Source organism: Psychroflexus sediminis (genome assembly GCF_900099815.1).
In the GTDB taxonomy this organism is placed as follows: domain Bacteria; phylum Bacteroidota; class Bacteroidia; order Flavobacteriales; family Flavobacteriaceae; genus Psychroflexus; species Psychroflexus sediminis.
Map to the genome: position 1 here is coordinate 57,672 of NZ_FNCW01000005.1, position 57,362 is coordinate 115,033.

Sequence of the window (57,362 nt, forward strand, 5' to 3'; positions counted from 1 at the left end):
GCGGTCACGCAATCCTTTATGAATATCCTGAAAAACGAATTTGAAGTCGATATTCTGGTAGATCATGACGTGGAGGATGTCAATAGAATTACTCAGGGCTGGACCGTGGAAGGTAAAATCAGTTCCGATGAAAAGTCTTTTAGTTTTGAAACTGAAAAGATTTTTATAGGAGCCGGAGGCGGAGCCCTGCTGCTACTCCAAAAGTCAGAAATTGAGGAACATGAGCATTACGGGGGATTTCCCGTGAGCGGAAAATGGCTGGTTTGTCAGAATGAAGAGCTCATCCAAAAGCATGAGGCCCAGGTCTATTCTAAAGCCAGCGGAAATAATCCGCCCATGTCTGCTCCACATTTGGACTCCCGTCACATCGATGGAAAAAAAGCACTCCTATTTGGTCCGTTTGCAGGATTTAGTACCAAATTTTTAAAGAAGGGCTCCTCACTGGACCTTCCCCACTCGGTCAATTTTGAAAACATTCCAACGTATTGGGGTGTCTTTTGGAAAAACCTTAACCTTACCAGGTATCTTGTAGAACAGGTGGTGACCGGAAAAGATGCTCAAATGGAAGAATTGAGGAAGTTTATCAAAGAGGCTAAATCTGAAGACTGGGAGATGCAAACTGCAGGACAAAGAGTTCAAATTCTTAAGAAAAGTAAAGAGGAAGGAGCTTTGCTGGAGTTTGGTACTGAAGTCGTTTCCAATACAGACGGAACAGTTACAGCTTTACTGGGAGCTTCTCCGGGAGCATCAACTGCTGTAAAAATTGCTTTAGATATTATAAAGCAGGAATATCCGGATTTACTGAATTCAGACGAAGTCAAAACTAAGCTTGATAGCATGATTCCATTTTGGAATAAGCCTGTGGAAGGAAACGAAGATGAATTCAGAAAAATACGTGAGCAATGCCTGGAGAAGCTCGGCTTAGCCGTTACAACTTAACAGCATTTTGAAATGTTTCTGACTTTTAAAATTCAAAAAAACAACCTAAGAAAAAAATACTGTAACCTTAAAAACAATAAAGAATGAGTACAAAAAAAGACATGATAGAACGTCAACTTAAAAACAGAGATATTGAGGATCCTGCAGTCTTAGAAGCTATGCAGGAAGTGGATAGAAAACGTTTTGTACCGGAGGACATGAAGGACAAAGCTTATGAAGATAGTCCTTTACCAATAGGCAAATCTCAGACGATTAGTCAACCATACATCGTTGCTTATATGGCTCAGGCTTTAGATTTGAAAGAAGACGACAAGGTCCTTGAAGTAGGTACCGGATGCGGTTATAATGCTGCTGTACTATCCCGCCTGGTCAATCAGGTGTATTCGGTAGAAATCATAGAATGGCTGGCCGATTTGGCTAAAGAAAATCTGGAAAAAACAGATTACGATAACATTGAGACCCGTCACGCTGATGGTTATGAAGGCTGGCCGGAAGAGGGTCCTTTTGATGCGATCCAACTTACAGCAGCACCCCCGAAAATACCTGAAACCCTTAAAAAACAGTTGAAAATTGGCGGTAAGCTTTTAGCGCCTGTAGGTACAGCTTCGCAAAGACTGGTTCTAATAGAACGCCTCGAAGAAGATAAATTCGAAGAAAAAGATTTATTGATGGTGAGATTTGTTCCTATGACGGGGCAGGCTCAAAAGGAATAGACCTAAAGATTTCAATCCTTTAAATTTTATAAAACCAAACGATGATGGGAAATAAGAATTATGAAGAAAAAAGAGATTTTGATAAAACCGACGAGCCTAAAGGCAGCAAGAAAAAAAGTAGCGGTGACCAACCGATTTTTGTCATTCAAAAACACGATGCAAGTCAGCTTCACTACGATTTCAGAATAGAGATAGATGGTACCCTGAAGTCCTGGTCTGTCCCAAAAGGACCAAGCACGGATCCTAGCGATAAGCAAATGGCGGTTCCTACCGGAGATCATCCGCTGGACTATGCAGATTTTGAAGGCGTAATTCCTGAAGATGAATACGGTGGAGGAACGGTCATGATCTGGGATAAGGGAAGGTTTGAGAATATCAAAAAAGATGAGGACGGAAACTCTGTAAGTCTCAAAACATCTTTTGAAAACGGATCGATTGAAATTGAACTGCATGGAGAAAAACTGAAAGGGGGTTATGCTTTGGTCGAGATGGATAGCGGAAAAATGGAAGGCAATTGGTTACTCATCAAAATGGATGACGATGAAGCCGATGCACGCCGTAATCCAACCAGCACCGAACCAAAAAGTGTAGAAACAGGAAGAACCCTGAATGCCATTGAAAAAGAAGAAAGCGACTCATGAAAGCTCTGAAAAACATCCTGGCAGAAGAGGTTTTTAAAAAAGCTGAAAAGAAAAAGTTTCCAGGCTTTATGCCTCTCATGCTTGCTACCTTAACCGAAGATTACTTTGATGATCCGCAGTGGATTTATGAAAGAAAACTGGACGGTGAGCGCTGTGAAATTTTAATAGAAAATGAAAAGGTTTCTATCTTTTCCAGAAATGAAAAGCAACTGAATTCGACCTATCCTGAATTTGAAAAGGCTTTGGAAAAAGAAAACTATCCCAATCTTATTCTGGATGGTGAAATAGTCACTTTTGACGGAGATGTAACCAGTTTCAGCAAGTTACAGGATAGAATGCAGCTCAAGAATTCAGAGGAAGCGAAAAACTCTGATGTGAAGGTCTTTTTATATGTGTTTGACATCATGTATTATGACGATTTTGCCCTAGATCAACTTCCTTTGAAAGCGCGTAAAAAAGTCTTGAAGGAAGCCCTTAACTGGGAAGACCCCATCCGCTTTGTATCTCATCGCAATGAAGACGGTAAAGCTTACCACGAAGAAGCCTGTAAAAAAGGCTGGGAAGGCATTATTGCTAAAGACGGGGAGTCTGCTTATGTACACAGCCGCAGCAAAAAATGGCTCAAGTTTAAATGCGCTAAAGGTCAGGAACTGGTTATAGGCGGTTTTACAGAGCCTGAAGGCGAACGCGTGGGCTTTGGAGCTTTACTTGTCGGTTATTACAAAAATGAAAAGCTACAGTACGCCGGAAAAGTCGGGACCGGATATGATGATGAGTTTCTTAAGAAATGGCGAGAAAAATTTGATCAGATTGAACAGGACTCCAGTCCTTTTGAAAAATTTAATGACGACGAAAACGGATTCAATCACTGGATCAAACCGAAATATGTTGGAGAATTTGGTTTTACAGAATGGACCGACGATAATAAACTACGTCATCCCCGATTTTTAGGCATTCGAGATGATAAAGAAGCAAAACAGGTAACTAAAGAAGTCCCAAAATGAAAATAGAAGAGATAGACATATCACATCCCGACAAACCCATTTTTCCAGACAGTGAAATTAACAAACTGGACCTGGTAAGATATTACGAAAAGATCGCTGATAAGATGCTACCTTACCTTAAGGACCGGCCACTCACTCTTCAGCGCTTTCCGGATGGTATTGATTCTGACGGTTTTTATCAAAAAAACTCAGCGGATTATTTTCCGGATTTTATAGAAAGCATTTCCATAGAAACCAAAGAGGGACGTAATACACAGGTCATTTGCAATGACAAAAAAACGCTTATCTATTTAGCAAATCAGGGAGTCATAACCTTCCACATTTGGCTATCAAAAAAAGAGGACTTACATACACCTGACAAGGTTATTTTTGATTTAGATCCTCCAAAAGATGCTTTCGAAAAAGTAAAAGAGGCTACGCAGAAAATTGGCGACTTTCTTCAAAAGGAAGGGAAAAACCCTCATGTGATGACCACAGGGAAAAGTGGCTTTCATGTCTGGTATGACATCAGGAGAACCAAAGATTTTGATGAACGCCGGGAAGAAGCCAAATCGCTGGCTAAAAACATGAAAGAAAAACATCCTGAAATCCTGACTACAGCTACCAGAAAAGATAACCGGGATAATAAAGTGTTTATCGATTACTTACGCAATGCTTACGGTCAGACTTCGGTTTGTCCCTATTCCCTTCGACCGATTCCATCAGCCGGGGTGGCTACGCCCTTAGACTGGGAAGAGTTATCAAAAATCGAAAAGCCAGACCAGTATTCATTTTCAAATATTTTCAGACGCCTGGGACAAAAGGCTTAGGTTGTTTATGACGGGTCTTAAAATGAGTCCTCGGTATAATGATTCAGCTTTCACAAGCTTTAGAATCATAAATGCGGACCTTGTTCTCGCTTCATCCCACGACATATATCGGAGCTTCATTTTTCGATTTCCACTGAAACGATTTTCCGGCACACCTCAACACACCTGGATACCTGTTTAAAGCCAGATTGAAAAGATAATTGACCTGCAAAAGGTAATTTACGTCAATTTATTTTAAAATATTCTTAAATAGAAGGTGGTAGCCTCTGTGTTTATTAGCTTGGAGCAAGTTGTAAATTATTACAAACTTTTAAAAACTAATAAAATGGCAATGATTACAAAAAACGAAGTTTTAAACTTAGCAAGCGAGCATACATCTCCTTGTGTATCTATATTCATTCCTACTCATCGTGCAGGAAAAGAGACCCTAGAAGGGCATGACGAAATTAAACTTAAAACGCAGCTTAAAAAGGTTAAAGCAAAACTTGAAAAACTGGGTTTAAGTGATAAGGAAATTGAAGAATTCGTTGAGCCTGTAAACAAGCTTGTGGACGACAGTGATTTTTGGAGACATCAGTCGGACGGTCTGGCTCTTTTTATTTCAAAAAACACATTCAAAAACTATACAGTACCTGTTCATTTTGAAGAATTCAATTACGTATCCGACGAATTCTATTTAAAGCCCTTAATGCCTTTATTCAATGGTAACGGCTTGTTTTATCTTCTCACTGTGAAAAAAGATGAAGTTAAATTTTACGAAGGTACACGACACACGATGACAGAAGTTATCACTCCCGATGAAGTTCCTTCAAGACTGGAAGACGTCGTGGGCTATGATTATGAACAAAAAAATCTTCAGTTCAGATCCGGACAACAGGGAGATAACAAGGCAGGTATGTATCATGGTGCAGGTGAAGGGAATGCAGAAGCCTTGAATGAGATGAAGCGTTACTTTAGAGCTGTAAATGACGGCATTATGGAGATGTTACATGATGATCAAAATCCGCCATTGGTCGTTTGTTGCCAGGATTTCCAATTTCCTATTTATAAAGAGGTAAACTCCTACAATAATCTGTATGAGGAACATGTCTCAGGAAATCCTGAAGATAAAGATATTCATCAGCTACATGAAGAAGCATGGGACTTATTACAACCTTACTTTAATAAAACCCGTGAAGAAAAATTGAATCTCTATAATGAGTATATCGGTACAGGAAAAGCGTCTGCAGACGTCAATATGATCATTAAAGCAGCGATAGAAGGTAGAATTGACAGCCTTTTTGTACAAAACGGAGCTGAAATATTTGGCGAATACGATAGCAGTACGCAGAAAGCTAATGTTCAAAACGAACTTACAGATTCCAATGTTTCATTATTGAACCTCATCGCCATAAAAGTGTTTGAGAAAGGCGGAAGTATTTATATTCTCGAAAAAGAAGAGATGCCGGATGAAAATCATAAAACAGTAAATGCTGTCTATAGATATTAATTCATCTTTTTTATAAAATAGCTAAAATGACAGGAAACGATGCTGGTTTAAAACCACTATTTCCTGTCATTTTTGATTTAAAACCTATCTTAGTTCAAACTCTAAAAAAATGGCCAGAAGTAAATTGCAAAAAATAAATTCGGTTTTATTATTCTCCTTCTTAGTGATTATTGGATTATACTATGGTGCCGCTTTTTTGATCCCCCTTACGTTCGGTGTATTTTTCACAACCTTAATGATACCCATTTGTAACTTTCTGGAGAACAAACTAAACCTGGGAAGAATTATCGCATCATTCCTTAGCACATTCATCCTGTTTATTCTCATTGGCGGGCTTTTCTTCTTGTTATTCAGTCAACTCAACTTATTTATAAATGACCTGTTGGAACGGAAGGGAGATGTATTTGGATTTGTAGATACAGTTCGACAGCAAATTGTAGATTCTACAGGATTTACCCTGAAGCAGCAAAATGAAATGTTCAACGAACGCCTGTATGGTATGCTCAAACAGGCTCAAACTCATCTATCCAATGTTTTTAGCGAATTCATAAATATTCTCGTTAGCTTTTTACTTACGCTGATTTATGTTTTTTTATTTCTGATCAACCGAAAGAAATTTCACAGCTTTCTCATGAAGTATGTTTCTGAAGAGAAAAAACAAAACACCAAGCAAATTCTAGATAAAGCCAAAAATGTGGCAAATCGCTATTTGTGGGGAAGAATTCAGGTGATGTTCGTCTTGGGGATAATGTACGCTATTACCTTCTTGGCTTATGATCTTGAGTACACTGCTCTCCTGCTTATTTTCGGAGTTTTGATAACCATTATACCATATATCGGTCCTTTTTTAAGCGGACTCTTACCCATACTCTTTATGCTGGTGATGAGTCAAAATTCTACTGAAATACTATCCTTCACCATTCTGATTATTATTATTCAACTCATAGAAAGTTATGTGTTAGAGCCATTACTCATTGGGTCTGAAGTCAAACAAAGTCCATTATTTATCATTATAGCCATCGTTTTAGGGGGTGCGATATGGGGCTTTGCAGGGCTGGTCTTATTTGTCCCCTTGTTTGGAGTCATGAAAATAATTTTTGATCACACTCCGGAACTTAAACCGGCTGGCTTCCTTATAGGTTACGAAGAAAGTGGCGCTAAACTGGAATTTTTATCGCACTGGAAAAATAAAATTATGGGGAGAGGGAAAAGAAACGAAGGTCGTGAGTCGTGAGTCGTGAGTCGTGAGTCGTGAGTCGTGAGTCGTGAGTCGTGAGTCGTGAGTAAAAAAAATAGTTATAACTTCATTTGCTACATTTGAGTCTGATTTTTTTGATTCTGTCCTTCCAATACCTAAAAGACCGCTGAAAATAAAAAAAGAACACATGAAAAAAACACGATCAGGGATTACAATTGAATGCATTGAAGGAGATATTGCTGCACAGAACGATATTTCAGCGGTGGTAAATGCTGCGAATGCTCAGCTTAAAACAGGGGGCGGAGTGGCTGGAGCCATCCACCATGCTGCAGGTTCAGGTCTCGAGAAAGAATGCCGGTCTTTAGCTCCTATCGAGCCTGGAGAAGCTGTAATTACAGGCGGGCATAATCTGCCAAATCAATATGTTATTCACTGTCTGGGTCCTGTTTTTGGAAGAGATAAACCTGAAGACCAGCTTTTGGCAAATTGCTATAAAAATGCCTTAAATATTTCAGAAGAAAAAGGGATAGAATCTATTGCCTTCCCAGCCATATCCACAGGTGCTTTTAGTTATCCAACCCAAAAAGCCGCTGAAGTAGCTATTGGAACTATCAGAGATATGCTTCCGAAATTAAAGGCTGTCAAAACAATTAGATTTGTACTCTATGATAAAAAAGATCTGGAAATTCATGAAAACATTTTATCTGAGCTTTAGGCTTATCGAATTGTAAAACTTGATTTTTTTAACTATCTGTTTAATTTTATTTGGAAAAAAATTATTGAAATTGAGTGACATATCTAGCCTTTAGCTTAAAAAGAATGCTGAAAAAAGGAATCGTATTATGACCTATTTTGAAATAAGAAAAGACTTTTATCTTAACTCATGAGCTTAACCCTATCTATTATAATCTTCGGTGTAGCGACATTGGTTATCGTTGTTGCCGGAACTGCACTGACAAGATATGCAGATCAGCTCGCAGATAAAACAGGCCTGGGAGAAGCCTTGGTAGGAGCCGTCTTTTTGGGTGGGGTTACTTCTATTGCCGGTATTATCACCTCGGTCTCAGCGGCTTACAACAATCATCCTGAACTGGCCATCAGCAACGCGATAGGAGGTATTGCAGCACAAACTCTTTTTCTTTCCATTGCAGATATTACCTATAGAAAGGTTAATCTGGAACATGCCTCTGCATCGTTAACAAATTTGATGCAAGGCGTTTTGCTTATCGGTTTACTGACACTCGTCTTACTAGGTGTCGCGAGTCCAAATTATACTCTATTCAACATTCACCCTATATCCATAACTATTATAATCGCCTATTTGCTTGGAACTCGAATGATTTCCATGGCAAAAGAAAAACCGATGTGGAATCCTAAAATCACGCTCTCTACAGTTGAAGATACTCCGGACCAAGAAAATATCAAGAAAACAAAAATGAGTCATCTTATCATCAAATTTGTTTTGCTGTCGATACTTGTTGGATTTTCGGGATATGCGATTGGTATATCCGGAATCAACATTTCGGATGCCACTGCATTGAGCGAAGGCTTCGTCGGTTCAATATTTACCGCGGTAGCTACTTCACTTCCAGAACTCATCGTTACTTTGGCCGCTGTAAGGCAGAAAGCCCTTGCCCTTGCCGTTGGCAATATCATAGGAGGTAATTCTTTTGATGTGCTTTTCGTTGCTTTTTCAGACATAGCCTATCAGGACGGAAGCATTCTGCATAATATCACAACCTATCAATCCTTTCTAGTGCCTATGACCATGCTTATGGCAAGTATCTTAATCATGGGTTTGCTTCTCAGGCAGCGCAAAGGCATAGGAAATATAGGCTGGGAAAGTGCCCTGATCATTTTAATTTTTATGCTGGGAAATGTGATCTTATATGCTTTTTTTTAAAGATTCCCCGTCGAAGCCAAAAAGTTTTCCCTAGTCTTCGGGTTCTGAAAGGCGGTCACAAGTTTTAAAATCAGAGTACCACCCTGCCCTATCTCATAAATAAAACCTAAACTGAGCCTGCAGGCGGTTATGTCTTAGTTTATTTTTATTTTTAGAAGTGTTCACTGTTTAGTTGAATAAATACATCTATTTTTTAAACAATTAATTACAACCCAGAATAAGATTCGAAATGCTAAATATATCTGAATTATCAAAAAAATCGATAGAACTGATTTTAAAAACACTTGATGAAGATGGAAAAATAGGTGCGAGTTTACCGGGCGGAGGCTTACTTCATATTGAAGAAAATCTGCCTTATTTGATGGTTTACAGGGAAAGGGAAGAAGATGCAGGCACTGAAAAATTAGTTTTAAGTGAAGCGTCTTACCTGTTGGTTGGTCAGCAGAACTTTGAAGATTATCAAAAGTTGATCCACGCCCTTATTGAAAGGCTTTGCACCAAATTCAAGTCTTACTTGGTTTTTGAAATCTATGCTGGAGAACCTAACAATTGCTTTACCATAAAAGCTCCAGTTACAAAGATAGGCAGCACAGTCCAGGTCCTGGAAGAAGAGCTGAATGAGTTAAACAAAAAATTTACAGCCCTTGATTTAAAAATTGAAGTTCAGGACACTCCACACCGGCAAAAGGAGGGTGATCCCGAACTTATGAGCGTTGAGGATGCAAAACGATTAGGAGCCGTCGTCTTAGGACTGGAAGTTCCACCGGTCTACCGCAGTGAAACCGGTGATGTTTATCCTGTGTTTTTAAGGCAGTTTAAAGACTATCTCCTGGATTCTATTCATAAATCCATATTTGATTTTGTACGGATTCACACCTCCTGTAGAATGGAGAGTTATTTGTCTATGGGCAGAGAGCACTTAAAGGATAAGGTATTTGAGATCGATAAGGCCTTAGCAAAAATAGAACGCTCTTATCAATTTTTATGGCTGGTCTCCCCTGCTAATATTCATAGTATCAAAACCAGCTTTTTTGAAAGTCATTATGAGAAGGTTCTGGATTATCATTATCGTATACTTCCTATAGATCCTGATGTTTTGAAAAGAGAACTGTATAACCTTAAGATTGAAGACATCGATGACCCTGCCATGTCCCATATTTTTCGAGAAAAACGTGAGGAATTGGATCATCAAATTACCATGCTGAATGAACGTGGAACTTCCAATTTTTTCTATAACAGTATTAGACTATATAAGGGAATAAGCCGAAAATTAAATAACGAGGCCAAATCAATACTCACTGAAGTTGATGAGGAAGAGGAAAATGAAAATGAAGACTTTATAGATGCCAAAGGCTTTGCCAGTCTGGCACGCAGAGAATTCGACTATTTTTCGAAACAACATAAAGATTTTAAAAGTAAGATTCACATTCGTAAGGATGTAAACATTATGATGGTAAATAAGGGTGAGCTTTATATACCTGCGGATTACCGAATGAACAAAATTGAAGCCAGGGCACTGATTCAGCATGAGGTAGGTACGCATATACTCACGTATTACAACGGTATATGCCAACCCCTGGATTTACTGAGTAGCGGTCTGGCAGATTATGACCCGCTTCAAGAAGGCCTGGCTGTCATGTCTGAATATCTGGTAGGCGGATTGACAGCCAATAGGTTAAGAACCCTTGCGGGACGAGTTATTGCAGGTTCCGCCCGACTGGAGGGAGGCAGATTTCAAGAGATATTCAAACTCCTAAAACTAGAGTACGGTTTTTCTGCTGAAAGGGCCTTCAATATTACTTCCAGAATTATGCAGGGTGGTGGCTTTTTAAAAGACATTATTTATTTAAAAGGTCTGGTGCAGCTTCGTGAACACCTTCAGAAAGGTGGAGAATACGAACCCTTATTGGGAGGAAAATTTGCCTTAAAGCACACTAAGATTATAGAAGAATTAACCGAGAGAAATATACTAAAACCTGCTGCACTTCGGCCAAGTTATTTATTGACCGAAGACGTAAATGAAAAATTAAGTTTAATCAGAGATGGGCTTCCCATTTCAAAAATGATAACAAAATGAAAATTTGCTTTGTATTAAACGACATTGAAAATGAGAGGTATGGAACCTCTATCATGATCATGAAGACCGCGCATGATCGCGGGCATGACGTTTATGCCATGAGCGTTGGTGATTTCAACTTTCACCATGGCGGACCTATTAGCATTAACAGTACTCAAGTTCCTAAAGATGCAAAAATCGATACTGCTCAGGACTATTTGAAGGCTTTAAAAAGTTCGAAAGCCCTCCAGAAAAATATAACTTCACGGGACTTGGATGTATTATTCATCAGAAACAATCCCACCGAGGAAGGATCAGGTCGGGAATGGGCCGAACATGCCGGCATTGCTTTTGGAAAACTTGTACAGCAGCAGGGGGTTTTGGTGTTAAACGATGCGTATGCCCTATCTCAGGCCTTTATAGACAAGCTTTATTTTGAAGAACTTCCTCAGGAAATAAAACCAAATTCCATCATTACCCGAAATAAGGAAGATATTCTAAAATTCTGGGAAGAAAATGATAAGAAAATGGTTTTAAAACCCCTGGAAGGTTCGGGTGGACAAAACGTATTTCTTGTGGATGAAAACCAAAAAAACCTGAATCAAATCATTGAAACCATCAGCCAGCATGGGTATATCATTGCTCAGGAGTTCTTGCCCGATGTCAAGAATGGTGATGTGCGTATCCTGCTTATGAACGGTCGCGTTATGGTAAAAGATGATAAACAGGCCATCATAAGGCGTGTGAGTGGTGAAGGTGAATTCAGAAGTAATTTTGCGCTTGGGGCTTCTGCAGATCACAGTGACCTGACCCCGGAAATGGAACGCATAGTAGAACTAACCGCTCCCAAGCTTATAAGCGACGGCCTCTTCTTTGTAGGTTTAGATGTGGTAGATGACAAACTGATAGAAATCAACGTATTGAGCCCCGGTGGAATGGAGCATTTCGACGAAGTAGGCCTTCCCGAGTTTACCCCTATTATTGTGAAAGCTATTGAACGTAAAGTGGAATATAAAAAGCTTTACGGTCATCAGTTAACAAACCGGGAACTTGCCTGCATGGAGTAAAACGCTTACAGGACAGGCTACACTGCCAAATCTAATTTAGGACTTATCGAGTTTTTTCGAGCCCTGAGTTTGAAATCAATTACTTAGGATTAAAAAATTTAAATAACTTAAAAAATGAGTCAACAAGACGATCAACATATTCCAAGAATTATAGGAGAGTATAGCAGCGATAAAAAAGGCCCATTGCTTTTTGTTACCGCAGGAATACACGGCAACGAACCCAGCGGTGTAAAAGCTTTGGAAGAGGTTTTTAAACAACTAAAGAAAACCAAACCCGAAATCGAAGGAAAACTGGTTGGTGTTTCTGGAAACCATAAAGCGCTCAATCAAAACAAACGTTACATCGATGAAGATCTCAACAGGGTGTGGACTAAAGAGAATATTGAACAGAAAAAAGCAGAAACCCATGAACAAAAAGAAATGTGGGAAATTATTGGTATTCTAAATCAATATCCGGAAGAGGAATATACCAAACGCTACTTTCTGGATTGCCATACCACTTCCTCTCCAAGTTTGCCTTATATTTCTGTCCAGGTCGTCAATGATAATGATGAATGGGCGCATAAATTTCCTACTTATATCATTCGCGGATTCAGCGATATCATCACCGGCGATATAGATCATTACCTCAGTCGAATTGGAATCACGGGCTTTGTATTCGAAGCCGGACAACACGAAGATGAAACCTCTGTGGAAAATCACGAAGGTGTCATTTGGCTGGCCTTAAAAGAAGCCTGCCAGCTCGATCTTTCAAAAATTAAAACCTATCCGGAATGCGTCAATCGATTTGCTGAAAAAAATGCGCCCGAGCAAAAAACCTTTGAACTGATTCACAGACACGGTCTTGAAGATTCGGACATTTTTGAAATGGAACCCGGGTATGAAAATTTTCAAAAGATTGAAAAAGGAGAACTTCTGGCTAAACAAAACGGGAATGAAGTTAGAAGTGAGTGGGATGCCAGAATTTTTATGCCGCTTTATCAGTCTCAGGGAAATGACGGTTTTTTTGTGATTGAAGAAGTAGAATAGAGTAATCGTTGACTTTTGTTCGTTCACAGTTTCGCCGGAATCGTCTAATGGCATAATAGGGTTATAGTGTAATGGAATTGTAAAAAAAAAATTATTTATAATTGAAGAAAAGTTCTTTACCTTTTTTTCTTGGTACTTCTGATATCTATACAAAGGAATATTTCCTGCGAAACAAAAAAGGCCTTCCCGACGCTTTGAAATCGGATAGACATTGCGCTGTCATTCTGAAAGAGCTTTTTCAGCACCTGAAGAATCTTTACACATAAAAAACAAAGAATACTCGTCGTAGCGAAAAGGCCTCTCAGTCGGAAGGATAGAATACTCAAGAATTAATTCACAAACAAAAAAAGCGGTAAAATTTTAAATCTTACCGCTTTTTTATTCAATAAAATGAATCTAGCTTTCAATTTCAAAAGAAACTTTTGCATTTACTGCATAAGAAACGATTTGATTGTTAGTCACGTTGGCATTCATTTCCTTAATATAAACCGATTTTATATTCTTTATGGTTTTTGAAGCTTCAGTCACTGCGTTTTGTGCAGCGTCATCAAAACTTTTATCTGAAGAGGCTAATACTTCTATAACTTTTACAATGCTCATAATGTTTGTTTTTTATTGGTTCTCTACTAAAATAATAAAAAGAAGAAGAAAACGAATTGTATTTAACGAACTTTAACAAAAAGCTAAAAAAATATCTTAAAATACGCTGTTTTAGGTTGTTAGTTTCCATTTTTAGTTACTAGTGAAATTGAAAAAGAATTGATTTAAGAACGGCTCTTTGTTTGGTTCCCTCAGATTAAAAGCGTTCAGGTATCCTATTGAGCTATTCAATTAACTTCCCGCGAATGGAGACCCAAATATGCCAACAGCCAGTTCTGCCCAGATCAAAAGAAAGAGTATAAAGAGAATAGCTAAAATACCTATACGGTATTCAGTATTCCTTACCTGCCTAAGGACAAACTCGGCAAGAATGCCCGCGCTCAGCAAAACTGCTCCCATGACTAAAAAATCAAATGCTTCCCAGTTCACCTGGTTTGTAAATCGCATGGCTATAAAAGGAATAAGAAGGATGAACCCTATTATAAGCAGGATAATAAAAAACCGTTTGTTTATTTTCATCTTGATTACTGTTTTAAATGAATAAGTGTATGAAATCTGTTAATAATCTAAAAGTGGCTTAATCCCAAAGCGTACCGTCCAGTCCTAAAACGAAACCCAGCCATAGCGCTATCACAAAACCTATCAGGCCCAGGATATGCGCTATCGGTTTAGGGATTCGAATCTGAGGCAGCAATCGGCTTATAAAGTGATAAAACATTCCACCAAAGGCCCCAAATAAAGGCGTGATGATGACTGGCCGAACCCTCCAGTACTCTGGCCATCCGGCCTGAGTTTCTGCCCCTGTAATGAAGGCCAGGATAAGCAGTAATGCCATTCCAGCACCCAGCATTGCTTTATATAAAAGCGGTCTGCTGAAAAGACTTCTGTCTAAATTTTGATTTTGTCTCATAAGTTTTGATTTAAGGTTGATTCTTTATTTATAATGTCATTAAATTTTTAGGTTTCACTTTGTAATCCGGATTGCACGGATAAAATAAGCGTCTATTGCTGCGATTTAATCAGGTGTTCAAGAGCATTGATATGGATTTCAAAAGCTTTCTTTCCCGAGGTAGTCATGCTGTATTTTGTATTGGGTTTACGTTTCACAAATGCTTTTCTAACTTCTATAAACCCAAATTTTTCTAAAGCCTTGAGATGACTGGCAAGGTTGCCGTCTGTGACTTCCAGATAATCTTTAAGCGCGTTAAAGTCCAGGGTGTCGTTTACCGCCAGTGCAGCCATGATTCCCAGACGAACCCTGCTTTCAAAGGCTTTATGTAAATCGTTTATAAATGTTTTCATCGCTCATACTTCCAATGCATATAAATACCGTAAACAATATGCATAAATCCAAATCCAATAGCCCAGAATAAAAGTCCGTAATCTGTATAATAGGCTGCTATCAATCCCAGTAAAATCTCAATAATTCCAAAAAACTTGACTTCTTCAAAAGTAAACTTCCCTGCATTGACGAGTGCTAATCCATAAAAAATGAGCATAGCTGGCGCTATCAATTCAATGCTATCCTTTAAAAAAAGAATAAGGATGAAAATTCCACCAGAAACCAGCGGAATCGCTAAATTCATCAACAGTCGTTTAGCTACCGGATTCCACAGGCGCTCCCCGTTTTTAGCTGATTTTTTCTGGGATAGAACAACTGCAGTGGATAAGGCCAGCACCAGGACCAGAGCTCCTAAACTAAAAATACTCAAAACATTCGCCTCTGTGTCTGAACCATAAATCCAGCTACAGGCCAAATAGGCCCCTGCTAAAGCATACACTCCGGCCAGTATACCGGAAAAACCCGTAAGCGATAAAAACTTGGAGGAGCGTTCCATCAGAGAACGAATCTCTGTCAGGTCTCTGAGATAATCTTTTTCTGTATTCATAGAAAGTACTTTGAAATACAAAGTTAAATTTAATCTGATATAATTATCAATCTTTTATTAAAAAATTATATGAACAGACTTGTGAGCTATGATAATCAAGCCTTGTTTAAAAAGAATAGCTCAGGAATCAGATTCTTTTTTTTAAATTACTGTCCATTTTATATCTAAATGAGATAAATAAAAAGCTGCTTAATCGATTTTCTCCTCCTGGTCAGTTTGCAAACAATTCTGAAATGCCCAATAAGAATTCTAAATATTTTTACATTTGTCTAGGGTGCTTGCGAGTTGGAATCTTTTCAAGAATAAAGAGTAACATCGCTTTTCATTTTAAAATCAAATTTTTAATGTCATCAAAAGAAAATAACAATAAAAAAACAATGGGGCTTTGGAGTGCAACTTCCATTGGAGTTGGCGCAATGATTGGAGCCGGAATTTTTGCTCTGATTGGAATTGCCGTTCAAATCGCTGGACAGCTGGCCTACGTTTCATTTATCATTGCAGGCATTATAGCTGCATTTACATCTTATTCTGTATCGAAACTCGCTGTAAAATTTCCCAGTAAAGGAGGCCGGGTCGAATACCTGAATAGAGCCTTCGGCAAAGGTATCTTTGCCGGTGGTCTTAACATTACCATCTGGCTGGGTTATACCATTGTCACGGCGCTTTATGCCAAAGCTTTTAGCGAATATGCTGCTGCTCTCCTGGGCATGCAGGGCCATTCGCTTTTTTTAAGCCTCATGAGTATTGCCATAGTAGCTCTTTTCATTTTTATAAATTTTGCAGGCAGCGCTTTGGTAGGCAAATCAGAATTAGTGACTGTCATTGCAAAAATAGGAATCTTACTTCTGTTTTGTATTCTTGGTTTCACCACCGTTCAGTCCAGTGAACTCTCCGTATCAAAGTCATTCGACTTTGCTGATGTCATGTTTGCCAGTGGTGTCATCTTCATGTCTTATGAAGGCTTTGGTCTTGTCGCAAATACAGCAGAGGATGTTCGTAAGCCTTCCAAAAACCTTCCTAAAGCTTTATTCTTAAGTATTTGTATTGTCATGCTTGTGTATATTTTAACCTCTGTGGTGGTGATAGGCAACCTGTCTATTCCTGAAATCTTAAAAGCCAAAGAGTATGTACTTGCAGAAGCTGCCAGGCCACTTTTAGGTGAAATAGGTTTTGATATTATGGCAATAGCTGCCTTATTTTCAACAGCTTCAGCCATAAATGCAACTATTTACGGTCCTGTGAATATGGTGCACGAAACCGCTAAAGCCAACCAACTGCCATCTTTTTTAGTCAAAAAAATTTTTAATCATAAGTCTGGTATAGCCTTGCTGGTTACCGGAGGACTGGTCATTCTGATTACGATAACACTGGATCTGGAGGCCATTGCTGAAGTGGGAAGTTTGGTCTTTCTGATGATTTACACCCTGGTGAACATTGCTAATTTTAAATTACGCCGTAAAACCAAAAGTAAAGCCTGGCTTGTGGTGCTTGGTATAGCCGGGACCAGCTTTGCCTTTGCTGCGCTTTTTTATCATGAACTACAGAAACAAAGTTTATCTCTATATGTATTTTTTGGTTTAGTACTCCTCTGTTTTATATATGAATGGATCTTTCAGAGAAAGAACCTGAAAAACCAAGATTAAATTATATTTTTCTAGTAAAAAACAAATCGATTTAAAAACAACGTTTGAGCAAAACTACTAAAAATCAGTCCTCTCTATCCAGAACGCTTTCCCTGCGCGTAGCGATCAGCATTGGTGTTGGCATTATGGTGGGAGCCGGGATTTTTGTTTTCCCTGGCATCGCTTCGGGGCAGGCCGGACCAGCCGCCATGTTATCTTTTCTTCTTGCCGGCAGTATTGCGTTTATCGTAGCTTTATGTACTGCCGAACTGGCTACGGCCATGCCTGAAAGCGGCGGCGGATATTATTTTGTTTCCAGAACCTTTGGTCCATTCTGGGGAATGCTCATTGGTATTGGACAGTGGTTAGGCCTCGTATTTGCCAGCGCCTTTTACCTGTATGGATTTGGGAGTTACCTGTTGGATTTACTCAAAGAAATCGGTTACCAACCCGGAGATCCTATCATTCTTATCGGTTTAGCCACTGCTCTACTTCTTACGTTTATCAATATTATGGGAACCAAAAGCGCCGGAAGATTACAAAACAACGTGGTTTTGATACTCACTGGAATTTTGACCCTATTATTTATTTACGGTGTGCTCCAGGCCTTCGGAATTATAGGTGAAACTAGTTTACCAGCACCTTTTGCACCCATGGGTTACAGCCCCGTCTTTGGGGTTTCGGCACTTATATTTACCTCTTACCTGGGTTTCGTTCAAATCGCAACGGTGGGAGGAGAAATCATCAATCCTCAGCGCAATTTGCCTCGTGCTTTGGTCGCTAGTGTGCTTATCGTTCTCTGCCTTTACCTTTTAGCACTGTTTGTCACGAATTCTGTGCTTCCTGTAAATCAGCTTAAGGAGCTTGGAGAAACTGCAATTGTGGAAGTCGCCAGAAGTCTCATAGGAGATATCGGTGCTTTGATTGTGCTCTTCGCAGGCTTACTGGCTACCTTTTCCAGTGCGAATGCCTCCATCCTCAGCTCTTCCAGAACCATTTTCGCATTGAGTAAAGATCGGCTTGTGCCAGAATGGGTGTCCGACATACATGAACGTTTTGGCACACCGCATCGCGCTTTATTTTTGGTAGGTTTGCCTATTGTTGGAATTCTATTTATAGGAAAACTTGAAGTTCTTGCAGAAGTGGCCTCCTTACTCCACCTGGTGATTTACGGACTTATTTGTGCCTGTGTTTTAAAATTGCGTAAAAAACGACCTGTTTGGTATGTCCCGGGATTCAAAACGCCAGGTTATCCTGTTATACCCGCTGTGGGAATGCTGGCTGGATTTGGACTTATATTTTTTATGAAACCTTTATCACTGATGCTGGGCGGAAGTGTTCTTCTGGTGAGTGCCCTGTATTATCTGGCTTACGCTAAGGGAAAAACGCTTACCGACCCCTCCCCGCCTCATATTGAACCCCAACTGCGGCAGCCACGGATTTTACTGCCCATTGCCCTGCCTTTGGAGAAGCCTATTCCGTTAGCCATTTTGCGGAATTTTACAGACCTTGAAGTTTTGCTGCTGGGTTATAAAGAGCTGAAGGAACAAACCAGTCCGGAACAATTTGAAGAAGAGGACGATGGAGAATCTCAAAAGGAGCTGGATAAAGTTAAAAAAGAACTGGAAGATGAGTCCTTTGACGTCATAACCGAATTGGTATTCACTCGCGATGTGTCTCAGGCCATCGACAACGTGATCTTAGAATATGACTGTCAGGCCCTGCTCGTGGTAAAACCCATCGAAGAACTCAGCCGGCTGCTGATTCCTGTCTATGATATCAATCAACTCAGTAAACGATACGCAACGGTCATCTATGAACTGACCAAAGCCAGCAACCTGCCTGCCAGCCTGATGTTTATTGAAAGCGATGAAAGTTCTGAAGACTCTGAAAACGAAAACACCAAAGATACCTCTGCGATGAAAAGTAAAGCCATTAAAAGGCTAAAACAGGCCGGAGTTCAAAGAAACAAGATTGAGACAAGTGCTTTAAAGGTAAGTAGTATATCTGAAGCCGTAGAGGAAAAAAGTGAGTCCGACGATCTTGTGATCCTGGTAGAGGCTAATGCCAAAGAACGGGAAAACTTCATCAATAGAATACGGGAAAAAATCAGTAATAAAATTGAATGCCCGCTATTGGTGGTTCTCGAAGAACGCGAGCGGGAAGAAGATACCGAGCGTGAAGACAGCCCCGCAGAAGATGTAGAAGACGTTGAAGAAGACAAGGAAAATAATGCGTCGTAAGCCCCTTTCCGAAAAATAGCCTAAGCTTTAAATTATCAAGTTCTTTTCCAAAAATTAAGTCCTTTACACATAAAGTGCACCTAAAATTCTATATTTGATCTAAACTCAACATATTATGAAAAAGCTTCACATTATCTTGTTTTGGTTAAGTGGATTATTTTTAGGGCTTATGATTTGCGCCTATTTTACATGTCCTCTCTGGAAAATAGCCGTTCCAACCATGTTATTTCTATCTATAGCGACAGGAGTGACTGGTTACAACAGACTGAAAGAACAAAAAAAACCTTGAGATTTGCTTAAAAAATACTATAGCAACGAATTTTAGCATTTACGCCTCCTAATATCATCCCGATCAATCTTAATAAAAAAATATGCTCCCAAAACTAAGCAGAAGAAATGAAGTCGATTTTAGAAATTTATGACCTAAGCACCCATCAAAGAGAAGTGATCTATGAAGAGGCCGGGCATTTCGAAGCACCAAACTGGAGTAGTAAAGATGAGTATCTACTATTGAATGCTAATGGTCAACTCTTTAAATGGGACTTCAAAACCAAAAAGAAAGCAGAGGTGGATACTGGCTTTGCTAAAAACCTAAACAACGATCACGGAATTTCACCTGATGGGAAACAAATCGTGATGAGTTCTGCTGATGCAATATCTGCTACAGATAAAGAGCAATGGCTCACCTCTAAGATTTACTTACTTCCGTCTTCAGGAGGAGTACCCGAACTCATAACCCCCCGGGAACCTTCATTCTGGCACGGCTGGTCGCCAGATGGGAAAACGCTGGCCTACACCGCCAAACGGGAAGCGGGTTTTGATATTTACAGCATCGACCTCCGGGGAGGGAAAGAAACCAGGTTAACTGACGGCAAATGGCTGGATGATGGCCCCGATTATTCTCACGATGGCAGCTACATTTACTACAACTCCATGCAATCCGGAAGTATGGAAATCTGGAGGATGAAAACAGATGGCAGTCAAAAGACCCAACTGACCAAAGATTCATATTCCAATTGGTTTCCACATCCTTCCCCGGCGGGAGATTCTTTTGCGTTTTTATCCTACCTGGAAGACCAGGGCGAGGCCCATCAGCCAATGAAAAGCGTAGCCTTAAGGCTCTATGATTTGCAAACAAAAACCATCAAAACCTTATGCGAATTCACTGGCGGACAAGGAAGCATCAATGTGCCTTCCTGGTCGCCGGACGGCAGACGATTTGCCTTTGTGTCTTACGAAAAGACTGAAACTTAAATGCTTCATCATCCGTTGCACCTAATGAACTTGAAGTCACACCGCCAGGTTTCATGCGCAATTAACTTAATTTTCCATTTATAATTCAGGAAATCAGATAAAAGCGTATTTTTATAGGGTTTATGAGCCTTACCAACCCTCAAAAAAAGTTCTTCAATGACAAAGCAGACAGCTATAAAAACGAATTGTGATGTTCCATCACTTTGGCAAGATCATAAAAACGAGTTGCGAAACTTTATTCTGAAACGAGTCAAAGACCAGGACCTGACAGATGATATTTTGCAAGACGTTTTGATTAAGGTTTATAATTTCTGCATTTCAAATTCAGGGGTAAGAAATATAAGAAGCTGGCTCTTTCAAATTGCGCAAAACACGATTACCGACCATTACCGTAAACAGAAAAAATTTACCGAATTAGACCACCTGGATGGCTTCGAGAACGAAGATGAAAATGCAGCTTTTGCCGAAGCGACAACTTTTATTTTACCTATGCTCAGTTTTTTACCGGAAGAATATGCCATTCCGTTAAAGCTTGCAGACCTTGATCATATGAAACAGGCCGATATCGCAAAAAAACTTAATCTTGGCTTATCAGCAACTAAATCGCGCATTCAACGCGCAAGAAAATTGCTTAAAGCTGAATTTGTGAACTGCTGTCATTTTGAAACAGATAAACAGGGAAGCCTGATTTCCTTTCAGGTCAAAGAAAATTGCGAGCCCTTACAAAAGATTATTAAAAAAACTGAAGTCTAAGCTGCGTCTTTTTTAAACCCTTTGCGTCTTGATTGTGTAGTTAAAAATTAACACTTAAAATCAAGAAAAATGAAACGATTTCACATTCACGTCAGAGTAAAAAGTATTGACGAAAGCACTGAGTTTTACACTGCTCTTTTCAGTCAGCAACCCACAGTGGTAAAAGCTGATTATGCCAAATGGATGCTCGAAGACCCGCGAATAAATTTTGCCATTTCAACAGGACATACTGAACATGGTATTGAACACTTAGGCTTACAGTTAGAGACTGAGGCAGAATTACAGCAGGTGTATGAAAACATGCAAAAAGCAAAAGGGACGGTAAGAGAGGAAGGAGAATGCACCTGCTGTTATTCTAAATCCCAAAAAAGCTGGATAACAGATCCTCAGGGTGTGGACTGGGAAGCCTTTTACACCCATGGGACCGCCACGGTATACGGTGAGGGCATCAATGCAAAACCTGCGCCTGAAGTCATGGAGCAATGGACCGGAAACGATGGTAAAAGTGCTGACCTAAAAACGACTAAGCCATTAGAAAAGAACTAGGAGAGTAAAAACTGCACTGCTTAAACCAAGGAAAAAAGCAAATAAAAATGTGTTAAACCCAGGCTGTCATTTTCGAAACTAAGACACTAAGTTGTGGAAGATGAGAAAAAAGATAGTTGTGGCATTATGATTTTCAAACAGAAAAATGCTAAATTTAAAGTTCGGTTTTCATTAGACGTCCAGTGATAAATATTCAACCTGTTTTTAATTAATATTAATTTCAACGCATTCCACATGTATAACAACTCAAAAATTATAAGAACCTGGAAAGGCTGGACGACTTTAGAAAATGCGCCTGTGTATGAAGCACTTTTGGTGAATAAAGTGTTTCCGACGATAAAAAAGAATGGAATCGACGGACTCGAGAAAGTGAGCATTGCCACTAAAACCAAACCCGATGAAGTCGAATTCTTTCTAAGACTTCAATTCGATACTATGGATTCTGTCAGGGCCTTTTGCAGGGGAAGATTTTGAGCAGGCCTATATCCCGGAACATGCAAAACGCGTTTTAAAGCGCTATGAGGCAACCGCTGAGCATTTTGAGTTGAAAAATGAATTAATTTTGTAAACTTTAAAAAATAATATAATTTTAAATTATTAACCTCATCTTTAAATTATTATGAAAACCATATCAAAAAGAGACCTAAAGATCTTTATTCTTGGATTCTTAAGTTTCTTAGTCATAAATATAATTTACGACTGGGAAGGTCATAAGGAATCGGCCATACGAGGATGGAATGATGCTAAAATGGGTAAGCCATTTCATCCTTAATGTAACACTTATCGAAAAATGAAAATCGAATTCATCAAAAGAAGACTTTATGCACACCTCATCATTGGTGGTTTATGGTTTGTTCTTGGTGTTACTGGTTTTATTATTGGGGAAAATATTTACTGGTTTGGATACGGGTATTTAAGGATAGGAATTTTATATCTAGGTCATTTTTTATATGATCAAAAACATCAATATCTCATCATTTAAAACGGAAGGATTACAAAAAACATACTTTACGGTATTAAGAATAAAATGGATGTACGTGAAATTCAGGAGATCAAAAAAGTTGGAGAAGATTATATTCTTTAATCAGACACCAAGACCTTGAAAATTAATATCGATGTCATTGATAATACTTCGCTTTTAAAGTTAATGGAAGTTTTGAAAGAAATCGATTTACCTTCAGAGAAATCATTTTTAGCCAACTAAAAAATGAGAATAAAATATTTTAAAAAAAGACTTTACCTACAGCTTATTTTGGGCCTGCTATTTATTTCGTGTTGTATTTATTCAATTTTGTATAGCGATGATATTAGCATTTGGATTGGATACACTTATCTCGTAGTTGGTATTTTTCATATCGCTGATTTTTTCAAAAATAACAGTCGATATATTATAATTGAGAATGGTAGCATTGAAGAAAAAAAGCTATTCGGAGCTAATACTAAAATGGGTTTTGATGAAATTCAAACTATTGAAAAGCTTGATGGAAATTATATTTTGAAATCGGAGACTAAAAAACTAGTGATTAAAACTGACTTGATTGACAATACATCGCTTCTTAAATTAATGGAGATTTTGAAAAACATCGATTTACCTCCCGAAAAAAACTATTTCATCAGGTTTAAAACCCAAAATTAATCCACAGCCTTCATTTCAAACTCTTTCAGAATATCCCAGGTTTTCCCGTTGTGTTTCAGTAAAAACAGACGGTCTGCCACAAATATCTCTTCAAAACTCCGACGGCTAAATTCTGCCCAGGCCTCATTAAATTTATCTTTGCTGAGATCCCGATAAGCAATGGTGATATGAGGGTTCATTTCTTTCTTCTCGCCTTCAGGTTTTTCTTCTATTAAATCTCTGGTCACTTCAAGAAGTTGCTCATGAAGCTTAACTATGGGTTGCGGGTGCAAAACATCGATGTAAATCACGCTAGCACGGAATGATCCAAAGCCGGAAAGCACGACCCGAAATGCAGTTTGCTGTTTGGTGAACTTCTCCAGGGTGGTAATGAATTCCGATTCCTTCTCATCCTCTACATTAAAGGGAATCTGAAGCGTTATGTGTGGCGGAAGGCGCAAGGCATGACTGGAGTCAAAACGCTCGGCCATTTCTTTTTTCAAAGCAGTGATCCCTGCTTTCAGTTCATCCTGTGGGATTAGGGCTATAAAATACATACTCATAAAGTCAGTTTTTTAAGGTATCTGATTACTGTAAACTACAAATTTTAGACAGTTTGTATAGTTAGGATTATATTAAAAATGAATACCTTATCCTTTGAAGTTGATTCGCATGAAAAAATACAGCCTCTTTTTTTTAGTTTTGATGGTTTCGTTGATTTCCTGTACCTCAACATCCGGTCAGGATTTGGGAGATGTACGCTTTATCGTACTGGCGTTCCTGTTGCTGATCGTCGTCATCAGTGCTGTCGCTTCCAGAAACTAAAATCAAAACCCCTGTTTTCGAAATGGGATCAATAAAAAAAACCACTCTAAAAGAGTGGTTTTAATACGATATGGTTATACCTATACTTCTTAAAGTACAATTACTTCAAGGACAGTTGTTTCACCAATCACGACCGTTACGTCGTTTACAGTTGCAGTAAGACCGCTTTCAGACTCTACTTCTAAGGTATACGTTCCTTCAGGAACTCCGTAAAGTAAAAACTCACCAGTCTCATCTGTATACGCACTGATTTCTTCTCCTGAAGCATCATTGGTTGCCGTCACTTTTGTTTCAGTATCAAAAGGTTCAACAGAACCAGCTATGGCGCCGCTTTCTGCACTTGTCGTGATACGAATAACAGGCTTTAGCAAGTAACCTCCGTTACCTTGTGCAACAACAGACTCATCGACTTTAAAGTCCATGATAAAATCATAAAGCACACCAGGCTGCAGGTCATAATTCACGTTTAGTTTTAAACCGGACTGTTGAGCGCTAGGAGTTTGAAGTGCTATGACTTCACCACCGTCAAGAACAACACTGTTCTCTGTACCTAAAACAAGACGAACCTGACTTAAATCTCCAGAGGGAATATCTTCATTTACAAGGCTAACAAAATTTCCTCCCGTAAGGGTAAGCAAATCATATACTCCTGCATTGGTCTCCAGCATGACAATTTCACCGTCGATAATAGCTTCAACGCCCACGACATCTATGAATACATTTTCATAGTCTCCTGGAGCATCAACTAAACGAACAGACATAGCCGAAGTACCTTCTGCTGTACTATCGTCAGAATCGCAACTGATCAAGGCCGCTGATACTACAAATACGCTTAAAATAAGTTTAAATAAATTTTTCATTTCTTTTTGATTTTTAAAATTTATAAGACAAATACTATCTTCTATCAATATAACAATGCAAAAGCGAATGACCCTAGCTTTAACATACACATTCTTTTAGATTTTTTACCAGAAATAAGCCTTTCCACTGTAATGACTTAATGCTCAGAACCTTATTAAGGTGCAGAAATGATCGGTGAAGTTTCCCGTATAAAGAATTTTGGAATATGATCGTAAACTCAATTTCTTTAAGTGGTTAGTCTTCCGGTTTCAACCAAAGCCTTTGCATTCACCAGACTTTCTGGATGAGCATTAAGCGGACACTTGGTCTGGGTTATGCTATAGTTTCAAATGCTTGACTTATCTTTAAGGTTTAAAATAGCATATATGAAATTAGTTTTATGTTTTTTGATCTCATTTGCAATGAGCATTTCAGCAGTGAGTCAGACCCAACCTCAGGCCCTGGATTCCATCATCAAGACCTATCAGGCACATAAAGGCTATGACAGAGAAGCCTATCCACTAGGTTTGTATACAGAAACCTATTACAAGCAGGAAGCTGAATTTGCAAAAAAAATACTGACTGATTTAGCTGAAATTAATACAAGTGAGCTTTCGGAAACCGAACAAATTTCCCTGGAACTTCTGAAATTCAAACTACAGGAAACCATAGATTTTTATACCTACAAAGCCTATTTAAATCCGTTGCTTTCCGACTCTGGTTTTCACCTCAGCTTGTCTTATCAAGTCAGAGACCTCAACACCTACGAACAGGTGAGAGACTACCTCAATACACTCAATGCCATTCCTACTTATACAGATCAGCATTTGAAATTACTTCGGAAAGGGCTAAAAGAAGGCATCTCACAACCCCGAATTATCTTTGAAGGTTATGCGTCAACTTACGATTCACAAATCGTTGATGAGGCTGAAGACAGTTATTTCTTCGAACCTTTTGAAAACCTGCCCTCTACTCTATCCAAAACTCAGAAAGATTCTGTTATCGAAGCTGCCAAACTGGCTATTGAAACGAGGGTCATCCCCCAGTTTAAGCGCATTAAAACCTTTTTTGAAACCGAATATTTACCCAGGACCAAAACCGCTTTAGGGGTTTCAGAAGGTCCGCAGGGCCAGGCTTACTACCAAAATAGATTGGATTATTACACGACTTTGGATTTGACCGCCGAAGAAATTCACAACATAGGTTTAGGGGAAGTAGACCGCATCAACACAGAGATGAAATCTATTGTTGAAGAAGTTAACTTCGACGGCAACTTTGGTGAATTTATTGCCTTCTTAAGAACCGATGAGCAGTTTTATGCTGAAACCGGAGAAGAACTTCTGAAAGAGGCACGCGATATTGCCAAACGTATTGATGCCAAACTTCCTGCCTATTTCAGAACTTTACCAAGGAAGCCTTACGGCGTTGCTAAAGTTCCGGACGCCATTGCTCCCCAATACACCACTGGACGCTATATTGGCGCTTCCAATAACACTCAGCCAGGTTACTATTGGGTGAATACGTATAACCTATCCAACCGGCCGCTTTACGTGTTGCCGTCCTTAACCGCTCATGAAGCTGTACCTGGGCATCACCTGCAAAACGCACTGAATGCTGAACTTGGCGATAGTATTCCCCAATTCCGCAGAAATATGTATTTATCGGCCTACGGGGAAGGCTGGGGCCTGTATTCCGAATTTCTGGCAGATGAAATGGGCATTTACACCACGCCTTACGAGCGCTTTGGAAAACTAACGTATGAGCAGTGGCGAGCCTGTCGACTCGTTGTAGATACCGGTATTCATGCTATGGGCTGGACACGAGAGCAGGCTGTAGAGTATTTTATAAAAAACACAGCGCTGTCCTTACATAACATCAACACAGAAGTGGACCGCTATATCTCCTGGCCTGGACAGGCCGTCTCTTATAAAATTGGTGAAATCAAAATAAGAGAATTGCGACGGAAAGCCGAAAAAACTCTTGGTCCTGAATTTAACATCAGAGACTTTCACAAAGTGATTCTCGAGCAGGGTGTGGTTACCTTACCCATACTGGAACGACGTATTGAAGCTTATATCAGTGAAGTCAAAAAAAATTAAACGGAATCCCTATATTTAATTTATTATTAAAATAAAATTATGAAAGACAAGACTGCTGCTGCGCTTTTAGCCTTTTTTATAGGAGGTATCGGCATCCACCGCTTTTACCTAAACCAGGTTAGCCTGGGGTTTTTGTACCTTTTATTCAGCTGGACTTTAATACCCTTTATTGTGTCTTTCATAGATTTTATCGTGTTTCTGGTGATGGATAAAAGGACGTTTGATTATAAGTACAACAAGGGCATTTTGTTACAACAACAGACTTATTTTAAAAACAGTTCAAGTGAAGAAATTGAAAAGCTGTATAATTTGAAGATGAAAGGAATCATTTCAGAGGAAGAATTCAACAGAAAGAAAAGAGAGCTGTTGTAAAAAAACAGCCAGCGTGCCGTTGTATCCTATATACCTTTGGAGCATGATTCAAAAGTGTGGCCTTCATATAGAGTACCTAAAGGCACTTGGTTTTGTGGCTCCTTTCAGGTTACCAAGATGTAGTCTCTAAAGAGACTAGTTCAAACTTAACTTTTGAAACCGTATTTTGAGGAATAGCCTGGAATTTTTATTGTCAATTTCAAAAATTCCAAAGTCGAACTGACAAGGTTCTCGATACACCCCCGACGAAAAGCGTCGGTGCACTAGAACTGCCATGGTTTGCGAGCTTAGCACACAAAAAAAGACCAGCAGTTTTGCTGGTCTTTACACTATGATTCAATGACTTGGTCTAGTCTACATTATCATGCAGAAAAGAATTATTGGATCTAAAATTAAGATTATCCTTATCGCCTTCCACACTGGTTCTCGACAAAGAATTTCCTTCAATGCGATTATGATCTAATTCTATTCCTGCACGTTTGTAAGCGGGCTGCTTTTCGATCTCGTCGATATTGTTTGTATTTCTAAATTTATAGTTGAATTGTTTCATTTTAGCTTTTCGTTCTGCAGCTCTCTTAGCAAGTTCAGCCAAAGGTGTATTCATAGGATCCACGTCTTCACTGCTTTCCGTTTTAGAGGCAGGGGCTTCTACGGTGCGCCTAGTGAACTGAACTTCTTTAGGCTCCTCTACCGAAGGTTTTGGTTTTGGCGTTGGGGATGAAGCTGAGTTTTTGGATTCCTCTTCTTCCATAAACTCAGATAAATCATATTTTTTAATATCAGCATCGGAATTAGTCTTGAAAGAACTGACTTCTTCAGGTTCATTAACTACAATATCTCTTGGAGATTCTGAGGTATAGGATTGCGGTTCATCTGCTTCCTCTTCATCGTTTTGAGAAAAATCAAAACTCAGCATGCCAGGTGAATCTTCTGTTTCTTTGATGGGGCGCTCTTCTATAATTTCGAAATCATCTTCATGTGCATTGACGATTTCAAAATCCACATCCAAGTGATTTACATTAACCTCCTCGGATTCAGTATCCTCGGATTTGAACTCGTCTTCAAAATTCAATTCATGCATCACCTTGGGTTTTTCTTTTTGCTCGGAAGGCTTAGGTCTGGACTGTGGAATATCTATATTGGATTGCTTCTTGAATCTGCCCGTGGACAAATTTTGCTCTATCTTCTGTTCATCCTCCAGGGTATGAATAATTTTTTTGGTTTCCGTGTTGACAATTTCATCTTGCTGCTCTGTATCAAAACCTGTAGCTATAACGGTTACTGAAATGGAATCTTCCAGGCTTTCATCATCACCAACACCCATGATGATATTGGCACTGTTCCCGGCTTCAGCCTGAATATGATCATTGATTTCACCGATTTCATCTAAAGTGATTTCATCGGTTCCAGACACGATCAATAGCAATACATTTTTGGCGCCTTTAATTTTGTTATCATTCAATAACGGAGAATCCAGGGCCTTTTCAATAGCAATTTGAGATCTGTTGGTGCCAGAAGCTACAGCAGAACCCATGATAGCTGTTCCACTATTGCTCAGCACGGTTTTAGCATCACGTAAATCTATGTTTTGAGTGTAGTGATGTGTTATGACTTCAGCAATACCTCGAGAAGCAGTGGCTAATACTTCGTCTGCTTTAGAAAACCCTGACTTAAAGCCCAGATTACCATAGACTTCTCTTAATTTATTATTATTGATAACAATGAGTGAGTCGACATTGCTACGCAGTTCTTCCACTCCCAACTGAGCTTGCTCATTTCTGGTGCGCCCTTCAAATTGAAATGGAATAGTGACGATACCAACCGTAAGTATGTCCATTTCTTTAGCGAGTCTGGCAATAACTGGGGCTGCACCCGTACCTGTACCACCGCCCATTCCTGCAGTGATAAATACCATTTTGGTATTAGTACTCAGCAGGCTTTTGAGATCTTCGCGACTTTCTTCTGCAGCCTGTTTACCGATATCTGGATTCGCTCCAGCTCCAAGGCCTTCTGTAAGGTCAACCCCCAACTGTATTCTAGTAGGTACCGGACTGTTTTCTAAAGCTTGTGAATCGGTATTGCAAACCACAAAGTCAACGCCTTTAATACCCTGGCTAAACATGTGATTAATCGCGTTAGATCCTCCTCCACCTACACCGATAACTTTAATGACATTGGATTGATTTTTAGGAAGATCAAATGAGATGTTTTCAAATTCTTTCTGACTCATAATTATATATTTTGGTTGGTATGCTTCTTATTCTGCGTTATCTAAAAAATCTTTCAATTTATCAAACCATTTTTCGACTACATTTCTGCTAGGTCTTGCTGGCTGATTGGGTTGTTCTGGGATGGTTTGCCTATCCTCCCCTTCTCGAGAATCCTCTGTGATTCCGTCCTTATTATATTCTGATGCCTTTGCCCCTGGCTGCTCTGCATTTACTGGATTCTCCTCCTGATCTTCAGCTTCCAGCTCTGCTTTATCTAAAGCTTTACGCTCTAAGCCATCCATCACCAGGCCTACAGCCGTGGCATAAAGTGGACTAGCTATTTCTTTATCGGTTTCTCCGGCAAGATATTCGTTGGGATAACCAATTCTGGTATCCATTCCTGTCACATATTCCACCAACTGTTTTAAATGCTTGAGCTGAGCTCCTCCTCCGGTGATCACAATACCAGCAATTAACTTTTTCTTTTGCTCATCGTGACCATAGTTTTTTATTTCAAGATAAACCTGGTCGATGATTTCAACAGCTCTGTAATGAATTACCTTGGATAAATTCTTGAGCGATATTTCTTTTGGATCTCTTCCCCGTAGCCCGGGAATAGACACAATTTCGTTTTCTTTATTTTCTCCAGGCCAGGCTGAACCAAATTTCACTTTCAGTAATTCTGCCTGTTTTTCGATGATAGAACAGCCTTCCTTTATGTCTTCTGTGATCACATTTCCTCCAAGTGGAATAACAGCAGTATGCCGTATAATTCCATCTTTGAAAATAGCCAAATCTGTTGTACCCCCGCCGATGTCAATGAGAGCCACCCCAGCTTCTTTCTCCTCCTGACTCAAGACTGAATTTGCGGAGGCCAGGGGCTCTAATGTCATTCCATTGAGCTCCAGCCCAGAGTTTTTGACGCATCTGCCGATGTTTCTGATAGAAGAAATCTGTCCCACTACCACATGAAAATTGGCTTCCAAACGACCACCAGACATGCCTCTCGGTTCCATGATTTCAGACTGGCCATCTACCTTATACTCTTGAGGCAACACGTGGATAATCTCTTCTCCTGGGAGCATTACCAATTTGTGAACCTGGTTGCATAAATTATCGATATCCTCATCTTCTATCACTTCCTCCACATCGTTTCTAGTGATATAATCACTGTGCTGAAGGCTTCTGATATGCTGCCCGGCAATTCCTACGGTTACCCCTTTTACGTCAATACCAGAATTTGCCTCTGCCTGCTGAATAGCCTGCTGAATGGATTGGATGGTTTGCGTAATATTATTCACAACTCCACGATGGACGCCTAAGCTTTTGGTTCTCCCAATGCCTAGAATCTCTACTTTCCCATATTCGTTTTTGCGCCCTATCATCGCTACAATCTTTGTAGTTCCGATGTCTAAGCCTACTGCAATATTATCTTCTTCCATCTTTGTAGATTATTACTTTGTTGTACATACCACTTGATTACCAAACTGCAAATCTATGCGTTTATACTTATCTAATTTTTTGTATTCTAAAGCTTTTAAATAAAAAACTTTGTAGTTGGTCAACTTTCTGTCAAGATATGAAATTTGACCAAAACTGACCAAATAATCTCTACCTCTTACCTCCAAAACGTAGTTATTTTCTCCATTTTTTCGGATTGCAATGATATGTTTTTTTAAAAAATCATCGGCCTCAATTTTCATCAAAAGCGGATAAACTTCTTTGAGCTCATTTGGCTCTACTCCTGAGACCAAAGGTACTCTGGATGAGTAATTTGGAGACAAGGGCATAGGCAATCCATCCGCATCCATATAATAAAAACCCCCATCCTTTATTCGTGCTATAGGTTCTCTTTGAATAATTTTGGCAGAAAGTGTGCCGTCTAGATCATAAAATGCCTCAGAGGACCTTATCATTTCGTTTGCGTTGAGTGCCTTTTCAAAACTATCTAAACGAGTTTCATTCACTAAAGAATCCCCATTGGACTTCAAGACCTGCTGTAAAATTTTTTCAACCTCAACTTCAGTAATGAATATTTTGGAAGCATCTAAAAGTTCAACTTCAAGTGAAGTTACAGGTTTCAAGGTTTGACGATGATTCGCAAACCCCACCAAGAAGAAAAGGATTCCTAAGATCAAAATCAAACGTATGTTATGTAATTTAAATAGTTTCATGTAAATACTTTGAAATTTTTATGGCTTCAACTCCTATATCTCCTGCACCGAGCATTACAACGACTTCATTCTTAGCCCTTGCTATTCTTTCTTGAATCTCGCTTTTTGTGATCAGCTGTTTTGAGGAATGCTGTATCAGGTGCATCAGAAAGTCTGAAGTCACCCCTTCAATAGGTTCTTCTCTGGCTGGATAGATGTCCAAAAGATTCACCTCTTCAAACTGAGCCAAACTTTTGGCAAAATCCTCTGCAAAATCCTGAGTTCTTGAAAACAAATGCGGCTGGAAAATGACCACTGATTTTTTTTCTGGATGCATTTCAGAAATAGCCTGATATACCGCATCAATTTCTTGAGGGTGATGCGCATAATCGTCAATCACCACCAAATCATCTGATTTATAAATATAATTGAACCGTCTTTGAACACCTTCAAAACTGGCCAGAGCTTTCCCAAATTGGTTTGCCATTTCAGGTTTAAAATCAATAGCCAGTGCTAAAGCTGCTGCCGCATTGAACAAATTGTGATGCCCCGGCAAGGAAAACCGAAGGGCTTCCAAGTGATGTTCCCCACTGTGAAAATCGAATATATAAGTCCCTTCTTCAATCGAAACCGAGCCCACTCGAACATCAGCATCTTCGTTGATGGCTATAAATTGTGCCTCCACATCCAAACCAGATTTTGCATACAGATGGCCCTTTGGCACCAATCTCGAAAACTCCTGAAAGGTATCTATCAGCATTTGTGAGGTCCCGTAAATATCCAAATGATCTGCATCCATAGAGTTAATCACAGCTGCAGTAGGGTGCAGTCGAAGGAAAGATCTGTCAAATTCATCGGCTTCTACCACCACGACCTCTTCTCCATCACCGATATAATTGGTGTTATAATTCTGAAGAATTCCACCACAAAAAGCTGTCAGTTGAACGCCGGAAGCTTTGAGTATATGAACCAAAATAGCGGAGGTTGTCGTTTTACCGTGCGTTCCTGCAACTGCAAGCGTAGGCAGATGTTTTGTAATATGTCCTAAAACCTCAGATCGTTTATGCATTTGAAAACCCTGAGTTTTGAAAAAGTCAAAGAATTTAGAGGTTTTCGAAATTGCTGGTGTGTAAATGACTAAAGTCTTCTCTTTTGATAAATTCTGAATTTGATCATTCACAGCTTCAGAATAAACGACATCGATCCCTTCTTCTATTAAGGTTTTGGTCAAGGTCGATTCTGTTCTGTCATAACCAGAAACCTTTAAGCCTTTTTGATTGAAATAACGTGCCAAAGCACTCATCCCGATACCACCGATACCGATCAAAAACACATATGTATAGTGGCTTGTCTCTTTCATCTTACTTCTTTTTCTACTCGTTCCACTTCATCTGCAATCGTTTTTGTAGCCATAGGTTTAGCTAAGGTCAAAATGTTTTTAGACAGCTTTTTTTGCAGTTCGATATCCTTGATTAAATTCTTGAAAACGGACTCAAATTTTTCATCCAGATCTTTCTCTCTTAGCATGATGGCCGCATCCTGATCTTCTATTGATTTTGCATTTTTGGTTTGGTGATCTTCAGCAACATTAGGCGAAGGAATAAATACCACTGGTTTTCCAACCAAACTGAGTTCGCTTACCGCTCCTGCTCCTGCTCTTGACAGGATGACATCTGCCACAGCATAAGCCAGATCCATTTTAGAAATATATTTTAAAACCCTGACTGAATCAGTTTCCAAGGCGGCATATCTATCGTAATATAACTTACCACATTGCCATAAGACCTGAAGGTTTTCCGCTTCAAACAATGACAACTGACTTGCTATTAATTCATTGATGCGTTGAGAGCCTAGGCTACCCCCTACAATCAACAAGGTCTTTTTATTTGAATCCAATTGAAAATGCCTTAGACCGGCTTCTTTTTTACTTCGCACTTCAAGTAAATCTTTGCGTATGGGATTTCCGGTGAGCACTACTTTTTCTTTCGGGAAAAATTGCTCCATACCTGCATAAGCCACGCAAATGGAATGCGCTTCTTTGGCCAGCCATTTATTGGTTATGCCTGCATAGGCATTCTGCTCCTGAATAAGTGTTGGGATTTTTAGAATTGAAGCCATCTTTAAGAGAGGACCGCTTGCAAAACCACCTGTGCCTATGACTATATCCGGCTTAAATTTTTTGATGAGCTTTCTTGCTTTTACCATAGAACTCATCAATTTGAAAGGGAACATTAAATTGGATAGACTTAGTTTACGCTGAATTCCAGAAATCCAAAGGCCTTCAATCTTAAAACCAGCTTCGGGCACTTTGGTCATTTCCATTTTATCTTTAGCACCTACAAACAGAAATTCTGCTTCAGGATGCCTGTCTTTCAATTCTTCAGCAATAGCAATAGCCGGATAGATGTGTCCACCTGTCCCTCCTCCAGAAATCATGTACCGTTTCACACTCATATAGTTTCGCTTAATACTTCCAAGGGATTCTCGATCGCTAAATTATCTTCTCTTTCTTTTTGCTTGGCTTCAGCAGTAGCTTTCACTTCATTATTGGCACTCACGCTTATAACAATGCCCAGAGACAGACAGGTCATCCAGATAGATGTTCCTCCACTTCCTACCAGCGGAAGAGTTTGACCGGTGACAGGTAAAAACTCAACAGCTACGGCTATGTTTACAAAAGCTTGAAAAATGATGGGTATCCCGGCTGCAATAACAAGCAAGCGACCATAAACCGTTTCTGATTTGGTCACAATAATAGCTATTCTATACAGCATAAACAGATAAGCCAGTATCACTCCAATACCACCGATCATTCCCATTTCTTCTACGATTATCGCATAAATAAAATCGGAAGACGACTGCGGAAGAAAATTGCGTTGTACGCTTTTCCCAATGCCTTTCCCAGTAATTCCGCCGGTCGCAATTGCTATTTTAGCCTTCTCCACCTGATACTGATCTCGAGATTGCTCATCTTGAGTAAAAGTTTCTACTCTGCTAATCCATGTATCTACACGGTTGGGAAACAAACCCGGAAAGGCTTTTGCCGATAAGCCAAACAAAACCAATCCTAGCAAACCAACGCCAACCACTGCTCCTATGTATTTAAAAGTGTAACCTCCTACAAAAGTGAGGAGCAGAACCATAAAAAAGATGATAGCGGCAGTCGATAAATTAGCTGGTAGAATAAGGCCTACTACCAGGAATACCGGTAACCAAAGCGGTATAATGGTTTCTTTAAATGTATAGCTGGTGTCCTTAATTTTTGATAAATACCTCGCTACATAAATCAGTAAAACAACAGATGCTAAAGTTGAAGTCTGAAAAGAAAAATTGACCAGGGGCACTTGTATCCACCGACTCGCATTAGCGCCATTAATAGTGGTTCCCTGAAGCAGGGTCACAATTAAAAGCACAATCACAATGGGCAGTAAAATAATAGATAAACCTCTGAAATACCGATACGGAATCTTATGTGTCCCATAAAGTATACTAAACCCTAAAATTAAATGTATGAAATGCTTTACCAAATAGGCAAATGTACTTCCGCTTGCTCCATTCAGATAGGCCAGATTACTTGAAGCACTATACACAGGAATAAAAGAAAAAATAGCCAAAAGCGCGGCCACAGACCACAGCATTTTGTCTCCTTTTATGCTTTCAAAAAATTCCTTAATTCCTGTACTCGTGGACATTTGTTTATTTTTTTAGGTGATTTACTGCATTTTTAAATTGTCTTCCCCTGTCTTCATAATTTTCAAACAAATCAAAGCTTGCACATGCCGGTGACAAAAGCACAGTATCATTTTCTTCAGTCAACTCATAAGCTTTAGTTACAGCATCATTCATATTAGAGGTTTCTACAATGGTGTCAACACAGTTACTGAAAGCTTCATAAATTTTTTGATTATCAATGCCTAAGCAGACAATAGCTTTCACTTTTTCATTGACTAATGAAAGTAAATCTTCATAGACATTGCCTTTATCCACTCCACCTACAATCCATACCGTTGGAGAATTCATACTCCCTAAAGCATAAAACGTAGCATTTATATTGGTAGCTTTAGAATCATTGATAAACGTCACTTTATTGATCTTACCCAACTGCTCCAACCTGTGTTCCACACCGCGAAAGCTCTCCATGCTTTCCCGTATGGTTTGTTTTCTAATTTTTAGCAATCTTGCAGCTGTAGAGGCTGCCATTGCGTTTCTCGTGTTATGGTCGCCTTTTACGGCCAAATCTGTTACAGACATAGTGAATAAATTATGGTTGAGTTTGATATTAATTTTGTTGTCTTCTATAAAAGCCGATAAATCATCGACCAGCGTATCCATTGTAAATGGAATCAGCTGAGCTTTTACAGGCTGTTGTTCGAGGCAATTGACAATCACCTCATCGTCTTTGTTATAAATTAAATAATCGTCTTCGGTTTGATTTTTGGTTATTCTGAATTTAGCCGCGATATATTCTTGAAAGTTGTTATGATACCTGTCCAAATGATCTGGTGTGATGCTCGTAAGAATAGCGATATGTGGCTGGAAACTTTCTATGCCATCCAGCTGAAAACTACTGAGTTCCAGCACATAATTCTGAACCTTTTTCCTGGCCACTTGTTCGGCAAAACTAAAACCAACATTGCCGGCCATGGAAACCGATAAACCTGCGTTTTTCAATATGTGAAATACCATATTAGTAACCGTTGTCTTACCGTTGGAGCCGGTAATCCCTATCATATTTGCATCGGTAAACCAGGAAGCGAATTCGATTTCAGAAATGATCTTTATGCCCTTATTTTTTAAATTCTTAATGACAGGCAGGTCGTCAGATATTCCCGGGCTTTTCACAATAACATCTGCAGCTTCTAGCCTTGAAATGCTATGCCCCCCCTCTTCAAACTGAATATCTTCTGAATTTAATTTCTCCTTAAACTTGGGTTTTAGCTTAGAAAAATCTGATAAGAAGACCTCGAAAGCTTTATCCTTTCCCAAAATAGCAGCTCCTACCCCGCTTTCTCCTCCCCCTAAAACAACTAGCTTTCCCATTTATCTGATTTTAAGTGTTACGATCGTTATAACGGCCAATAAAATTCCGATAATCCAGAATCTGACAACTATTTTGGATTCATGGAAACCAAGCTTTTGATAATGATGATGAAGCGGAGACATTAAAAAGATACGTCTTCCCGTTCCCGATTTCTTTTTGGTGTATTTGAACCAACTGACCTGAAAAATCACAGATAAAATCTCGATAAAGAAAATACCACAGAGAATAGGAATTAATAATTCTTTACGGGTAGCAATTGCGATAACAGCTATAATTCCTCCGATGGTCAGACTTCCTGTATCGCCCATAAATATTTGAGCAGGATAAGTGTTGTACCACAGGAATCCAACTAATGAACCAGCAAAGGCAGTAATAAAAATAGTCATCTCCCCCGAGCGAGGAATATTCATGACATTGAGGTAGTCTGAAAAAATGATATTACCAGATACCCAGGCAAATATACCAAGGGTAAGCACTATAATGGCAGAACTCCCTGCAGCGAGGCCATCGATGCCATCGGTAAGATTAGCTCCATTTGAAACAGCTGTGACAATAAAAATCACGATAGGAATAAAAATAAGCCAGGCATAAGACGCAGCTCCTTCACTAATCCAAGAAATCGCTTTAGAATAGTCTAATTCATTATTTTTAAAAAACGGGATGGTTGTAATTAAAGATTTTTCTTCAGGAGAAGTATTTGTAATCACTTGTACATTATTCTTAGTAATTACTTCATTTTCAGATCTCACTGTTACATCTGGATGAAAATACATCACCGCTCCAACAAAAATTCCCAAACCTACTTGGCCAACGACCTTAAATTTACCTTTTAAGCCTTCCTTGTTCTTTTTGAATATTTTGATATAATCGTCTATAAACCCAATTGCCCCCATCCAAATGGTAGTCACAATAAGAAGGATAATATAAATATTGTCGAGTTGGGAAAGAAGCAAAACGGGAATAAGGGTTGAAAAAATAATAATCAATCCTCCCATAGTTGGGGTGCCCGCTTTTTCTTTCTGACCTTCTAAGCCCAGTTCTCTTACGCTTTCCCCTATCTGTTTTCTCTGAAGAAACACTATAATGCGTTTACCAAAAATAGTAGAGATCAAAAGGGATAAAATGATGGCTGAAGCTGCTCTAAAAGATATGTATTGAAACAAACGAGTCCCGGGGAGATCGTAATTGTTTTCTAAAAATTCGAATAAGTAATATAACATATCTTATTTATTAAATTGAGCTAATAGGTCTTTCACAATTTTTAAATCGTCAAAATCTGATCTTACCCCATGAACTTCTTGATAAGTTTCATGTCCTTTTCCCGCAATCAAAATGATATCTCCTTTTTGAGCTAAACTACAAGCCGTCTTAATCGCCTGCTTCCTGGAAGTGATATGCAGTGTTTTAAATACATCTTGGGGTTCCACTCCTTTTTCTATATCCCTAATAATTTCTTCCGGGTCTTCAGTTCTAGGATTATCACTGGTGAATATGACTTTGCTGCTCAAGTTTCCGGCAATTTTACCCATAAGTGGGCGCTTGGTTTTATCACGATCTCCTCCGCAGCCCACTACCGTAATCAGTTCCTCATTTCGTGTTCTGATCTCGTTGGTAGTTTGCAACACATTCTTCAAAGCATCGGGAGTGTGAGCATAATCAACAATCACGTGGATTCCTGTTTCTGAAATATGATGCTGATACCTTCCTTCAACGGGCTTCAACTGACTTAGAATCTTTAGATTTTCAAGTTTCTCGACACCAAGCAAATCTGCAGTAGCATAGACTGCCAGCAAATTATAAGCATTGAAATCTCCGATAAATCTTGACCAGACTTCATTTCCATTGATATTTAACTTGAGACCAGAGAAGCTTTCTTCCAGTATTTTTACTTTATAATCTGTCAGGTTTTTAACCCCGTAACCATAGGTTTTAGACTTTGTATTCTGAAGCATATACCTGCCATTCTTATCATCAATATTGGTGATCGCAAAGGCATCCTTAGATAATTGATCGAAAAAACGCTTCTTAACGTCTCTATATTCAGCAAATGAATTGTGATAGTCCAGGTGATCCTGAGAAAGATTGGTAAAAATACCAGCCTTAAAATCCAGTCCCAAGGTTCTGTGCTGAGCTATACCGTGAGAACTCACTTCCATAAAACAGAACTCAACCCCAACCTCATTCATCATTTTCAGATAGGCGTTAATCGTCAGAGAATCCGGAGTGGTCAATTTGGTCGAAAACTCTTTTTCATCAACTTTGATGGTTACCGTAGAAATCAGTCCCACTTTATAGCCTAAGGCTTTAAAAAGTTGATATAAAAGAGAACTCACCGTAGTTTTTCCGTTGGTTCCCGTCACTCCAACCAGCTTCAGGTTAGACGAAGGCCTATCGTAGTAATTAGACGCCATTATCGCTAAAGCTTCTCTGGTATCTTTCACCTGAACATAAGTGATTCCAGGAGCTAATTCAGAAGGAAATTTTTCACAAACAATCACTTCAGCCCCCTGTGAAATAGCGGCATCTATATATAAATGACCATCAGCTGCAGTGCCTCGAATAGCAACAAATGCATCTTGCCGGGATACTAAACGACTGTCGAAGTGAATGCTTTTCAGGTCGACAGCTGTAGAGCCTTTTACAGATTCAATCGGAACTTTATATAATATGTCTTTTAATACTTTCAACTTGAAATTAAATTTACGCGTTGGTTATTTGAAATTTTTGTGCCGCTTTTTATCGACTGTTTTATAACTGTACCGTCGCCAATAAGATTCACTTTAAGCCCCAGATTCTCTAAAATCGAAACCGCATCCATGGCGGGGTAGCCCTTTAAGTCTGGCATGACTGTTTTATATTTCTGAGAAATCTTGAAGTAGTTATCATACTTTTTTTGTACCACATTGGCTTGCATAGATTCTCTGGAAATTTGATCTTTTATAGGCGTGTCGATATAAATTTTCTGGGCGATTTTTGCGAATACCGGAGCGGCAACTGTACTCCCGTAATAACCAATTTTAGGATTGGGTTTATGAATGACCACAATACAAGAGTATTTTGGCTCGTCTGCAGGAAAATAGCCCACAAAAGAGGAGATGTAGCGTCCAGCTTCAATCCAGTATTCGGTTTGACAGGTGCCCGTTTTTCCGGCCATTGAAAAATTAGGATTGCTGATATTACTGCCTGTTCCATCACTTACCACCCTTTCCATCAAATCTTGAAGTTTCAAAGCAGTTTCTTTGGAACAAATACTTCCCTCAACAAGGGGTTCTGTATAAGATTCGATTAGAGAGTGTTTATCCCTTACTTGTTTTATAAATTTCGGCTTTACCTTTAAACCATCATTGGCAATAGCATTATAAAAGGTCAAGGTTTGCAGTGACGTTAATGAAACCCCATACCCAAAAGACATCCACGCTAAAGTTGTACCGTACCAGTTGGAATCATCAGGATGAGGTATTCTAGGACGACCCTCACCTTTGATTTTCAAACCTATTTTTTCATTAAGGCCCATATTATAAAGCCGATTCACAAATTGTTCAGGCTTGTCTTTATAATTCTCATAAATCATTTTGGCAAAGGCTGTGTTAGAAGACACTTCAAAAGCTTCTGCAGCGGAAATTTTGCCATAGCCTCCACGCTTTGAATCATATACTTTCCTGTCAAAAAACTGAACGATTCCCTTTTCTGTATCGAATACGGTACTCGTATCGATAACCTTATCTTCTAAAGCCGCAGCAATGCTCATTAATTTGAAAGTGGACCCAGGCTCATGTGGTTCATAAACCGCATAATTGAGTTTTTCGTAATATTTATTTGAATTCTCAATCCGGCCAAGATTGGAAATCGCCTTGATTTCACCGGTTTTCGTTTCCATGACCACAACGCTTCCATGATCTGCCTCAAAATGCTCTAACTGCTTTAAAAGCGCGTGGTGTGCCACATCCTGTATATTCACATCGATGGTAGAAATGACATCATACCCGTCTTCTGGCTCTACTTCATTCACATCACTGATAGGTTTCCACTGTCCTTTAGCTATCTTTTGCTTTAATCTATGTCCTTGTTTTCCCCTCAAATATTCATCAAAAGCACCCTCCAGACCTACATTACCATATCCAACTGTGCGTTCTCCTATTTTTCCTAAGGGATGTTCGCGTACGGTAAACTGTTCGGCGATAAACCCTCCTTTGTAAGGACCAAGATTGAAAAGCGGAAATTCTCTGATAGCGACATAATCTGAGTAATCCAATTGCTTAGCGATAAGCAAATACCTGTTTTTTACTTCTCTGGCACGCTTTAATCGCTGAAGATGATAACTTTTAGAATTTCCAAGAAGAGCAGACAATTCAGAAGCTAAATCTGAAGCATGATTCTGAAAATGACGTTCAGAAACCGTTACAGCATCAAATCTTATATCGTATTTCGGAACTGAGGTCGCCAATAAATTCATATTTGTATCATAGAGATTCCCCCGGTTAGGCTCTATGTCAAAATTTCTGTACACCGTTTCCTGAGCTAAATCTTTATACTCCTGACCTTCCATGATTTGGATTTCGAAAAGTTTGTAAGACATCGTCAAAAACAAAACCACCATAACGGCAGCTAAAATGTAAAACCGTCTTAAAATGTTTTTATCTGTTGTCATTTTATTTGGATTTTACAGTGATTTTATAAGGTGGCTTATCAGATAAACCGATGGAGCGTTCTTTCATTTTCTCAGCAACATAAGACTCCATTTTTTGCTGCATCACGGTTTTTCGCGTATCTACAAATTCACTTCTGAGTTCTCTGAGCTTTTGATTGAGCTCGGCAACCCGGTATACCTTTCGCTCAGCGCTATGTGAACTCGCTATCATGATGATGGCCAGCACTGCGCAAAACACAATAAATGCCCAGTTGGTAAAAGCACCTTCACTAACCAAAAATTTACCTTTTAATATTTTCGCTAAACCATTTGACATGATTACAACTTTTCTCCAATTCGTAATTTTGCACTTCTCGATCTATTGTTTTGCCTCATTTCAGTTTGAGTTGGTGTAATCAACTTTCCAACTTTTCTGAAGGGAACCAGCATGTTGCCATAAAAATCTTTTTCTGGAGCCCCAGAAAATTTCCCATCTCTTATGAATCGCTTCACTAATCTGTCTTCCAGGGAATGGTATGAGATTAGACTCAGCCTTCCACCCTTTTTAATCAAGTCTGGAGTTTGGAGTAGAAACTCTTTAAGAACTTCCATTTCCTGATTGACTTCAATACGTATAGCCTGATACACCTGAGCCAAAAATTTATTGACTTTTGTCGGCGGGAAAAAAGGAATAAGCAATGCATTCAACTCTGAAGTCGATTGTATTGGTTTTATAGCTCTTTCTGAAGCTATAGCTTTCGCCAGCTTTCTAGACATCTTTATTTCCCCGTATTGCCACAGGACTTGCGATAATTGTTCTTCTGAATAAGTATTTATCATTTCTGAAGCACTGATCCCGGTTTGCTGATCCATTCGCATATCCAGTTCAGCATCAAATCGAATAGAAAAACCTCGCTCAGCTTCATCAAATTGATGAGAAGAAACCCCGAAATCCCCAAGAATAGCATCTACCTGCTTTATGCCTTCCAGCTTTAAAAAACGTTTTATAAATCTGAAATTAGCTTGAATAAGCCTAAATCGCGAATCGTCTATGCTGTTTTCTTGAGCATCCTGATCCTGATCAAACGCGTAAAGTTTACCATACTCGCCAAGTCGGGATAAAATTTCTCTGGAATGCCCGCCGCCGCCGAAGGTCACATCCACATAAACACCATCTGGCTTTATGGACATGCCATCAATGCTTTCTTTCAGCAGAACAGGAATATGATAGGCTTCACTCATTAGTTTCAAATCCCATTACGTCTTCAGCTAAATCTGCGAAGTCTTCAGAATCGCTAATGACTGATTCATATTTTTCTTTATTCCAAATCTCTACAATGTTAATTGCAGATGAAACCACAATTTCTTTTTCGATGGAAGCAAAACCGATAAGGTCTTTCGGGATCAACAATCTTCCATTGGAATCAACTTCGATTATCTTAACACCAGCAGAAAATTTCCTTATAAAATCGTTGTTCTTCTTATTAAAACGATTCAAGGCATTCATCTTGTCCATCAGCAGATTCCACTGACTCATGGGGTATAATTCTAGACAAGGCTGAAACACAGATCGTTTCAAAACGAAACCCTCTTCAATGATAGGAAGCATTTGCTTTTTTAAACCAGACGGTAGCATAAGTCGACCTTTTGTGTCAACTTTGCATTCGTAAGATCCTATAAGGGTGTTCATGGATAATTTGATTTCAATTCCAAATATATCGAATTTTTTACCACATTTTACCACTTTCTACCACATTGTGGATAACTTTTTTAATTAGCAGTCTTTAAGACTTGTTGAAAGCAGTAAGTATCATAGGTTTCAGGTTTTTCTCAAAACACCAAAACGCTGTGGATAAAGTCAATAATCCTTAATTTTTGAGCAGGAAGTCAATAGTTAAATCAGTTTTTTACCTCTAAATCAACCCTAAGAGTCTTATTTACAATCGATTAAATTTTGAAAAGACAAGTCCCCTAATCTATAAGGTTTTCTTATTCAAATATCTTTATATTTGAATTTTGAAATTCTGAAAACCTGATGGAAGAACATATAACGCAAGAAGGCAAGTTTAAATACTTTGAGAAAGGTGAAGGCACCCCCATTGTTATTTTACACGGACTCATGGGTGGTTTGAGTAACTTCGATGGAGTTATGACTTATTTTCCAGAAAAAGGCTATAAAGTTGTAGTTCCTGAATTACCGCTTTATGACTTACCACTACTTAAAACCAACATAAAGAATATAACCAAATACATCAAGGAATTCATAGATTTTAAATCTTATGGGGAGGTGATTTTAGTAGGAAATTCTCTGGGTGGTCACATAGGATTACTGACTACAAAACTTTATCCCGATATTGTAAAAGCACTTGTTATCACCGGAAGTTCTGGACTATATGAAAGTGCTATGGGTGAAAGTTATCCAAAGCGTGGTGATTATGAGTATATAAAAAAGAAAGCCCAGGATGTGTTCTACGATCCAGAAGTTGCAACTCAGGAAATCATTGATGACGTTTACAGTGTAGTCAACGACAGAAGCAAGCTGATAAGAACCTTATCTATTGCGAAAAGCGCTATCCGTCATAATATGTCCAAAGATTTACCCACGATGCATACTCCAACCTGTATCATTTGGGGAAGACAGGATCAAGTCACCCCCCCCCAAGTCGCTAAAGATTTTGATAACCTTCTACCAGATTCTGAATTGTTTTGGATAGACAAATGCGGCCATGCTGCCATGATGGAGCATCCTGACGAGTTCAATGACATTTTATATGCCTGGCTTGAGAAAAGAAAATTCTAAGACTTGCGCTGATGAAAATTAAAACTTCAACATTTGTAGTAAGTAATTCAGATGTGGCAAAATGTCCTGTTTCACATTTACCAGAGTATGCCTTTATCGGTCGAAGTAATGTTGGCAAATCTTCGTTAATCAATATGCTCACGGGTAGAAAAAATCTTGCTAAAGTTTCTGGAAAGCCAGGAAAAACAAGGCTTATCAATCACTTTCTTATCAACGACAACTGGCACCTTGTAGATTTGCCAGGTTACGGGTATGCTAAAGTAAGCAAGCAGGAGAAAAAAACATTCCAGAAATATATCACGGCTTATTTTGAAAAGCGACAGCAACTTGTCAACACATTTATTCTGGTCGATTGCAGACATGAACCCCAGCCCATAGATCTTGAGTTTTTGGAATGGATGGGAACCAACGCCATACCATTTTCGATAGTCTTTACCAAAGCAGATAAGTTAAAGCCTGAAGCTTTAGACAGGAATATTGCTGCATATAAAGCGAAATTGATGGAAACCTGGGTAGAATTACCGCCTTATTTTATCACGTCATCTTCGAATAAAACCGGGCGAGATGAAATTCTAAATTATATCCAAAGCATCAATGATACTTTGAAGTAATCATACCCATTTTACCTCATCCAGAAATATCTAAAACGCCCTATTATTTTAATCTAGATGGTCTTACAATCGCGATTTAATTTTCTCGATTAAGACCTCAACAGTTTCAATTTGACTGAGCTCTTGTTTTCCTATCAAAACACTTAGATCATAATTGTCTTGATAAAGAACAACAGGAAGATCATGCAGTTTTTCAAATTTGGATTTGAATCTGCTCTGATATTCATCCTTATGTAAAAACGACATCTCTATATCGCTTTGTTTTTTGAAGGCTTTCCATTTTTTTTGTTCAGAAAAAAGGCCATAAGTGAGTTCACATAACTTGCATTCATAGGTTTTTGGACTTAAAATTTTATGAACACTATCTAGTAAAGAATGGCTAACACCTGAACTGGCATTATAAACAAAAATTAAAGCTTTATTTTTTTGCATTGTTTTGAGCATCTTTTATGTCCAACTTTTCTGCAAAATAATCACAAAAGTCTTTCATGGTTTCCGTCATTTTTTGATCATCAGTGGCTCTTTGGAAGGTGTCTGTCATTCCTACAAAGATTTGATGAAAAAACTTTTTCATCTCATCCACTGGCATTTCTTTGGTCCAAAGATCGATGCGTAAAGTTTCCTGGGCTTTATGATCCCAGATACTTAAAAAAGCAGCTTTCGCTTCTTCATTCTCTATACCACCATCCTGGGCAGACCAGGTTAATTTTTCCGGAATTCTATTTTCGTCGGTGACAACGTTGATTTTGATTTCAGACTTTTTTTCAATCATAACTAAGGTTTATATTTTGATTTTTTAAAAATAACATCAGACTCTAGTTCTAGCAGCTCTTTTATGCTTGTATTAGGATATTTATCCATATAAGCTCGAACAATTTGCCATCCTATATACTGGCCGATTCTGGGAGAAGACTCGTTATCCAATTCCAGATAAAATTTGGAATAAGGAGAAAGATTGATAAATCTGTCTTCCAGACGGATATCGGTTGAATAAATCAATTCGTTTTCTACAAAAAAAGACCAGATTTGAGTTTCATTCGCTTTAGCCCATTTTAATTGATCTTCAGAATAATAAATCTTAGCAGCATTGGATTCAAAAGGCATTAAAAAATCCTTCAAATAAAGTATTTTCCCATAATAAATCATGTCAGACAAAAATGTTCTTGACCGCTCCGGACTAATTTTTTGTTTGGCAAAAACACTTGCAATATCAGATATTAAAAATTTTACATCCTGTTGAAATGCGATATATTCAGAAAGACCCTGATAAAATTTATGCTGATTCCCCAAATAGTTGTCCAGGGATATCAACAAAGCATCTTCAGTCAAAACAAGCTTTTGCCTGTAGTTAACCTCTTCGGCTAAAGTATAAACCCGAGGTATTTCATAGTTTGGAAAATAATGGGTGACATATTTAAAAAACCGTTCTATTTTTTTGGTTTCTTCATCAAAATCGGTAAATTTTTTTTGAACCTCAGTATTGATTTCTTGTTGCAGATCACTTTGCATTTTGGCTATCCACAGACTATCCGGGACCTGGTCAGGGAAAAGCTCCCGGTATTTGGATTTTAAGGCGGGTAATTCTTCAGGGGATGCTTCAGCGAATTGAAGATCGAAGCGCACTACCTCCAGATCAATGTCCAGAGCCTCTGCATCAGAATTCAATTTTGAATCCTTATCACAGCTTAAAACCAAAAAAAAACTTAACAAAATCAAAAGAAACCTCATATTTCTAAGCATAGGGTTTAGTAAATAAATAGATTATATATATTTGATGCAAATGTAAGTATTAAAGCCTAAAAAGAAGCCAGATGAAAACCCGGAAAACTATCGATTATATAACGGAATGGTTGAAAGATTATTTAAAAAAAAGCAAACAGAATGGTTTTGTGATCGGGGTTTCTGGAGGAGTAGATTCGGCTGTAACATCGGCACTTTGTGCAAACACTGGAAAGCCTACTTTATGCGTAGAGTTACCCATTCATCAGGATAAATCTCAGGTATCCAGAGCCCGAAAACACATAGAGCATCTGGAAGGGCGATTTGCAAACGTGAGTTCTGTAAAAGTGGATTTATCCAATACCTTTGACACCTTCAAAGCTAGCTTACCAGAAATTGAAGACAAAGAGATACAGGATTTTGCTCTAGCCAATTCAAGAGCAAGATTGAGGATGACAAGCCTTTACTATTTTGCTGGCATTCATGGATATTTAGTTGCAGGCACCGGTAATAAAGTTGAGGATTTCGGAGTTGGTTTTTATACTAAATATGGTGATGGGGGTGTAGATTTAAGTCCTATAGCAGACTTGATGAAAAGCGAAGTCTTTGCGCTGGCTGAAAGCTTAAGTGTTATCGATGACATTCAAAACGCCGAACCCACGGATGGCTTGTTTGGCGACAGCAGAACAGATGAAGACCAGATTGGAGCGAGCTATGATGAGCTTGAATGGGCGATGAGGTTTGAAGGAGATAAATCTGAAACATCAGACCGACAAGAAGAAGTTTTGAAAATTTATAAAAGATTAAATACTGCCAATCAACACAAAATGCAGCCTATCCCTGTTTGTGAAATTCCTGAAGAGTATAAAGATTAATTACTACATCAGAGCGGGTAACACTGCTTATTCAATCCGTATTTATCAAGTCTTTTAATGTCAACCTTGGAATGAATCCAGGATAGACTCACTTAAAGAAAGATTCCGGATTACAGAACACGATTCAACTTGTTGGAAATCAAAACTTCCAGACCATTGTATTCCATAGTCTCACGCATAAGTTCAATGTCGACGTCTTCTTTCTGATCTCTGATGACTTCACTTAAATCCTGTACTTTTTTCCGGATAAGATAACGTCTTAGATTTAAAATAGTTTCCATGACTTCTCTGGGATCTAAAACACTTTTGTCAATCACAAAAATCTCCTGACGCTTCCAGTCGTGCAGTTGATTTTTTTCATTCTCCATCAAAATAGAAGTCACTTCCTGGGCCAGCTCCGGCTTTAAATGATTGATAAAGGTATCGATTTTTAAAGCTCTTTCTTTTGCAAAAATCCCGATGATTTGATCGTAAAGCTCTTTAAAGAGGGCATTGGAAAACTCTACTTCATCCTCCTGCAATTCAATGAAAATCTTTTCAAAAACAACATATTCGCGCTTGACTTCAATATGCTTGTCTTCTTCAAAATCAAAATCAAAATCTGTGAAAATTGCAGTCTGATCACCATACCTCAACAATAACTGAATGATACTTCTCTCTAAAACATATTGATGATCGACTTTTGCTACCGGACTAGACTCAGGAGTTTCTTTAACGACTTGAAGTGATTTTTTCCTGATCCCTCGACTTGCCTCTTTTCTATCTTTGGACAGCATTTGAGCCAGGGTACTAAACAAAACATCCTCCGAAACATCCAGAAGGCTTGAGCAGGTTTGAATATAGATTTCTTGAGTGATCTGATCGGGAATCTTAGAAATCGAGTTTACAATATCCCTGACTATTTCAGCTTTCTTTACCGGATCCTTTTCTGCATCTTCCAGTAAAAGTGATGCTTTAAATCTTATAAAATCCTTCGCATTTTCATCGAGATAGGCCTGTAAATCCTCTAATGTATTGGCTTTTGCAAAACTATCGGGATCTTCACCTTCAGGAAAAAGACAAACTTTCACATTCATACCCTGCTCCAAAATCAAATCTATACCGCGGATAGAAGCTCTCAATCCGGCAGCATCTCCATCAAATAAAACAGTGATGTTATTGGTCAGCCGGCTAATCAATCGAATTTGTTCAGGGGTTAGAGCAGTTCCAGAAGAAGCCACCACGTTTTCAATCCCGGTTTGGTTAAACTGAATGACATCTGTATACCCTTCAACTAAATAACATTTATCGGCTTTAGCTATAGTTTGCTTAGCCTGATATAAGCCATAAAGCACTTTACTTTTATGGTAAACCTCACTTTCGGGTGAATTGAGATATTTAGCCTGCTTTTTATCATTGGTCAAAATTCGCCCCCCAAAACCAAGCACACGACCAGACATAGAATGGATGGGAAACATCACTCGTCCTTTGAACCTGTCAAATCTCTTTTCACCTTTTACAATGCTAAGACCTGTCTTCTCTAGATATTCCAGCTTATATCCCTTCTCCAAAGCAGTATCGGTAAAAGCCTGCCATTCATTTGGAGAATATCCCAGATCGAATTTTTCAATTGTTTCTGAAGTAAATCCCCGGTTTTTAAAATAGCTCAGACCAACCGACTTGCCTTCATCGGTATGAAGCATCTGCTTCACAAAGAAGGTCTTGGCAAATTCATTGACCAAATACATGCTTTCCCTTTCGCTGGCTTTTTCCTTTTCTTCTGAAGACTGTTCCGTTTCTTCAATTTCTATATTATAGCGTTTAGCCAAATGTTTGATGGCTTCGGGATAAGTAAAATGCTCGTGTTCCATCAGGAAGGCCACTACGTTACCGCCTTTTCCCGAACTGAAATCCTTCCAGATTTGCTTGACCGGAGAGACCATAAAGCTGGGGGTTCGCTCTTCGGTAAACGGACTTAAGCCTTTAAAATTACTCCCCGATTTTTTCAATTGAACGTAATCGCCAATGACTTCCTCTACCCGAGAAATATCAAACACTTTATCAATGGTGGTTTTACTTATCAACGGAAATCAATTTAGAAATAAGGATAAAAATAAAATTATTTTATGAAGTCAATAGAATTTAATGAACAGCACTCTCTTTTTTTTTACGCAAATTATAATTTTAAAGCTTGGTGCTCCTGGGGTTTTATGTTTGAGAGCTTTGTTCGGGGTTATTTCTCCCGATCTATAACGTAATCTATCATCAGTTGTAAAGAAGATCTATAAGGGGATTCTGGATATTGCTGTAGAATTTCTGAAGCTTCTTCTTGAAATGCTTTCATTTTAGTTTGAGCATATTCTAAACCACCGGAAGATTTCACAAAGTCTATAACTTCATTGACGCGCTTCTTGTCCTTATTGTGATTCTTTACCGAATTGATAATCCAGTCTTTGTCTTTTTTTGAAACCTGATTTAAAGTGTATATAAGCGGAAGCGTCATTTTCTGTTCTTTGATATCGATTCCTGTTGGTTTACCGATTTTTTGCTCCCCGTAATCAAATAAATCATCTTTGATCTGAAATGCCATGCCGATAAGCTCTCCAAATTTACGCATAGATTCCACGTGAGCGGACTCAGGTCTTACAGCAGCTGCTCCAAGGCTACAACAGGCAGCAATGAGCGTTGCCGTTTTTTGACGAATAATTTCGTAATAAATATCTTCGGTAATATCAAGACGACGAGCCTTTTCAATTTGAAGCAACTCACCTTCGCTCATTTCTCTTACAGCAACCGAAATAATTTTCAACAGGTCAAAATCATCATTATCAATAGACAGCAACAAACCTTTAGACAATAAAAAATCCCCCACTAAGACGGCGATTTTGTTTTTCCACAGGGCATTGATAGAAAAGAAACCGCGACGCTGATTGCTATCATCCACAATATCATCGTGAACCAAAGTGGCGGTATGAATCAATTCGATCACTGAAGCTCCCCTGTAAGTTCTGTCGTTTACTTCGCCATTGGAAACCATTTTGGCTACCAAAAACACAAACATCGGTCGCATTTGCTTGCCTTTCCTATTAACGATAAAATGGGTGATTTTATTGAGGAGGGCCACACGGGAAGACATGAAAAGCGAGAACTTTTTTTCAAAAAGTTCCATCTCATGAGCTATGGGTTCCTTTATTTGAGAGACTGTTTTCAAGACTCACAAATATAAACCCAAAATTCAATCTAAAGCCTTAATCAAACTTTAATTTTATTGGCCAACTGACCACAGGCAGCATCGATATCTTTCCCTCTAGAATGCCGCAGAGTAACGGTTATTCTGTTGGCCTCGAGTGCATTGACATATTTGGCCACAGCCGCATCACTGCCTTGCTGGAAATCACCATCATCTATTGGATTGTATTCGATGATATTGACTTTGCAGGGAATAGCCTGACAAAATTCAACCAGTGCCCTGATGTCTTCTTCCCTGTCGTTGATACCTTTCCAAACGATATATTCATAAGTAACAGATTTTCCGGTTTTCTCGTACCAGTAAATCAAAGACGCTTTCAAATCGGCTAAAGGAAATTTAGCGTTAAAAGGCATAATTTGAGTTCTCACCTCATCGATCGCCGAATGCAAGGACACGGCTAAATGAAATTTGACTTCGTCATCTGCCAGTTTTTTAATCATTTTGGGAACTCCAGAAGTCGATAAGGTAATTCGACGCGGCGACATGCCTAAACCTTCAGGTGAAGTAATTTTTTCAATAGACTTCAATACATTGTTATAATTCATCAAAGGCTCCCCCATGCCCATATACACAATATTGGATAAGGGAATGCCATTGTAAAGTTTACTTTCTTTATCGATAGCCACGACCTGATCAAAAATTTCGTCGGCATTCAGGTTTCTGAGACGTTTGAGTTTGGCAGTTGCACAAAATTTGCAGTCCAGACTACATCCCACCTGAGAAGATACACAAGCTGTTGTTCTGGACATCGTCGGAATTAAAACAGATTCCACCGTAAAACCATCATGAAGCTTGACTGCATTTTTGATGGTTCCGTCCTTACTCCTTTGCATCTGGTCCACTTCGATATGATTGATGACAAAATTGTCTATCAACATTTGCCTGGTTTCCTTGGACAAATTGGTCATCTCTTCAAAATTGTAGGTGGCTTTATTCCACAACCAATCATAAACCTGAGACCCTCTGAAGGATTTATCACCTTGAGAAACAAAGAATTCCTGCAATTCTTTTTTGCTTAAGGCACGTATATCTTGTTTTGAGTTTTTCACTTTGCAAAATTAGATAAAAAAGAAGGGAATCTTCCAAAAAGTATATTAATGATACTTCGAAAACAAATCTGAAGCTTTATTGTAAGCAGATTCAAAGCTTGTCATACGAATAGAATTTTCAATAACCCTGGAATTGAAATAGGACAGCATTTTTTCGGTTTGCATATTTCCTGTCAGATCATCTTTTGCCATAGGACAGCCTCCAAATCCTTGAATCGCGCCATCGAATCTTCTACAGCCTGCCTGAGTAGCTGCATGAATTTTTTCATACCAGGCTTCCGGGGTTGTATGGAGATGAGCGCCAAACTCCATGTTTGGATATTTCGGAATAAGCGTTGAAAACAAATCTTCAATCACATCTGGCGTTGAACTCCCTACAGTATCTGATAATGAAAGAATCTCGACACCCAAATCAGCTAACTTCTCTGTCCACTCCCCAACGATATCAGTACTCCAGGGATCGCCGTAAGGATTTCCAAACCCCATAGACAGGTAAGCCACTACCGATTTGTTGGAAGCCTGAGCAATCTCTAAAATCGATTTTAAAACCTCGACCGATTCAGCAATAGTTTTGTGCGTATTTCGCATCTGGAAATTTTCAGAAATAGAAAATGGATAGCCTAAATAATCAATTTCAGGAAATTTTGAGGCATCTTCTGCTCCTCTGATATTAGCAACAATTGCCAGAAGCCGACTTTGAGTCTGAGATAAATCCAGCATGGACAAAACTTCAGCTGTATCTTGCATTTGAGGAATCGCCTTAGGAGATACAAAACTTCCAAAGTCTATCGTATCAAAACCACATTTCAAAAGAGACTGAATATATTTTACCTTTTCATCGGTAGGGATAAACGCTTTGATGCCTTGCATAGCATCTCTAGGACATTCAATGAGTTTTACTGATTTCATGAGGTCAAATATACAGTTTTAAGGTATTTGCAAAAGTTGAAGCCGCTATGTTTTTTTTAAAACGGCATTTCATCAGAAATCAAATGCATCATCACTTCGTCCTCGAAGAGAGACAGACTGAATTCAGACGGACAATCCATAGGTCTTTCCCGCAGTAGTTCTTAAAGCAAGATTAGAATAGCAATCGCCACAAATGTGAAAATTTGAAACCATTTCAGAAATGAATAGGATTGTGACGTTTTGAACAAGATTTTGGAGAGCTGATCAGAAAGAAGAGCGACCAGACTAAAAATGATAAAAGCCTGAAGCATAAACACTCCGCCTAAAATATAAAATTGCATCATCACATCTTTTTCCGTATCCCACAAAAACCCAGGAAAAAAAGCCAAAAAGAAAATAGTGACTTTGGGATTGAGAATATTCATGATAAAGCCAGTTTTAAAATCTGAAAACGCTAACTTTTTGGATACCGCAGTTTTGTCCTGAGAAAAACTTTGAGGTGGGGACGAATACACTTTATAAGCCAGAAACAGTAAATACAAGGCTCCCGCAATTTTGATACTCCAAAAAAGAAGTTCAGAATTTTTGATAATCAGGGACACGCCAAAAGCGACAAGGGAGGTATGAATAATTATTCCTGAAACCAAACCCAAAGCGATAAGCATTCCTTTTTTGTAGCCTCCTACCAGACTTTGAGAAAGCACATAAATGATATCCGGTCCGGGGGAAAACGTTAATAAAATAGACGCAATTAGAAAAGGGATGAGTTGTTCAAACATAAGATTTAGGATCTTTTATCCAAAATAGCTTGATTGATAGCTTTGACAAGCCCCGGGCCTTCATACACAAATCCTGTATAAAGCTGGACTAAACTTGCACCCGCCTCCAGTTTTTCTAAAGCATCTTCTGGAGTCATGATACCCCCCACACCAATGATAGGGAAAGCTTTGTTGCTTTTTTCGGATAAAAACCGGATCACTTCAGTAGAGGATTTTCTTAAAGGCTTACCGCTTAAGCCACCAACTTCTTCTTTATTTTCCGAGGTTAATCCTGTTCTGGAAATCGTCGTATTAGTTGCAATCACCCCCGCAATTTTGGTGCTTTCTACTATCTCGATAATATCTAAAAGTTGAGACTCTGTAAGATCTGGCGCTATTTTCAGTAAAATAGGTTTAGATTTTGACTTCTTCTGATTTTTGGTTTGTAAATGACTCAAAAGCTGAGTCAAAGGTTCTTTGTCTTGAAGCGCTCTCAAATTCGGTGTGTTTGGAGAACTTACATTGACTACAAAGTAATCTACATAATCGAATAAGGCTTCGAAATTATAGTTATAATCATGCAAAGCTTCTTCGTTTGGTGTGATTTTATTTTTTCCAATATTTCCTCCAATTAAGACATTGGTATTTTTTTTCAAACGTTTTACAGCCTCATCCACACCTTCATTATTGAAGCCCATTCTGTTGATGATAGCAGAATCTTCTTTCAGTCTAAACAGTCTTCTTTTAGGATTACCGGCCTGAGCTTTTGGGGTCACTGTACCTATTTCGATAAACCCAAATCCAAAGCTGGACAGTTCTTCGTAGAGCTCCGCATTTTTATCAAAGCCTGCGGCAAGCCCTACAGGATTCTTAAATTTCAGACCAAATACTTCTCTTTCCAAACGCTTATCTTCTAGCGTGAATTTCTTTTTAATCAGTTGAGAGATACCTGGAAATCGATGAGCAAATTTTAAGGAGTTAAAACTAAAATGATGTACAGCTTCCGGATCAAATTGAAATAAAAGGGGTCTTAAAATCTGTTTATACATCTTTTTGTAAGTTTAACTGCAAAACTAAAGCAAATCTCACGAAGTCAAACGAAAACAAGCAGGTTTAATAGCTTCAAATTCATATTTTTGAACAAAATAAAACAAGACTATGATCAATTCTCAAAAGCTTCTTGAAAGATTTCTGACTTATATCAAAATAGATTCTCAAAGCGACCCCGATAGCGACACCACACCAAGCACAGAAAAACAATGGGACATTGCCAACCTGCTCAAAAATGAATTGAAAAACATAGGCTTGCAAGACGTTAGCATAGACCATAAGGCTTATATCATGGCTACCCTTCCTTCCAATGTGGAGTATGAAGTAGACACCATTGGATTTATTTCTCATTTTGACACCTCTCCAGATTTTAAAGCTTCGGAAATTAAGCCTCAGATCCATGAGAATTATGACGGTGGAGATATTGTTTTGAATAAGGAAAAAAATATAATCTTGTCTTCAAGTTATTTTGAAGACCTCAAACGATATCAAGGACAAACGCTCATCACAACCGATGGAACGACTTTGCTAAGTGCAGATGATAAAGCCGGTGTGACCGAAATCATCACCGCCATGGAATATTTGGTGAACCACCCGGAAATCAAACACGGAAAAATAAGGATTGGCTTTACACCTGATGAAGAAATCGGCCGGGGTGCACATCATTTTGATGTTGAAAAATTTGGAGCTAAGTACGCCTATACCATGGATGGAAGTGAGATTGGAGAACTGGAATATGAAAACTTCAACGCAGCTTCAATTACCTTAAAGTTTAAAGGGACTAGCGTTCATCCAGGTTATGCCAAGGATAAAATGATCAATTCTATGTACATGGCTCAGAAATTTATAGATGTCTTACCCAAAGATGAAGTCCCTGAGCGAACTGAAGGTTATGAAGGTTTTTTTCATTTATCCAAAATTTCAGGCAACATTGAACTCACGGAGCTCAAATACATTGTTAGGGATCACGACAGAGATAAATTTGAAGCTAGAAAACAGCTCATGCAAGACATTGTTGCCAAAATGAATAACAGCATTGATGGAGCAAACATCAGCATTGAACTGAAAGACCAATATTTCAACATGAAAGAAAAAGTGGAGCCTATCAAATATATCGTTGATATCGCCGAACAAGCCATGAAAGAAGTGGATATTACACCAATTCTCAAGCCTATAAGGGGAGGAACCGATGGTGCACAACTGAGCTATAAAGGCCTGCCTTGTCCCAATATTTTTGCGGGAGGGCATAATTTTCATGGAAAATATGAATATGTTCCTCTGGAAAGCATGGTAAAAGCCGCAGAAGTGATTATCAAAATCGCGGAACTCACAGCAAAAAGGACACAGACTTGATGATGTAAGAGCCTCGGGAGTCGCCGGCTAATTAAACTCACTATTTTTTCAGACATTGAGATTTAAGGACATAAAATCACCAATGATTTAAAACCTTATTTCTTTTTAAGTATATTAGTTATCAAATTCTCATAGATGAAATTCTTCAAATACCTCTTTTTCCTTATTGTACTCGTTTTTGTCGTAGGATCGCTTTATATCGCGACTATCAGTGTTCCCGGTGAAAAATCTATCAATTTTGAAACCCCACTTAAAGCGGAACTTTTCCAGATAAAAATCAAAGATTTATCCACCTACGAGGCCTGGTTCAGCTTCCCTGAGAAATCCACATCAGAACCTAGACTCAGCAATCCGGAAGATTTTGAAAACACTACGCTTTCGTGGCAAAATCAAACTTTTGAAGCTATTAATTTTCAAAACAAAAGACTCACTGAAGATTCTATAATTCAGCAACTCGTTCTGAAAACCTGGTTAAGTTCTTCTGAAATTGATATCAACTGGACCTTTGTATCTTCAGAAGAAAACTCAATTATTGCCGTTCAGTTAAATTCAGATGCCAGCTTTTTGCAAAAAACTGAATATCTTTTTAAGGGAGAATCGCATTTAGAAATCACTGAAAATGCCATAAAAGAAAGCCTGAAAACCCTTGAAGAATCCATACTTAAGGAAATATCAGTTTACGAAATTTCACCCATCGGCAAGGTTGATACAGGTGGTTTTTATTTGCTTCATGCCACTTCCGCTGCCAGACTTAACTTCGAAAGTATACTCCAAAAATCAAGACCCATCTTTGAAAGTGTTGAAAATTTCATGGAAGAACAACAATTTGATGAGTATAAGGGAAGAATTATACTATTTGAGAATTTCTTTGATGATGCCAGTAGTGTCATATTTTCTTCAGGAATCGGGACAGAAAATCCTGTTGCTATTCCAGATTATTTTGAAATTTTATCCAAACCCATCCCAAGAAGCCTCTATTTCAAAACACAACTCAGAGGGGATTATATCAATCTGAAACAGCTTTTGTCCATAAGCGAATCTGTCATTGAAAAAAGAGACCTTAGTGTCAATAGATTTCTTAAGCCGTTTTTAGAATTTGAAATCGATGACACTGATACTATAAATCCAGCAGAATTGGTCACTAATCTTTACATTCCTATACTTGTAGATTGATGAAATCAGCTTTACTTGTTTTTCTAGGAGGTGGCTTGGGCAGTCTGGTACGCTATTGGGTTTCTTTACTAATAAATCAGCAACTGGATTCTAAACTCAATCTATACGGCACCTTCACCGTCAATATGATAGGGAGCCTGCTCATTGGTTTACTCATGGGCTGGATGCTGAAATCTGAAACTTCATACCCCAACCTTCAACTTTTAGTGGTCGTAGGCTTTTGCGGTGGATTCACAACCTTTTCCACCTTTTCAGCAGAAAACCTCGACCTGATCAAAAACAAGCTTTACGCAGAATTT

60 protein-coding genes (2 of these 60 cut by a window edge) are annotated in these 57,362 nt (G+C 38.8%); 31 read left to right on the forward strand and 29 right to left on the reverse strand.

The window, feature by feature from the left end; genetic code table 11:
• The 12 genes from BLP81_RS05980 to BLP81_RS06035 all read left to right on the forward strand — a co-directional run.
• A protein-coding gene (locus BLP81_RS05980; RefSeq protein ID WP_093367039.1) for a malate:quinone oxidoreductase crosses the window boundary here: on the forward strand, positions 1-939 show its 3' portion. The gene continues 561 nt to the left of window position 1, outside the view; only the last 939 of its 1,500 coding nucleotides appear in the window; the start codon falls outside the window, past its left edge; the stop codon is at positions 937-939.
• An 83-nt stretch (positions 940-1,022) separates the two neighbouring features.
• Complete coding sequence (locus BLP81_RS05985; RefSeq protein WP_218118872.1) at positions 1,023-1,652, forward strand: protein-L-isoaspartate(D-aspartate) O-methyltransferase; 630 nt, start codon at positions 1,023-1,025, stop codon at positions 1,650-1,652.
• A gap of 44 nt (positions 1,653-1,696) precedes the next feature.
• Positions 1,697-2,293 carry a DNA polymerase ligase N-terminal domain-containing protein gene (locus BLP81_RS05990; RefSeq protein ID WP_093367042.1) on the forward strand — a complete coding sequence of 199 codons (597 nt, stop codon included), beginning with the start codon at positions 1,697-1,699 and terminating at the stop codon, positions 2,291-2,293.
• Positions 2,290-3,297 carry a non-homologous end-joining DNA ligase gene (gene ligD / locus BLP81_RS05995; protein ID WP_093367044.1) on the forward strand — a complete coding sequence of 336 codons (1,008 nt, stop codon included), beginning with the start codon at positions 2,290-2,292 and terminating at the stop codon, positions 3,295-3,297. The genes BLP81_RS05990 and ligD (BLP81_RS05995) overlap by 4 nt, the downstream gene beginning before the upstream one ends.
• On the forward strand, positions 3,294-4,106 hold the full coding sequence (ligD, locus tag BLP81_RS06000) for a non-homologous end-joining DNA ligase (protein ID WP_093367046.1): 813 nt from the start codon (positions 3,294-3,296) through the stop codon (positions 4,104-4,106). The genes ligD (BLP81_RS05995) and ligD (BLP81_RS06000) overlap by 4 nt, the downstream gene beginning before the upstream one ends.
• 325 nt (positions 4,107-4,431) lie before the next feature.
• On the forward strand, positions 4,432-5,595 hold the full coding sequence (locus BLP81_RS06005) for a baeRF7 domain-containing protein (RefSeq protein WP_245686424.1): 1,164 nt from the start codon (positions 4,432-4,434) through the stop codon (positions 5,593-5,595).
• 109 nt (positions 5,596-5,704) lie between these two features.
• The gene (locus BLP81_RS06010; protein WP_093367050.1) at positions 5,705-6,829 is read left to right on the forward strand and encodes an AI-2E family transporter; all 1,125 of its coding nucleotides are present in this window, start codon (positions 5,705-5,707) and stop codon (positions 6,827-6,829) included.
• A 151-nt stretch (positions 6,830-6,980) separates the two neighbouring features.
• A complete protein-coding gene (locus tag BLP81_RS06015) occupies positions 6,981-7,508 on the forward strand; it encodes a macro domain-containing protein (protein WP_093367052.1) in 528 nt (175 codons plus the stop codon).
• A 168-nt stretch (positions 7,509-7,676) separates the two neighbouring features.
• Positions 7,677-8,696, forward strand: coding sequence for a sodium:calcium antiporter (locus BLP81_RS06020; protein WP_093367055.1), 1,020 nt, complete (start codon positions 7,677-7,679; stop codon positions 8,694-8,696).
• Between the two features lie 229 nt (positions 8,697-8,925).
• On the forward strand, positions 8,926-10,773 hold the full coding sequence (locus BLP81_RS06025) for a peptidase MATCAP family protein (RefSeq protein ID WP_093367058.1): 1,848 nt from the start codon (positions 8,926-8,928) through the stop codon (positions 10,771-10,773).
• Positions 10,770-11,819: a glutathione synthetase gene (locus BLP81_RS06030; protein ID WP_093367061.1), complete on the forward strand. Its 1,050-nt coding sequence runs from the start codon at positions 10,770-10,772 to the stop codon at positions 11,817-11,819. Before BLP81_RS06025 ends, BLP81_RS06030 begins: the two co-directional genes overlap by 4 nt.
• A gap of 114 nt (positions 11,820-11,933) precedes the next feature.
• Positions 11,934-12,848 (forward strand): M14 family metallopeptidase, encoded by a 915-nt coding sequence (locus BLP81_RS06035; RefSeq protein WP_093367065.1) that lies wholly within the window; start codon positions 11,934-11,936, stop codon positions 12,846-12,848.
• 396 nt (positions 12,849-13,244) lie between these two features.
• Here BLP81_RS06035 and BLP81_RS06040 read toward each other — a convergent pair whose 3' ends face one another.
• The 5 genes from BLP81_RS06040 to BLP81_RS06060 all read right to left on the reverse strand — a co-directional run bounded on the left by BLP81_RS06040 (position 13,245) and on the right by BLP81_RS06060 (position 15,337).
• Complete coding sequence (locus BLP81_RS06040; protein ID WP_093367068.1) at positions 13,245-13,448, reverse strand: dodecin family protein; 204 nt, start codon at positions 13,446-13,448, stop codon at positions 13,245-13,247.
• Between the two features lie 231 nt (positions 13,449-13,679).
• Positions 13,680-13,967 (reverse strand): hypothetical protein, encoded by a 288-nt coding sequence (locus BLP81_RS06045; protein ID WP_093367071.1) that lies wholly within the window; start codon positions 13,965-13,967, stop codon positions 13,680-13,682.
• Between the two features lie 58 nt (positions 13,968-14,025).
• Positions 14,026-14,358 carry a hypothetical protein gene (locus BLP81_RS06050; RefSeq protein ID WP_093367075.1) on the reverse strand — a complete coding sequence of 111 codons (333 nt, stop codon included), beginning with the start codon at positions 14,356-14,358 and terminating at the stop codon, positions 14,026-14,028.
• A gap of 92 nt (positions 14,359-14,450) precedes the next feature.
• The gene (locus BLP81_RS06055) at positions 14,451-14,750 is read right to left on the reverse strand and encodes a winged helix-turn-helix domain-containing protein (protein ID WP_093367079.1); all 300 of its coding nucleotides are present in this window, start codon (positions 14,748-14,750) and stop codon (positions 14,451-14,453) included.
• Complete coding sequence (locus tag BLP81_RS06060) at positions 14,747-15,337, reverse strand: hypothetical protein (protein WP_093367083.1); 591 nt, start codon at positions 15,335-15,337, stop codon at positions 14,747-14,749. Before BLP81_RS06060 ends, BLP81_RS06055 begins: the two co-directional genes overlap by 4 nt.
• A 344-nt stretch (positions 15,338-15,681) precedes the next feature.
• Here BLP81_RS06060 and BLP81_RS06065 point away from each other — a divergent pair, with 344 nt between their 5' ends.
• The 10 genes from BLP81_RS06065 (at position 15,682) to BLP81_RS06100 (ending at position 23,391) form a co-directional block, all read left to right on the forward strand.
• Positions 15,682-16,980, forward strand: a complete 1,299-nt coding sequence (locus tag BLP81_RS06065; RefSeq protein WP_176752686.1) for an APC family permease — start codon at positions 15,682-15,684, stop codon at positions 16,978-16,980.
• 44 nt (positions 16,981-17,024) lie between these two features.
• Positions 17,025-19,202, forward strand: a complete 2,178-nt coding sequence (locus BLP81_RS06070; protein ID WP_093367090.1) for an APC family permease — start codon at positions 17,025-17,027, stop codon at positions 19,200-19,202.
• Positions 19,203-19,317: 115 nt separating this feature from the next.
• A complete protein-coding gene (locus BLP81_RS13625) occupies positions 19,318-19,491 on the forward strand; it encodes a hypothetical protein (RefSeq protein WP_176752687.1) in 174 nt (57 codons plus the stop codon).
• 107 nt (positions 19,492-19,598) lie between these two features.
• The gene (locus BLP81_RS06075; protein WP_093367094.1) at positions 19,599-20,456 is read left to right on the forward strand and encodes a TolB family protein; all 858 of its coding nucleotides are present in this window, start codon (positions 19,599-19,601) and stop codon (positions 20,454-20,456) included.
• A 156-nt stretch (positions 20,457-20,612) separates the two neighbouring features.
• Entirely contained in the window at positions 20,613-21,209 is a 597-nt protein-coding gene (sigZ, locus tag BLP81_RS06080; protein ID WP_093367097.1) for an RNA polymerase sigma factor SigZ, read from the forward strand.
• A gap of 69 nt (positions 21,210-21,278) precedes the next feature.
• Positions 21,279-21,755 carry a VOC family protein gene (locus BLP81_RS06085; RefSeq protein ID WP_176752688.1) on the forward strand — a complete coding sequence of 159 codons (477 nt, stop codon included), beginning with the start codon at positions 21,279-21,281 and terminating at the stop codon, positions 21,753-21,755.
• Between the two features lie 234 nt (positions 21,756-21,989).
• Positions 21,990-22,229: an antibiotic biosynthesis monooxygenase gene (locus BLP81_RS06090; RefSeq protein ID WP_245686425.1), complete on the forward strand. Its 240-nt coding sequence runs from the start codon at positions 21,990-21,992 to the stop codon at positions 22,227-22,229.
• Between the two features lie 145 nt (positions 22,230-22,374).
• Positions 22,375-22,527 carry a hypothetical protein gene (locus BLP81_RS13630; RefSeq protein WP_176752689.1) on the forward strand — a complete coding sequence of 51 codons (153 nt, stop codon included), beginning with the start codon at positions 22,375-22,377 and terminating at the stop codon, positions 22,525-22,527.
• Between the two features lie 18 nt (positions 22,528-22,545).
• Positions 22,546-22,737, forward strand: coding sequence for a hypothetical protein (locus tag BLP81_RS06095; protein ID WP_093367100.1), 192 nt, complete (start codon positions 22,546-22,548; stop codon positions 22,735-22,737).
• A gap of 225 nt (positions 22,738-22,962) precedes the next feature.
• Positions 22,963-23,391: a hypothetical protein gene (locus BLP81_RS06100; protein WP_093367103.1), complete on the forward strand. Its 429-nt coding sequence runs from the start codon at positions 22,963-22,965 to the stop codon at positions 23,389-23,391.
• Here the strand turns inward: BLP81_RS06100 and BLP81_RS06105 are convergent.
• Complete coding sequence (locus BLP81_RS06105; RefSeq protein WP_093367107.1) at positions 23,388-23,933, reverse strand: 2'-5' RNA ligase family protein; 546 nt, start codon at positions 23,931-23,933, stop codon at positions 23,388-23,390. The genes BLP81_RS06100 and BLP81_RS06105 overlap by 4 nt on opposite strands.
• A gap of 109 nt (positions 23,934-24,042) precedes the next feature.
• Here BLP81_RS06105 and BLP81_RS13635 point away from each other — a divergent pair, with 109 nt between their 5' ends.
• The gene (locus tag BLP81_RS13635; protein WP_176752690.1) at positions 24,043-24,195 is read left to right on the forward strand and encodes a hypothetical protein; all 153 of its coding nucleotides are present in this window, start codon (positions 24,043-24,045) and stop codon (positions 24,193-24,195) included.
• A gap of 89 nt (positions 24,196-24,284) precedes the next feature.
• Here BLP81_RS13635 and BLP81_RS06110 read toward each other — a convergent pair whose 3' ends face one another.
• Positions 24,285-25,055, reverse strand: a complete 771-nt coding sequence (locus BLP81_RS06110) for a DUF4382 domain-containing protein (RefSeq protein ID WP_093367111.1) — start codon at positions 25,053-25,055, stop codon at positions 24,285-24,287.
• 366 nt (positions 25,056-25,421) lie between these two features.
• Here BLP81_RS06110 and BLP81_RS06115 point away from each other — a divergent pair, with 366 nt between their 5' ends.
• On the forward strand, positions 25,422-27,134 hold the full coding sequence (locus BLP81_RS06115; RefSeq protein ID WP_093367115.1) for a DUF885 domain-containing protein: 1,713 nt from the start codon (positions 25,422-25,424) through the stop codon (positions 27,132-27,134).
• 39 nt (positions 27,135-27,173) lie between these two features.
• Entirely contained in the window at positions 27,174-27,506 is a 333-nt protein-coding gene (locus tag BLP81_RS06120; RefSeq protein WP_093367119.1) for an NINE protein, read from the forward strand.
• A gap of 349 nt (positions 27,507-27,855) precedes the next feature.
• Here the strand turns inward: BLP81_RS06120 and ftsZ are convergent, their stop codons facing one another.
• The 13 genes from ftsZ to mraZ are packed head-to-tail and all read right to left on the reverse strand — an operon-like array spanning position 27,856 to position 43,227.
• The gene (gene ftsZ / locus BLP81_RS06125; protein WP_093367125.1) at positions 27,856-29,736 is read right to left on the reverse strand and encodes a cell division protein FtsZ; all 1,881 of its coding nucleotides are present in this window, start codon (positions 29,734-29,736) and stop codon (positions 27,856-27,858) included.
• Positions 29,737-29,763: 27 nt separating this feature from the next.
• Complete coding sequence (gene ftsA / locus BLP81_RS06130) at positions 29,764-31,158, reverse strand: cell division protein FtsA (RefSeq protein ID WP_093367129.1); 1,395 nt, start codon at positions 31,156-31,158, stop codon at positions 29,764-29,766.
• 12 nt (positions 31,159-31,170) lie between these two features.
• Positions 31,171-31,890 (reverse strand): cell division protein FtsQ/DivIB, encoded by a 720-nt coding sequence (locus BLP81_RS06135; protein ID WP_093367136.1) that lies wholly within the window; start codon positions 31,888-31,890, stop codon positions 31,171-31,173.
• A complete protein-coding gene (murC, locus tag BLP81_RS06140) occupies positions 31,877-33,229 on the reverse strand; it encodes a UDP-N-acetylmuramate--L-alanine ligase (protein WP_093367139.1) in 1,353 nt (450 codons plus the stop codon). Before murC ends, BLP81_RS06135 begins: the two co-directional genes overlap by 14 nt.
• The gene (murG, locus tag BLP81_RS06145) at positions 33,226-34,323 is read right to left on the reverse strand and encodes an undecaprenyldiphospho-muramoylpentapeptide beta-N-acetylglucosaminyltransferase (RefSeq protein ID WP_093367142.1); all 1,098 of its coding nucleotides are present in this window, start codon (positions 34,321-34,323) and stop codon (positions 33,226-33,228) included. The genes murC and murG overlap by 4 nt, the downstream gene beginning before the upstream one ends.
• A complete protein-coding gene (locus BLP81_RS06150) occupies positions 34,320-35,561 on the reverse strand; it encodes an FtsW/RodA/SpoVE family cell cycle protein (RefSeq protein WP_093367145.1) in 1,242 nt (413 codons plus the stop codon). Before BLP81_RS06150 ends, murG begins: the two co-directional genes overlap by 4 nt.
• A gap of 4 nt (positions 35,562-35,565) precedes the next feature.
• Positions 35,566-36,909 carry a UDP-N-acetylmuramoyl-L-alanine--D-glutamate ligase gene (murD, locus tag BLP81_RS06155; RefSeq protein WP_093367149.1) on the reverse strand — a complete coding sequence of 448 codons (1,344 nt, stop codon included), beginning with the start codon at positions 36,907-36,909 and terminating at the stop codon, positions 35,566-35,568.
• Positions 36,910-38,130: a phospho-N-acetylmuramoyl-pentapeptide-transferase gene (gene mraY / locus BLP81_RS06160; RefSeq protein WP_093367152.1), complete on the reverse strand. Its 1,221-nt coding sequence runs from the start codon at positions 38,128-38,130 to the stop codon at positions 36,910-36,912.
• Between the two features lie 3 nt (positions 38,131-38,133).
• Positions 38,134-39,597, reverse strand: a complete 1,464-nt coding sequence (locus BLP81_RS06165) for a UDP-N-acetylmuramoyl-L-alanyl-D-glutamate--2,6-diaminopimelate ligase (protein WP_093367156.1) — start codon at positions 39,595-39,597, stop codon at positions 38,134-38,136.
• Positions 39,594-41,558 carry a penicillin-binding protein gene (locus tag BLP81_RS06170; protein ID WP_093367159.1) on the reverse strand — a complete coding sequence of 655 codons (1,965 nt, stop codon included), beginning with the start codon at positions 41,556-41,558 and terminating at the stop codon, positions 39,594-39,596. The genes BLP81_RS06165 and BLP81_RS06170 overlap by 4 nt, the downstream gene beginning before the upstream one ends.
• Before the next feature lies 1 nt (position 41,559).
• A complete protein-coding gene (locus BLP81_RS06175) occupies positions 41,560-41,874 on the reverse strand; it encodes an FtsL-like putative cell division protein (RefSeq protein WP_093367162.1) in 315 nt (104 codons plus the stop codon).
• A gap of 2 nt (positions 41,875-41,876) precedes the next feature.
• A complete protein-coding gene (rsmH, locus tag BLP81_RS06180; RefSeq protein WP_093367165.1) occupies positions 41,877-42,779 on the reverse strand; it encodes a 16S rRNA (cytosine(1402)-N(4))-methyltransferase RsmH in 903 nt (300 codons plus the stop codon).
• Positions 42,772-43,227: a division/cell wall cluster transcriptional repressor MraZ gene (gene mraZ, locus BLP81_RS06185; protein WP_093367168.1), complete on the reverse strand. Its 456-nt coding sequence runs from the start codon at positions 43,225-43,227 to the stop codon at positions 42,772-42,774. Before mraZ ends, rsmH begins: the two co-directional genes overlap by 8 nt.
• 345 nt (positions 43,228-43,572) lie before the next feature.
• Between mraZ and BLP81_RS06190 the strand changes: the two genes are divergently transcribed.
• The gene (locus BLP81_RS06190; RefSeq protein WP_093367171.1) at positions 43,573-44,337 is read left to right on the forward strand and encodes an alpha/beta fold hydrolase; all 765 of its coding nucleotides are present in this window, start codon (positions 43,573-43,575) and stop codon (positions 44,335-44,337) included.
• An 11-nt stretch (positions 44,338-44,348) separates the two neighbouring features.
• The gene (gene yihA / locus BLP81_RS06195; protein ID WP_093367174.1) at positions 44,349-44,948 is read left to right on the forward strand and encodes a ribosome biogenesis GTP-binding protein YihA/YsxC; all 600 of its coding nucleotides are present in this window, start codon (positions 44,349-44,351) and stop codon (positions 44,946-44,948) included.
• A 63-nt stretch (positions 44,949-45,011) separates the two neighbouring features.
• Here the strand turns inward: yihA and BLP81_RS06200 are convergent, their stop codons facing one another.
• From BLP81_RS06200 to gldB, 3 genes are read right to left on the reverse strand one after another with little or no spacing between them, the layout of a single operon-like run.
• Positions 45,012-45,380, reverse strand: coding sequence for a GTPase (locus tag BLP81_RS06200; protein ID WP_093367177.1), 369 nt, complete (start codon positions 45,378-45,380; stop codon positions 45,012-45,014).
• On the reverse strand, positions 45,367-45,720 hold the full coding sequence (gldC, locus tag BLP81_RS06205) for a gliding motility protein GldC (RefSeq protein WP_093367180.1): 354 nt from the start codon (positions 45,718-45,720) through the stop codon (positions 45,367-45,369). Before gldC ends, BLP81_RS06200 begins: the two co-directional genes overlap by 14 nt.
• Before the next feature lie 2 nt (positions 45,721-45,722).
• Complete coding sequence (gene gldB / locus BLP81_RS06210) at positions 45,723-46,676, reverse strand: gliding motility lipoprotein GldB (protein WP_449421131.1); 954 nt, start codon at positions 46,674-46,676, stop codon at positions 45,723-45,725.
• Positions 46,677-46,759: 83 nt separating this feature from the next.
• Between gldB and nadE the strand changes: the two genes are divergently transcribed.
• Entirely contained in the window at positions 46,760-47,542 is a 783-nt protein-coding gene (nadE, locus tag BLP81_RS06215) for an NAD(+) synthase (protein WP_093367186.1), read from the forward strand.
• Positions 47,543-47,652: 110 nt separating this feature from the next.
• On the opposite strand, the gene dnaG is transcribed toward nadE, so the two are convergent.
• The 6 genes from dnaG to BLP81_RS06245 form a co-directional block, all read right to left on the reverse strand.
• A complete protein-coding gene (dnaG, locus tag BLP81_RS06220) occupies positions 47,653-49,605 on the reverse strand; it encodes a DNA primase (RefSeq protein ID WP_093367189.1) in 1,953 nt (650 codons plus the stop codon).
• 149 nt (positions 49,606-49,754) lie between these two features.
• On the reverse strand, positions 49,755-50,732 hold the full coding sequence (locus tag BLP81_RS06225; RefSeq protein ID WP_093367192.1) for a polyprenyl synthetase family protein: 978 nt from the start codon (positions 50,730-50,732) through the stop codon (positions 49,755-49,757).
• A 41-nt stretch (positions 50,733-50,773) separates the two neighbouring features.
• Positions 50,774-51,820, reverse strand: coding sequence for a dual-specificity RNA methyltransferase RlmN (gene rlmN, locus BLP81_RS06230; protein WP_093367195.1), 1,047 nt, complete (start codon positions 51,818-51,820; stop codon positions 50,774-50,776).
• A gap of 45 nt (positions 51,821-51,865) precedes the next feature.
• On the reverse strand, positions 51,866-52,729 hold the full coding sequence (locus BLP81_RS06235) for a hydroxymethylglutaryl-CoA lyase (protein ID WP_093367198.1): 864 nt from the start codon (positions 52,727-52,729) through the stop codon (positions 51,866-51,868).
• 161 nt (positions 52,730-52,890) lie between these two features.
• Entirely contained in the window at positions 52,891-53,508 is a 618-nt protein-coding gene (locus BLP81_RS06240) for a LysE family translocator (protein WP_093367201.1), read from the reverse strand.
• Positions 53,509-53,513: 5 nt separating this feature from the next.
• The gene (locus BLP81_RS06245) at positions 53,514-54,536 is read right to left on the reverse strand and encodes a quinone-dependent dihydroorotate dehydrogenase (RefSeq protein ID WP_093367204.1); all 1,023 of its coding nucleotides are present in this window, start codon (positions 54,534-54,536) and stop codon (positions 53,514-53,516) included.
• Positions 54,537-54,645: 109 nt separating this feature from the next.
• On the opposite strand from BLP81_RS06245, the gene pepT reads away from it, so the two are divergent.
• The 3 genes from pepT to crcB form a co-directional block, all read left to right on the forward strand.
• Complete coding sequence (gene pepT, locus BLP81_RS06250; RefSeq protein WP_093367207.1) at positions 54,646-55,890, forward strand: peptidase T; 1,245 nt, start codon at positions 54,646-54,648, stop codon at positions 55,888-55,890.
• 135 nt (positions 55,891-56,025) lie between these two features.
• The gene (locus BLP81_RS06255; protein WP_093367210.1) at positions 56,026-57,063 is read left to right on the forward strand and encodes an AraC family transcriptional regulator; all 1,038 of its coding nucleotides are present in this window, start codon (positions 56,026-56,028) and stop codon (positions 57,061-57,063) included.
• A protein-coding gene (gene crcB, locus BLP81_RS06260) for a fluoride efflux transporter CrcB (RefSeq protein WP_093367213.1) crosses the window boundary here: on the forward strand, positions 57,063-57,362 show its 5' portion. The gene runs 81 nt beyond the window's last position; the window shows 300 of its 381 coding nt (coding positions 1-300); the start codon lies at positions 57,063-57,065; its stop codon lies off the right edge, out of view. Before BLP81_RS06255 ends, crcB begins: the two co-directional genes overlap by 1 nt.

What these genes read in the sequence shown, in the direction of transcription:
- BLP81_RS06055 (WP_093367079.1), bottom strand. Translation starts at nt 14,750, where the DNA reads ATGAAAACATTTATAAACGATTTACATAAAGCCTTTGAAAGCAGGGTT.
- BLP81_RS06005 (WP_245686424.1), top strand. Translation starts at nt 4,432, where the DNA reads ATGGCAATGATTACAAAAAACGAAGTTTTAAACTTAGCAAGCGAGCAT.
- BLP81_RS06110 (WP_093367111.1), bottom strand. Translation starts at nt 25,055, where the DNA reads ATGAAAAATTTATTTAAACTTATTTTAAGCGTATTTGTAGTATCAGCG.
- BLP81_RS05990 (WP_093367042.1), top strand. Translation starts at nt 1,697, where the DNA reads ATGGGAAATAAGAATTATGAAGAAAAAAGAGATTTTGATAAAACCGAC.
- BLP81_RS06255 (WP_093367210.1), top strand. Translation starts at nt 56,026, where the DNA reads ATGAAATTCTTCAAATACCTCTTTTTCCTTATTGTACTCGTTTTTGTC.
- ftsA (WP_093367129.1), bottom strand. Translation starts at nt 31,158, where the DNA reads ATGGAAGAAGATAATATTGCAGTAGGCTTAGACATCGGAACTACAAAG.
- BLP81_RS06010 (WP_093367050.1), top strand. Translation starts at nt 5,705, where the DNA reads ATGGCCAGAAGTAAATTGCAAAAAATAAATTCGGTTTTATTATTCTCC.
- BLP81_RS06035 (WP_093367065.1), top strand. Translation starts at nt 11,934, where the DNA reads ATGAGTCAACAAGACGATCAACATATTCCAAGAATTATAGGAGAGTAT.
- BLP81_RS06190 (WP_093367171.1), top strand. Translation starts at nt 43,573, where the DNA reads ATGGAAGAACATATAACGCAAGAAGGCAAGTTTAAATACTTTGAGAAA.
- BLP81_RS06175 (WP_093367162.1), bottom strand. Translation starts at nt 41,874, where the DNA reads ATGTCAAATGGTTTAGCGAAAATATTAAAAGGTAAATTTTTGGTTAGT.
- BLP81_RS13625 (WP_176752687.1), top strand. Translation starts at nt 19,318, where the DNA reads ATGAAAAAGCTTCACATTATCTTGTTTTGGTTAAGTGGATTATTTTTA.
- murD (WP_093367149.1), bottom strand. Translation starts at nt 36,909, where the DNA reads ATGGGAAAGCTAGTTGTTTTAGGGGGAGGAGAAAGCGGGGTAGGAGCT.
- murG (WP_093367142.1), bottom strand. Translation starts at nt 34,323, where the DNA reads ATGAGTGTGAAACGGTACATGATTTCTGGAGGAGGGACAGGTGGACAC.
- BLP81_RS06030 (WP_093367061.1), top strand. Translation starts at nt 10,770, where the DNA reads ATGAAAATTTGCTTTGTATTAAACGACATTGAAAATGAGAGGTATGGA.
- BLP81_RS06135 (WP_093367136.1), bottom strand. Translation starts at nt 31,890, where the DNA reads ATGAAACTATTTAAATTACATAACATACGTTTGATTTTGATCTTAGGA.
- BLP81_RS06090 (WP_245686425.1), top strand. Translation starts at nt 21,990, where the DNA reads ATGTATAACAACTCAAAAATTATAAGAACCTGGAAAGGCTGGACGACT.
- gldB (WP_449421131.1), bottom strand. Translation starts at nt 46,676, where the DNA reads ATGAGGTTTCTTTTGATTTTGTTAAGTTTTTTTTTGGTTTTAAGCTGT.
- BLP81_RS06045 (WP_093367071.1), bottom strand. Translation starts at nt 13,967, where the DNA reads ATGAAAATAAACAAACGGTTTTTTATTATCCTGCTTATAATAGGGTTC.
- ftsZ (WP_093367125.1), bottom strand. Translation starts at nt 29,736, where the DNA reads ATGAGTCAGAAAGAATTTGAAAACATCTCATTTGATCTTCCTAAAAAT.
- BLP81_RS06065 (WP_176752686.1), top strand. Translation starts at nt 15,682, where the DNA reads ATGTCATCAAAAGAAAATAACAATAAAAAAACAATGGGGCTTTGGAGT.
- sigZ (WP_093367097.1), top strand. Translation starts at nt 20,613, where the DNA reads ATGACAAAGCAGACAGCTATAAAAACGAATTGTGATGTTCCATCACTT.
- BLP81_RS06075 (WP_093367094.1), top strand. Translation starts at nt 19,599, where the DNA reads ATGAAGTCGATTTTAGAAATTTATGACCTAAGCACCCATCAAAGAGAA.
- BLP81_RS06025 (WP_093367058.1), top strand. Translation starts at nt 8,926, where the DNA reads ATGCTAAATATATCTGAATTATCAAAAAAATCGATAGAACTGATTTTA.
- BLP81_RS06170 (WP_093367159.1), bottom strand. Translation starts at nt 41,558, where the DNA reads ATGACAACAGATAAAAACATTTTAAGACGGTTTTACATTTTAGCTGCC.
- BLP81_RS06240 (WP_093367201.1), bottom strand. Translation starts at nt 53,508, where the DNA reads ATGTTTGAACAACTCATCCCTTTTCTAATTGCGTCTATTTTATTAACG.
- BLP81_RS13630 (WP_176752689.1), top strand. Translation starts at nt 22,375, where the DNA reads ATGAAAACCATATCAAAAAGAGACCTAAAGATCTTTATTCTTGGATTC.
- BLP81_RS06040 (WP_093367068.1), bottom strand. Translation starts at nt 13,448, where the DNA reads ATGAGCATTGTAAAAGTTATAGAAGTATTAGCCTCTTCAGATAAAAGT.
- BLP81_RS06150 (WP_093367145.1), bottom strand. Translation starts at nt 35,561, where the DNA reads ATGTCCACGAGTACAGGAATTAAGGAATTTTTTGAAAGCATAAAAGGA.
- BLP81_RS06085 (WP_176752688.1), top strand. Translation starts at nt 21,279, where the DNA reads ATGAAACGATTTCACATTCACGTCAGAGTAAAAAGTATTGACGAAAGC.
- BLP81_RS05985 (WP_218118872.1), top strand. Translation starts at nt 1,023, where the DNA reads ATGAGTACAAAAAAAGACATGATAGAACGTCAACTTAAAAACAGAGAT.
- murC (WP_093367139.1), bottom strand. Translation starts at nt 33,229, where the DNA reads ATGAAAGAGACAAGCCACTATACATATGTGTTTTTGATCGGTATCGGT.
- ligD (WP_093367044.1), top strand. Translation starts at nt 2,290, where the DNA reads ATGAAAGCTCTGAAAAACATCCTGGCAGAAGAGGTTTTTAAAAAAGCT.
- BLP81_RS06060 (WP_093367083.1), bottom strand. Translation starts at nt 15,337, where the DNA reads ATGAATACAGAAAAAGATTATCTCAGAGACCTGACAGAGATTCGTTCT.
- BLP81_RS06015 (WP_093367052.1), top strand. Translation starts at nt 6,981, where the DNA reads ATGAAAAAAACACGATCAGGGATTACAATTGAATGCATTGAAGGAGAT.
- BLP81_RS06020 (WP_093367055.1), top strand. Translation starts at nt 7,677, where the DNA reads ATGAGCTTAACCCTATCTATTATAATCTTCGGTGTAGCGACATTGGTT.
- pepT (WP_093367207.1), top strand. Translation starts at nt 54,646, where the DNA reads ATGATCAATTCTCAAAAGCTTCTTGAAAGATTTCTGACTTATATCAAA.
- yihA (WP_093367174.1), top strand. Translation starts at nt 44,349, where the DNA reads ATGAAAATTAAAACTTCAACATTTGTAGTAAGTAATTCAGATGTGGCA.
- BLP81_RS06235 (WP_093367198.1), bottom strand. Translation starts at nt 52,729, where the DNA reads ATGAAATCAGTAAAACTCATTGAATGTCCTAGAGATGCTATGCAAGGC.
- rsmH (WP_093367165.1), bottom strand. Translation starts at nt 42,779, where the DNA reads ATGAGTGAAGCCTATCATATTCCTGTTCTGCTGAAAGAAAGCATTGAT.
- ligD (WP_093367046.1), top strand. Translation starts at nt 3,294, where the DNA reads ATGAAAATAGAAGAGATAGACATATCACATCCCGACAAACCCATTTTT.
- BLP81_RS06095 (WP_093367100.1), top strand. Translation starts at nt 22,546, where the DNA reads ATGAAAATCGAATTCATCAAAAGAAGACTTTATGCACACCTCATCATT.
- mraY (WP_093367152.1), bottom strand. Translation starts at nt 38,130, where the DNA reads ATGTTATATTACTTATTCGAATTTTTAGAAAACAATTACGATCTCCCC.
- BLP81_RS13635 (WP_176752690.1), top strand. Translation starts at nt 24,043, where the DNA reads ATGAAAAAATACAGCCTCTTTTTTTTAGTTTTGATGGTTTCGTTGATT.
- BLP81_RS06050 (WP_093367075.1), bottom strand. Translation starts at nt 14,358, where the DNA reads ATGAGACAAAATCAAAATTTAGACAGAAGTCTTTTCAGCAGACCGCTT.
- BLP81_RS06115 (WP_093367115.1), top strand. Translation starts at nt 25,422, where the DNA reads ATGAAATTAGTTTTATGTTTTTTGATCTCATTTGCAATGAGCATTTCA.
- BLP81_RS06245 (WP_093367204.1), bottom strand. Translation starts at nt 54,536, where the DNA reads ATGTATAAACAGATTTTAAGACCCCTTTTATTTCAATTTGATCCGGAA.
- BLP81_RS06100 (WP_093367103.1), top strand. Translation starts at nt 22,963, where the DNA reads ATGAGAATAAAATATTTTAAAAAAAGACTTTACCTACAGCTTATTTTG.
- gldC (WP_093367180.1), bottom strand. Translation starts at nt 45,720, where the DNA reads ATGATTGAAAAAAAGTCTGAAATCAAAATCAACGTTGTCACCGACGAA.
- BLP81_RS06105 (WP_093367107.1), bottom strand. Translation starts at nt 23,933, where the DNA reads ATGAGTATGTATTTTATAGCCCTAATCCCACAGGATGAACTGAAAGCA.
- nadE (WP_093367186.1), top strand. Translation starts at nt 46,760, where the DNA reads ATGAAAACCCGGAAAACTATCGATTATATAACGGAATGGTTGAAAGAT.
- BLP81_RS06120 (WP_093367119.1), top strand. Translation starts at nt 27,174, where the DNA reads ATGAAAGACAAGACTGCTGCTGCGCTTTTAGCCTTTTTTATAGGAGGT.
- BLP81_RS06200 (WP_093367177.1), bottom strand. Translation starts at nt 45,380, where the DNA reads ATGCAAAAAAATAAAGCTTTAATTTTTGTTTATAATGCCAGTTCAGGT.
- mraZ (WP_093367168.1), bottom strand. Translation starts at nt 43,227, where the DNA reads ATGAACACCCTTATAGGATCTTACGAATGCAAAGTTGACACAAAAGGT.